We start from the raw sequence: 40,786 nt of genomic DNA, 5'->3' as shown, positions 1-40,786 counted from the left end.
CGGCGATCCAACGCCACCAGGGGATGACGGGTGACTCCTTTGGGGATGCCCATGCCCCGAATGACTCCGGCATGGGGGAGGGTGAACTCCTGGGCGAGGGTTTCGGGGGTTGAAAAGGGGGTAGCTCCTTGGAGCATGGGGCGGTCGTCGATACCGCTGGATCGGGGCAGGAGAGAGTCGTCAGCGATGAAGGCGATGAGATTTTTTTCCTCCAGAAGAGTTCGGAGGTGGTCTTGGTCTTCGATGGTGTGGATATGTTGGGTTAAGGCATCTGCCGGTGTGCGGTCGAAATAGAGGCTTTCCCGGGCCACTTTGGGCAGTTCCTCAAAGAGCATCGCTTCGGCCTGGCGGGCCAGCACTCTTCTACCCGCTGCGGGGAGTCCCACCCGGATGCGGGCTTCCACGCTGCCATCGGGGTGAACCCGAATGGCATTACGTACCAGCACCTGCTGCCCGTTTACCGAAATGGAGACCTGGCCGCTTTTCCCGCTTCCCCGCCGTCCTTTGACGTGGGTGGCAATGGCGGTGGCGACCCTCCGAGCCAAATAATCTTCCAGGGCGATGCGGCGGATGGCCGGGGAGCGCATGTTTTCAGGGAAACAGGCCTGATCTCCAGAGACCAGAAGACGCATTCGAGAGGGGTCGGCAAAGGGGTCGCCTTGGACATGATCGACGACGAGAAGGTGATCCGAAAAAGTGAAGCGTCCTTCCAGCCCTTTGTACGCTTTGTAGCCACGGCCTTCCATCTCGGAGAGTAACCTGCTTAGTCTGTCCATATTCATCCCATTTTTTGTGTTGTCAGGAAAAATTTCCTTGCATTTTTTCAGTTTTTCGGTTTAATGTGCGGCTCTTTAGGGATGGAGAAGAGGCTTTTGCCAGAATCGGGGGGGGCCTCACCTACTATCCAACTACGGAAGCGAAGTCTTCAGGTTTCAAATTAGGAGTAAGATGATGTCTCAGCCAGTGCAAGGTACAGTGAAGTGGTTCAACAACTCCAAGGGATTCGGGTTCATCGCGCCCGATGATGGCAGCGAAGATGTGTTCGTGCACTTCTCCGCCATCCAGGCTACCGGCTTTAAATCCCTTGATGAGGGACAAAAGGTCACCTTCGAGGTTGTCCGCGGCCAAAAAGGCTTGCAAGCAGCCAACGTACAGGTTGCCTGAAGATTTCGAATTCCATTCGAAAAATCTTCTGTAAATAACGCTCGGGACTCCGGTCCCGGGCGTTTTTTTTTATTCAATTGAGGGCGACTGTCGCCAATTAGGATTATGGATCCCGGCCTTTTGGAAAAAAACTTTTTTTTGAAGGCGTTTCAGGGAACCACCCTGACTTTCATCTTGCCTGCCTCCGACCATCTTGAAAACCGCTCCTTGCAAAAATTTACCCTTGGACTTCAAGAGCTTGCATCTGCGGGGGTGCATGGGCTGATTCTTTTTCAGGATGTGGGGCAAGCGGCTCAACGCCTGAAATCAGGGCTCTCCGGTTTGATGGCTTCCGACAGCTGGTTGCACCAGGAGTGCGAGGGGCCTGCTCTGTTTGGGGCGTTGTGGGAAAGCCGCCGTCCTTTTTTGGGAATGGGGCTTCGGGAGGCTGATTACAGTGAATTTTTGTCAGCTGTTTCTCGTCGTATTGCCCCCTTGCGTCTCTCCCGTCTGTTGGTCATGGATCCCGAAGGGGGGCTCAAAGAGGCGCCGGGGCGGCAGGTGATCAGTTATGTGAATGCCCGCCAACTCTCCCCCCTGGTCGAGGAGGCCCCCCAAAACCGTCGGGGGCTGCTTCTGGCTTTTATTCAAAATTTACTGACCCACGGGGCGGGGGGGATCAGTCTCTGTCGGTTGGAGGATGTTTCCCGGGAGCTTTTTACATTTGAAGGGTGTGGAACGTTTTTTTCAAAACACCATTATTGCCGGGTGCGGCGGTTGGGGTTTGACGATTTCAGCGAGATGGCGGCGATTATGCAACGGGGTGAGGTGGCGGGATATTTGCTTCCCCGTAACCAGAGTGAAATGCTGGACGTGCTGACTGGGGGGTATGGCGCTTTTTTTGGTGACGACCATTTGGCGGGTGTGTGTGGTCTGTTGACCGCGCCTTATGCAGACGTCAACGTAGGTGAATTGGTTTCGTTGATCACCCTGGGGCGTTTTCAGGGGGAGGGGGTGGGTCGGCAGTTGGTTTTTCGGATCAAACGGGATGGTCGGCGCAGGGGATTGAAGACTCTTTTTGCCTGCACCCGATCCCCTCAGGTGGTCGATTTTTTTCAGAGCTGTGGCTTTCGTGTCCTGGATCCAGGCTCAGTTCCGGAACAAAAATGGCAGGGTTATGATCAGGAGCGCAAGTTGGGATTGACCTGTCTTGGGGTTGACCTGTCTTGGGATTGATTTAAAGGGATCGCTTTTTCGCATTTGAGGAGATGGACTGTTGGAACACATTGTGATTATTGGTGCCGGGGTGATGGGGTGTGCCTGCGGCCTTCGCTTGCTGGAGGCGGGATTTCAGGTGACTCTATTGGAGCGGGCTTTGCCTGGGGCGGAGTCTTCAGCAGCAGCTGCGGGCATTTTGGGGGCGCAATCGGAGGTTTCCGGGGGAGGGGCCTTTCAGGAACTTTGTTTGGCCAGCAGAGGGCTTTTTCGGGAGTATGCCCGGGAGCTTGAAGAGTTGACCGGTATCTCTGTGGGGTATGAGGATTCCGGGGTGTTGGAGGTGGCTCTGGATCCGGCTGAGGGGCGCATGACGGCGGGGCGTGCGGAATGGATGACCGAGCGGGGGCTGGAAGTGGAGGTGCTTGATCGAGAATCTGCCCGCAAACTGGAGCCCGCCTTGAGTCCGGACATTCTCGGAGCCAACTTTTATCCGGACGATCATCAGGTGGATCCGGTGGCCCTTTCCCGAGCCTTGGCAGCAGGCGTGGCGAAACTGGGTGGTATTTTTAAAACCGGTGTGCGGGTGCGGGGTATTCTGTCCCAGGGGGATCGGGTGGTGGGGGTGGAGACCGACGAGGGCCCCATGGCTGCGGAACGGGTGGTGGTGGCTGGTGGCGCCTGGTCTTCAGGATTGACCGGGCTTCCCCCCTTGCGGACTGTGGTCAAGCCCATGTCCGGGCAGATTATCCAGGTGGAAACCCGCCCCCCGCTTTTTCGTCATGTGGTGTATGGCTTTAACGGCTATATCGTACCCCGGGCGGATGGTCGGGTGTTGATGGGCTCCACCCTGGAGGATCGGGGATATGACAAGGCGGTCACCACCGAAGGGCTTGCCCGGGTGAGTCAGATGGCGCTGGATCTGGTGCCAGGCCTTAAAAATGCGCGGCTTGTGGATACCTGGGCCGGGCTGCGGCCTGCTACGGGAGATGGGGAGCCGATTTTGGGTGAGGGGCCTTATCAGGGACTCTATTTTGCCACCGGTCATTTCCGCAATGGGATTTTGCTGACGCCGATCACGGCCCAGGTCATATGCAATTTGGCTTTGGGGAAAGCGGCTGGCCCGAATATTTCAAACTTTTCCCCCGTTACAGTGTCCAACAGCGGAAGAAGCCGACCTGCTTCCCGGAAATGGAATCAACGCAAAAGGAAAGGATAACCGAACATGACCAGCCGTACTGGGGGTTCCCCCGATGATACCTGCTTGCTGAAGGATGTGGGTGTCGCCGAATTCAACAAACAACATCTGCGCTTGGCGAGCTATGTGGTGGAGTATGCCCAGGTGGTGGAAAAGCTGGATGGGGGGGCGCCAGAGGTGGCTGACTGGCGGCATTTGCAAGCGCTGGTGGGACGTATGAAGCGGTTTGTGGTAGAACATTTCGACCATGAGGAAAAGATGTTGACCGAGCATGGTTATCCCGGTCTGGAAGGGCAAAAAAAGGAGCATGGAAAGTTTAAAAAGCAGCTGGCTTCTTTTGCTGCAGACATCGATGATCGCAACCATAAATCCCTGGTCAAATACAGCAAAGTGATGTGGACGTGGCTTTTCGATCACATCAACCGCCATGACTTTCAATACCGCGATTTTTTCATTGAGAAGGGGGTTCGTTGATGGGTTGGTGGCGCATGTTCACTACCTGAGCACTCTTTTGTTGATCAATCAAAAGCCTCCGATCCAATCAAGGGTCGGAGGCTTTTGTGTTTGATCTGCAATGGTTTTCGCGGTCTCTTTGTTTTCTCCATTTCCTGAGCAATCCATCCGCTTGCCTGGGGGGTGGTCATCTGAAGTCTTGGATCAAGGGGGAGGTTTTTTCTGCCTGCCACCGTTTCTTCTGAAGGGGTGAGTCGTCACGGCCTTTTGCTCATTGTTTGTCCTGGCTGGTGCCAAATTTTGATCAAGCCTCCAAACCGGGTCATCTTAATCCTTAAAATTCGGAGATGGTTGTTCATATCGGTGGATTTTGGGGTGTTTCGAAATAATTTTCCTGGAGGATGATGTTTTAAAAGTTCAACAAAAACAGCGATAAACGTCGATATTGTGTCTTTGATTGTGTTTGTGGTGCATTTTTTTTCAAAAAAGGTGATTTTTTTCTAAAGGTCTTGGTGGGGCTGGACGATAAGGAGAGAGAGGGAAATATTTTTGTAGACTTCCCCAGTGGCCTTTGGTAGTGTGTTATGCTAAAGGGGCAATGCGTGTTCTGCTCTATGTGGCATTCACTCAAATAACCAAAAACCCAACAGAGGTTAGGTCATGGCCATTACCATTCAAAATTCTGCAAGCCAGGGGCTCATTCATTCCACCAGCCAGGTGCAAAAATCCCTGAATGAGACCTTCCAAAAGCTCTCCACCGGTCTCAAGGTAGATCAAGCCCAGGACAATGCGGCTCTGCTCGCCATCGCCGACCGTTTTTCCACCCAGGTGCGGGGCTACAATCAAGCCATCCAAAATGCCAACGACGGCGTCTCCATGGTCCAGGTGGCCGATGCCGGGCTTGCCCAAATCCAGGATGGTCAGGTACGCCTTCAGGAGTTGGCCATTCAGTCGGCCAACGCCACCCTGAATGACAGCGACCGCCAAGCGCTCCAGACCGAAGCCAATCAGATCCAGGAACAGATCGATTCCATCATCGCCGATACCAACTTTAATGGCATCGACGTACTGGCTTCCAATACCCCTGTCAATCTCCAGACAGGCACCGGGGAAGGGGATGTGACCTCCATCAACTTCCAGGATTTCAGCAATGCCTTCACTTCGGTAGATATTTCCACCCAGGCTGGGGCACAAAATGCCATCTCCTCTCTGGAAACCGACATGGAGACCGTCTCCCAGGCGCGATCCGAATTGGGCGCGGTGCAGTCGGGATTGGAATCAACCCTGAATAACCTGGGCAGCACCGTTGAAGCCCTGACCGCCGCCAAATCCCGGGTGGAAGATGCCGATATGGCCCAGGCGATGTTGGATAAAACCAGCCAGGATATTCGCTCCCAAGCCAATATTGCCCTGCTGGTCCAGGCCAACCAAGCTTCCGAACGGGTGATGGATCTGCTCTAAGTCTTCCCAGATCGTTTCATCTTTTTTTCAGAACGGCCATGGGGTTGGCTCACTCCATGGCCGTTTTGCGTGACAGGGTCATCCTGTATGGTTTGCTCCACCACCGTCTCATACCAATTCCGGTTCAACAGGTGAGTCGAACAAAAAAACGTTTAGCCACAGAGGACACGGAGAACACAGAGAAAACCAAAATCGAGCCAAAACGCGTGCCCGGTAGTGGTCGGAATGTTCAGCTGTTTTTCATGCTTTTCCTCTGTGGCCTCAGTGTTCTCTGTGGCAGATTTTTCGGTTTTGAATGAAGATCAAACAATGGCCTTAAGCTCGTCGTTTGAACAAGAATTCGTATCATTCGCTTTTCGATCATCCTTCGGCCATCTCCTCATTGAATGGTGACATCGGCAAAAAGCGTTCCCCTTCAGGCAGAAGTTGCCAGGCATTGGTTAATGGGGGTTCTCTTACACCTGGTTACAATTCAGTCTAAATCAGTAAAAACATATAAATATCAACAATGTATATCAGTCCAATAACGGTTGGCTCAGGAGGGATGGCCTTTCGGGTTGGCACGAAAATGGCATCCTCTCTTGGCAATGGGTTTCCAGAGAACCAAAAGGTCTGTTTATAAAAGGCAGGCTGGAAATCCGTATAAAAGTAAACACGTAGCCATGGTAAAGAGCGCGCATTTGAAACCAGGCGCGTCAGAGGAACCCTTTTAATAAAGGGGAATCGTTATGGGGATTATCGTCAATCTGGAAAGCCGTTCAACCATTGATCGCACGCCGATCCTGATTTCCAGCACGCCGTCGAATCTGGTGTTGGAACTGGACCATTATCGGCGAAAAAATGAAGAGCTGGCCAGGATTTATGAACTGCACCGCAAGCTTGGGGAGCAGCTCGATTTGGCCAGTATGATCGATACTTTTTCATCCTGGTTGGTGGCATTTTTCGAGCACGATCTTCTGGCATACCGTCATCAACCCCGCAATCGGATGCATATGACCTGTTCCGATCACGGCCCCCATCGTCAAAGGTTGGTGGATTGCGCCCAGAAGCTTTTGGAAGCAAGCCCAGCCCCACCGGCGGAGGGGTTTATGGAGGAAGTAGGGCTTTTTTACCATTTCCCCCTGCTCGCCTCGGATGTTGACCGGATTTTGCTTCTTCACCAAAAGCCTTTCCTCTCCTCCGATCCTTTCTACAAGTGGGAAGAGGATGTCTTCATGGAATTGCGGGGCCCCTTGGAGCGGGCGCTGGCTTATGAAGATCTCTATGATCTGGCTCGCCGGGACGCTTTGACGGGTTTGGTCAACCGCCGGGTGTTCGAAGAGCGGTTGGGGCAGGAGATGACCAACGCCGAGCGCTATGGGCATCCCTTGGTGTTGGCTGGTCTGGATCTCGACCATTTTAAATCGGTCAATGACCTGATGGGGCATGCCGAAGGGGATCAAGCCCTGGTGCTGGTCTCCAAAACCCTCTCCAGCATGATTCGGGATTCCGACCTGTTGGCGCGCATCGGCGGAGATGAGTTTGCCCTTATTTTGCCCAATACCGATATCAAGAGCGCTGAAATGTTGATGAATCGCCTCTGTGATGGCGTGGCCAGCCTGAAAATTCAGGCCCCTGGCGCCAAGCCCTTGGGGGTTTCCATTGGCGTTTCCGCCTGGCAGGCCGGTTTTACCAAATGTTCCTGGGTAGAACAGGTGGATCAAGCGCTTTACCGGGCCAAGGCTTCGGGCCGCTCCCGGGTTTCGTTCTGATCTGATTCAATACGCCCCCAGCCTTCATTTACCCCCTGGTATCCCTCCCTCTCCCCATATTTTTAATTCCTTGATCACATTGATCAGGAGAGAGGAGGGGGGGGCTGCCAACATCCCTGTTTGAGGACACCATGTGTGGCATTTTGGCGGTCGCAGGGGAGGGGGCAGGGCCAGGGGAGGATGGTCCCATCAGTAAATCCCAGGCCCTTGACCGCCTCAGCCATCGGGGGCCGGATAGTCGGGGGATCTGGTCCGACCCGTCTGAACGCATCTGGCTGGGCCACCGCCGTCTGGCCATCGTCGATCTGACACCAGCTGGCAACCAACCCATGGCCGATGAGTCTGATCGGCTCCGCCTGACCTGTAACGGCGAGATCTACAACGCCCCCACTCTGCGCAAAAAGCTCATTTCCCTCGGTCACACCTTCCGTTCCCGCAGCGACAACGAAGTGATTCTCCATGGCTATCAGGCCTGGGGAGAGGGGGTGGTGGATTATCTGGAGGGGATGTTTGCCTTTGTCCTGTGGGATCGTGATCAAAAAAAGCTCATTGCAGCCCGGGATCGGGTGGGAATCAAGCCCCTTTACGTTGCAGAAACATCCAGAGGGGTCATCCTCGCCTCGGAACTCTCTGCCCTGCTCCCTTTGCTGAAATCCCCTCCCAGCCCGGATCCCCTGGCCATCGCTCATCTTTTGACCTTGAGTTATGTACCCGCGCCTTCTTCGATCTGGCAAGGGGTGCGCAAGCTCTCTCCAGGATCGATCTATACATGGCAGATCGGGCAGGGGGGGCGGGAACGGACCTATTGGCAACCGCCCAGGGATCTGGATGGGGGGTCAAGCCGGGGAGAGGAGTGGGCTGAACGGTTTCATGGGGTGTTGGGGGAGCATCTGCTTTCGGATGTGCCGGTGGCGCTCTTTTTGTCCGGTGGTTTGGACTCTTCATCGGTGGCGGTGGGGTTACGGGAACAGAATCATCCCATGGAGGCCTTCACCATCGGTTTTCCGGAGTCCCGGCGCAACGAAGCGGGGGTGGCGGCAGCGACAGCTCACTATCTGGATTTTCCTCACCATGTTGTAGATCTCACCAGCCGCCATGTGACGGGCCTGCTCCATCAGGTGGCCCAGGGGGTGGATGAACCCGATGGCCACAGCTCCCAGATCGCCATGTTTCGGATCAGTGAGGCCGCAGCCGGACGTTTCAAGGTGGTGCTGGCCGGGGATGGGGGGGATGAGCTGTTTGGTGGCTATAACTGGTATCAAAATCTGGACGGGGGAGTGCGTCAAGCCTCCCAATACCTGCGTCGGGGGTTGCGGCCTCTGGTGGGGTGGCAGGGGGCTCCAGCTCTGACACGCCAAGCGGCTCGTCATTTTAGTCAATCTTCTCCCCTCCATCGTCATGCCTGGCGGTTATTCCCCCGATTTTTACCTGAAGAGGTGCAATCTCTCCTGGCTCCCATGGGGTTGGTTTTTGATGATGAACGGATGCTGGCCCCCTTGAAGCGACACTTCGAACCCCGATTGCCCTTGAAGCGGGCTTTGCAGCGGATGGATCTCATGACTTTTTGTGCCGATCATGTGCTCACCAAGGTGGATCGGGCGTCCATGGCCCACTCCCTGGAGGTGCGGGTGCCGTTATTGGATCATCGTCTGATCGAATGGGCCTATGCATTGCCTGAGGAAAAAAATGGCCATGGTCCCAGCAAGCCGCTGTTGCGCCGCTATCTGCGGGATCGCACGCCGCCCCGGTTGCAAAACCATCCCAAACAGGGGTTCAGCGCCCGGGCTCTCGACCGGTTCGATTGGGAAGAGGCGTTGGCGGTGGTGCGCCGTGGGGTGTGGGTGCGGGAGGGGTATTGGCAGAAGGGGTGGGAAAGGTTGCTTGCTCCGGGTGTGCCGGAACGCCATAGCCGCATCTGGACCCTCTTGATGCTGACTCTCTGGGGGGATAAATGGCTGGGGGAGGGCTATCGTGGTTGGTAAAGAGTTGTTGGGGGTGGTCAAGCGTACCGGGAGGAATTGAAGTTGGTACCTGACAATTCCGGCCTCTCCCGGGATCGGGGAGGCCGGATATCAGAATGGAAAAGTTGGCGTCTTATGAAGGCGCTCCGGGGAGATGGGGAGCGGTCTATCAGAGAAGATCGCTCAATATTTTTTCGGCTGGATAAAGGAGTCCCCGCTGTAAAAATGATAGGCGTTGCGGCCTGCCTTTTTGGAGCGGTACATCGCTTCGTCAGCAAATTTCAACAACTCCTCTACCGTCTTGGCATCCCATGGAAAGAGGGCCATGCCCAGGGAGCCGGAAATGTAGGTTTCTTTCCCTTCCAACTCAAAGCTGTCGTTGAGTTTATTCAGTATTTCCCGGGCGATATCCGCCACCTCTGCCTCATCCACTCCTTCCAGAATGGCGGTAAACTCGTCTCCTCCCAGGCGCGCTACCAGATCCCCCTCGTTGACACAGGATTTTAAACGTTCAGCAGAGACTTGCAGCAGATGATCGCCTGCGGCATGGCCCAGGTTGTCGTTGATCCATTTGAAGCGGTCCAGATCGATAAAAATGAGCCCCAGGGATTTTTTATCCTGTTTGGCTTTTACCAGGGATTCCCCAAGAGAGCGCATGAACATGGCCCGATTGGGCAGGTTGGTGAGGGCGTCATAATTGGCCTGGAAGAAAATTTTCTCCTCGGCCAGTTTGCGTTCGGTGATGTCACGAACAATGCCGGTAAAAATCACCCGATCCTTCAGGCGCACCCGGCTGATGGAGAGTTCAATGGGAAAGGTTTCGCCGCTCTTTCTTTGGGCAACCGCCTCCCGTTTATGGCCGATCACCTTTTCCACACCCGTTTCAAAATATTGGGCCAGATAGCTGTCGTGTTTTTCTCGGTAGGGGGAGGGCATGAGCAAGGAGACATTTTGGCCGATGGCTTCCTGGGTAGAGTAGCCAAAGGTTTTTTCTGCAGCCCGGTTGAAGGATTCGATGATGCCTTTGTCGTTGATGACGATAATGGAATCCACAGCGGTATTGACGATGGCATCCAGACGAATTTTGCCCTCCCGGATCTCTTCCTGGGCCGCTTGATTTTCCAGGGCCAGATGCATTCTTTTTTTCAGCACCCCCCAGTTGATGGGTTTGGTAATAAACTCTTCCGCTCCAGAGGAAAAGGCCTTGTTTACCGTGGCGTCATCGTCCTGGCTGGTGATCATGATCACCCGGGTGTAGACCCCTTTGGGGAGGCGTTTGATCTCAGAGCAGGATTTGAAACCATCCACCACCGGCATGTTGGCATCCATCAACACCATGTCCGGATTTTCATTTTTAAAAACTTTCACGGCTTCCTTGCCGTCGTCCGCCTCCAGGACGGTATACCCTTCGGCCAGGAGGACGGATTTGATGAGGTTTCTGGCGGAGCGGGAGTCGTCGACCACCAGGATTCGGGCGCTGGATTTGATTTCAGAAGGGGTCGTCATGGTCGTTACCTGATCCTTGGAAGCGTGTTTATTCTCAACTGCTAGCTTGGATGATGATTGATTTTCTCATCGCTTGTCTGATGACAGCAAGCGTGACTATACAAGAGTGTTCATGAGGGCTCTGCCGAAGGCCGTCCGAGGGGGATTAATGGATCCGGATTGGGCGGGTTGCATAAAATACATGGGTACCATGTGTTTTTGAGTGGCGGCAGTTGAGGCGATATGCAGCGTTGTCTTGGAGGCCACCCTCTACCATTTATCATCACATCCCTACAGGCTGGATATCCCTTCGATAATGTATAACATATTGTTATGTGGGGGTCATCCCGCCTTGAAGCAAAAACACGCCAGTGGGAAGCTTTTCCGGGATGATCGGGTGTGAAGGCTGTCTCACCCTTTGGCTGGAGGGGGAGGGAGGCCAAGTGGGTCAGGTTTGGAACCATCTTTTGGGATTGCTTGTCGAAGCCAGTGGGTAAAGTGTAAAAAGCAAGCTGTTAAAGTGAGAAAAAAACAACAAAATGACGTAACAAAATCCCTCTCTACTCGACTTTGAGAGGGGTGTCGGGGAGGCTCAAACATCATGAAAGGCAAGTTTACGGGGGTTCACCACGTCGCCTTTGCTACCAACGATTTGGAAAAAACAGTTCGTTTTTGGCGCGATCTTTTAGGGATGCGCTTGGTCTATACCATGGGAGATGCGGGTAATCGGCAATATTTTTTTGAAGTATCGGAGACCACGCTTATCTCTTTTTTTGAGTGGTTTGATGCGGAAGGGGTGCCCTATCGTCGCCATGGCGAGCCGGTAAAGGGCCCCCACGTGTTCGATCACATCTCCATCGGCATGGAGGATGTGGAGGCGATCATGGCGCTGGGCAACCGCTTGGCTGCGGCGGATTTTCCGGTTTCCAATGTGGTCAATCACGGCTGTTTTCTTTCCATCTATTCCTACGATCCCAACCACATTCCCATCGAATTTTCCTGTAATTCACCTGGAAACAAGGTGCGCAGCAAGCCCATCGTTGGGGATAACCCGCCTCTGCCTGTGGCTTTGGAGGGGCCGGAGCCTCAGTGGGACAAGTGGCCTGAGCCGGAGCCAATGGAAGAGGAGGATAAAATCATCGTCGATGGAGATGGCATGGAGTTTTGCCAGGATCTGTCGAATGGGGGGAACTCCTGACACGATCAGGCCTTTGGATGGTGTCACACTTGCCATCAAAGGAAAGCAAGGAGTACTGAGGGATGAAACAAAATGTGGGCGCGATTGATCGTTCCATGCGCATTGTGGTGGGGGTGGTTTTGATATCCGGTGTCTTGATGGGGCCCCAGACCCCTTGGGGGTGGTTGGGGGTGATCCCCCTGGTGACCGGTTTTGTGCGGTTTTGTCCCCTCTACCTGCCCTTTGGCGTTGGTACCTGCTTCCTGTTCGGGGTGAATACCTGCTCTACGGGTGAGGTGAAGGGGGGGTGAGTTTTTTTCTGTCCGTTTTTTTTGGAAAAAAATGGCAGGAGCATCGGGGCTGACCCCACATCCGGGGGGAGAGGAAAAACAGGGTTATAGCAATTCTATCTCAAAATTAGGCACTCTTCCCTGACTCGTCATCCCCGCGAAGGCGGGGATCCAGGGAGCTGATGATTGCCCTCAAGGAAAAACCAAATCTTCAAGAAAGGCCGGAGTTTTGCTGAAAGTGATACAAGATTTGGAAAGGTTCGTACCAGGCACCCTGGATTCCCGCATTCGCGGGAATGACGGCAAAAGAGCAACGGCATATGTCCAATTCTTGATTGGAATTGCTATAAAATCAGAGGAAGGGGCTTGGGGTAGGAATGGATGCGCGCGCGCTTTTTTTTGAGCGTTTACTTTGATTGAAAATGGGGGTTTCTGGTTAAATCCCAAACCCTTTCCATTTTTTCGGTTCGGTATCCCGATACTGATTGGCCAGCTGGATATAATTGTCAGTCGTCGCCCGCATCCCGACCAGCTCTTTTTCTTCCAGGTGGCGACGCATCTTGGCGGGAGAGCCCAGCCATAGCTCTTGGGTGCCCACCTTGGTTCTCGGTGTCACCAAGCTTCCAGCACCAATCATCGCCTCTTCCCCCAACACCGCCCCATCCAAAACGGTCGCGCTGGCACCAATCAGACAACCATCTCCCACCTGACAGCCATGGAGCACCACCCGATGACCAATGGTGATCCCCTCACCAATGATGAGCGGGTAGCCCTTGGGTTGGTCCCCGGTGGGGCGGCACACATGGAGCACCACGCCATCTTGAATGTTGGTTCGGGCACCGATCCGGATGTGATTGACATCGCCACGAATAATCACTCCCGGCCAGATGGAGACATAGGCGCCAATGGTGACGTGGCCGATGATGACCGCGCTGGGATGGATGTAGGCGGTGGGATCGATCTGAGGCTCACTCCCTTGGAAAGGGGAGATGGTTGGAACGTTTTTTTTCTTGTTTTTTTTCATTGCCGCTAGCCATCCAACCTTCAGAGTTGAACTATCGAGCCTGCCGTTTGGCCTTCAGAGCAGCCTTGAGTTTATCCCGGGCCGGTTGAAAGGCGGCGTCGGCTTTGAGGACTTTTTTGAAGGCGCTGATGGCTTTGTTATACTCTTTGGCTTTAAGGGCATCCACACCATTGCGGTAGCTTTCACCCAACTGGGCCATTTTCATCTGCCGCTGGGCCGGTTGGAAGGTGGGGTGCTTGGCCAGAAGCTTTTTGAATAGCGCTTCGGCCTGCTTGTACTTGCGGTCGTCGATCAGGCGGATGCCCTCTTCGTGGCGCTTCCAGACACTCATATCTTCCTTCCAGCCAAAGCGGGTGGCGGAAGGGGTGTGGGCAAAGCTACGGGCGACCTTGTCCGACAGGCCGTTGATCAGGCCGCCGATGCCATCCATCGTACCGTTGACGCTATCGACGAAGGTGATGAGAGAGGTCTCCACCTCCACCACCCGCACACTCACCTGAATGGTGGGGCCGATGGCCATAAAGTCACCGAAAATCATGAATCGCGCTCCGGAGAGGCGACCCAGTTGCAGTCGGGATTTTTGGCTGGCAAGCTCGCTCGATCCCAACTTTAATTCCTCCAAAGCCTCCCGTAGGTGGACACGTTCCACCAGTTTGAGATCTTTGATGCTGACAAGTTTGGCGACGATCATTTCCGGCATCGCCCGCACCAGATAGTCCAGGGCGGTGATGTCTGCAAGACCCGCTACCGTGGCATTTTCAAAGTCCCACACCGCCACAGTGCGTATACGGGGATCCAGTGGTGGGGGCTCTCCTTCCTCCGCCAATCCCGGCTTGGCTGAAAGAAGAAAGAGCAGTGCTGCCAGGAGAAAAAAACCGCGTTTGAATAAGGACATGACCGGGATTTCCTGGTTGGATGTGAATTATTGTGCAGAGGCGATGATGATTTTTTGCTGCTTGGCCCATTCGCCGGATTTGGTCACGACCTGGGCATAGGCGATCTTGTCACGCACCTTGGTGACTTCGATCTGGCCCAGTTGATCATAGTCGTAGACCACTTCGCCATCTCCCAGATCAATCGCTTCACCCTCACTCAACACATTGAAAACCAAGCCCTTGGTAACAGCATGGCGTTTGCCCAGGTTGATGATGATCTGCTTGGGCTTGATGGAGACGATGCGACCCTGGAGGGGATGCTGTTCCCGCACCTTGGCAGCGATCTTTTCGGCCCATTCAGCAGCCAGTTGGCTGGGATCGAGGCTTTTTTCGAAGTTTTTGCTCAGAGCCAGAAAGATATCCGTCGTTTCCGTCTCCACCAAGCGCATGGTGGCGGTGGAACCTTTGGCTTGATTATAAAAGCTGCCGGTGGCCATCACATGGGCTGCGGTAATCTTGCCGAGCTTGGTGCGGGTTTTGGGGTTGGCCAGATCAGAGGAGCCCAGTTTCAGCTCAGCCAGCACCTTGTCGAGAATTTCACGATCCACCACGCTGACGTTGAGATCCCCCAGCTCCCGGGTGAGTTCATCCTTGAGGATGCCTTCCATGCCGATGCGGCCACTGAGATTGCCCTGGGCATTGTTTTGAAAACCGAGGATCGAGAGGGCTCCCGCAGGGGAGGTCCAGGTATCTTTCGGTGGCGGGAGTTTTTTGATCTCCTTAAAGCGGGCCACCAGGTCGGTTACCATGCCGTCGATATATTTTTGCCGCTCCAGATCCTGCTTTTGAGCGATGGCAGACTGGGCCTGACGCATGAGGGCGTGGACCAGCACGTCGGAAGTGTGGACCTTTTTCAGTTTTTTGAAGACCTTCAAGGCCTCTTCCGGGTTACCCATATTTTTCAGGGCGACACCCTGGTTGGAGAGGGCATCCGCTGAAAAGGGGTTTTCCGCAGCGGCCTGTTTAAAGGATTTCAAGGCAATCTGGGATTTGGCATTTTTCATCTCCAGGTTGCCCAAAGCCAGATGGGCGTCCGATTTTTGCCAGGAAAACTCTGCTTGAGCCCCTCCGGAGACCGCCTTGGTCAGGGCCTTTTTGGCATCAGCGGATTTACCCTGGGAGTGGAGGGATTTACCCTTTACCAAGTTGGCCATGGAGCGGTTAGGGTCCTCAGCCAGCACCGATTCGGCGGTGGAGAGGGCCGCTTTGGTCTCTCCTTTTTGAAACAGCACCTCTGCCAATCCTTCTTTGGCCTGCATGGCCACCTGGGTATCAGGGGAAGCGGAGAGCTTTTTGAAAGTGGCTTGGGCGCGCTCCAGGTTGCCTGACTTCAGATCACTGTAGGCGAGCCCTATCTCCACCGCCGGGTTGGCCTCCAGTTTGGCTGCTTTGGCAAACAGGGCCTGGGCACCAGCGGGATCCTGGCGGTCCAACTGGGTGGAGGCCAGTTCAGTCATCAGCTTGGCGGCGTGCTTACCCCCACCGTGGATCACCTTGAGCACCTGGCCATCCGGCCCCACCAGCAGTGTGGTGGGAAGAAGGGAGGCGGAGAAGGATTTGAAGACCTGCTTTTCCGCTGAGCCCACCTGGAAGGTGAGTCCCAGGCCCTGGGCAAATTTATTCAGGGAAGCGTCATCTTCCTTACCTACGGCGACGATCTGAATGCCTTTGTCTGCGGCATCACCGATCCCTTTGAGGCTTTCCAGGCCGGTCAAGCAGCTTTTGCATTTGTTCATCTTGAAAAAATAGATCACTCCCAGATTGGACTGCTGGAAGTTTTTTTCGCTGACCACATCCCCTTGGGTGGTCCGGATGACGAATTGGGGAAGGGGATCCCCCTTTTTCAGTCGTGCTTCGGCGCCATGAGCCCCGGAAAAGAGCAGCCCCAGGCTAACGAGAGCGGTCAAGAGATGTTTTGTGCGATTCATGGTTCAGGGTCCTCCCCCATGGCCGTGAAAAAAAAGTTTTGGGTATTGTTTACAGTGAGTCAGGATATCATCTTTTTTTGGTGTTTGTCTGAATAATCTGAATATCCGGGGGATGAATCGAGGCCGGTGCCCGTGGGAGTGTTATGGGCTTGAAAGGGGCTGGCGGGCTTTTTGGAAGCCCGCCAGCTTATTGGCGGCAGCTGTGTTGACAAGCCTTTTACCATCCCCCCTTCATGAGCCTGATCAACCTGAATTCAACGCCTGATAGCTGTGTCAGCCACCCGGCTCCACAGGATCCAGAGCGACTTCAAACTCCAGCACTTCATCGGCAACCACCTCAATGCTCGCTTCCATGTCGTGGAAGCCGTTTTTTTTGAGAATCAGCTGATATTCCCCCGGAGGCATTTCAAAGGTGTTGGGTGTAAAGCCCATAAACTCCCCATCCATCAATATCATCGCCTCGGTCGGTTCGCTGGCGGCGCTGATGGTTCCTTTGGCCACCACAGCGACTGGTGGCTCAGGGGCCGTCGGTGTGGTAGCGGTGGCTGGTGGAGCGGTTTGGGGTTGGATCGCTGCTGGTGGGGTCGCTGTGGGTTGGGCTTTTGTCGGAGCAGGAGCTGGTCTGGTAAACCACCAGGCCCCACCCCCTCCTGCCACCACCAGCAGGCCGATGATGCCGATCACCAAACCCATGGAAGATTTTTTCGGCTCTCCCCCGGAGATAGTGCCAGGAGGGGGCGTGGCAACGGTGGCATCTCCCCCGGGAGCAGCGGTGATGATGGTTTCCGCTTCCATGGCATTGGGTGCCATGGCCACGGTTTGGGCAGAAGCTGGATTGGTGGCAGCGACGGTGGCATCCGTGCTGCTCAATCCTCCACCCGCCGCCATGACGGTGGCTTCGTCATCCTCATCCACCCCACCCGCCAGGATCGTTGCGTCATCATCGCCATCGTCAAGGTCTGATTTGTATTGATTTTTTGCCGCGAGCTTGATCGCCTCCCGAAAGGATCCGGCATCCTGGAAACGATCACCGGGGCGCTTGGCCAGGGCTTTTCGGATCAGATCGTTAAAGCAGGTGGGAATGTTGAAATTAAAGTTGCTGGGATCCTCAGCCTCGGTATTCAACACCTTCTGCATGATGGTGGCCACCGCCTTGCCCGGGAAGGGCTTCTCGCCGGTGAGCAGTTCGTAGAGAATCACCCCCATGGAGAATAGATCCGCCCGGGCATCCACCCGCTGTCCCATGAACTGTTCCGGGGACATGTAGCTGGGGGTGCCCATCACCGCGCCCATCTGGGTCATGGTGGAGCTTTCCACCCGAGCGATACCAAAGTCGGCGACCTTAACCTGACCATCATCCAGAATAATGATATTGGCCGGCTTCATATCCCGATGAACCACGCCACCCCGATGGACATATTCCATGGCGTCCAGGGTTTGGTCCATGATTTCAACGATCTTATCCATCTCGAAGCGGGCCTGGTCCCGGATATAATCCTTGAGTTCCTTGCCCTTGATGAACTCCATGGCGATGAAGGGAATGCCCTGATCTTCGCCATATTCGTAGATGGCCACCACATTTTGGTGCATCAGGCGTCCAGCCGCCTGGGCTTCCCGTTTGAAACGGGCCAAAAGTTCCTGGCCTCCGTCCCCTTCCAGAAGCGCTTTGTGAATGGTTTTAATGGCGACCGTCCGCTCGATGAAGGGGTCGTACCCCTCATAGACGATCCCCATGGCCCCTTTTCCAAGGGTCCGTTTGATTTCGTATTTGCCTAGCTTGGTCAAAGGTTCCATGAGCGGTGTCAAATCACATGTGTGGGGTTTTGACGACGGCAGTCAATCCAGCCTTGGAGGTCGTGTTGACGCTCTCTAGGGCAGATTATCGAGCCACTTTTTAACTTTCCGGGTCTCTTCCTTCCCGGGAGCAAATTTGAGATAGGTCATGAAAGCTTGACGTGCGGAGTGGGGATTGTCCAGCCCCTCCGCATAGACCACACCCAGATTGCGGAAGGCTACCGCGAATTGTGGGTCAATGGAAATGGCTTTGATGAGGAGATCTTTGCCTTTTTGGGAATTTCCCAGCTGATGAAAGGCCAGACCGGCTTCAGCGAGAAGCTTGGGGGAGTCGGAATGACGGTCGATGAGCTGATCCAGCATTTGGCTGCGGATGTTGGGGTCTTCCTGGGATTGGGCGGTTTGGAACTGCTCCATGGCGTGTTTGGTGGCCATGGTTTCCGAAACCGCTTCAAGCCCTGCCCGAATATAGCCGGATGGGACGGCAAAGTTGAGGCTGCCTATATTTTTCCACGAGCCCATGATGATACCCACCACCTGGCCTGCATTGTTGATCAGGGGGCCGCCGCTGTTGCCGTTGTTGACGGCCAGATCGGTCTGAATCAGCGGATGTCCATCGATTGTGCGTCGGGGATTGCTCACCACACCCCGGGTCAGAGTATGTTCCAGCCCCATGGGACAACCGATGGTAAAAACCTCCTCCCCCAGGGAGGGGCCGGAGTGGGGAGGAGCCAGGGAGATCCCTTCCAGGGTGGTGATGGGAACCCGGAGAATGGCCACATCCCAGTTTTCCTTGGCCATGACGGTTTGGGCGGGGCTTGAGAGGCCATCGGCCAGAAAAATCTCCACCCGTTCAGCGGTTACCACCTGGTGGGCTACGGTGGCGATCAGGTCGGGAGAGACAAAAAAGCCGGAGCCAAGCAGTATCGATTGGTCCGGCATGACGCTTTTGATGCAGACGATGTTGGGATCGATTTTTTGGTAGATATTTTCGCTGCTTTGGGCTGAATCGCCCCAAAGCAAAATCGAAAAAGTGATCAAAAAGGCAGAAATAAAACCCATGGCTACCCCTGGGGATTTCCTCGTGGCGGTTTGTTTTTTCGGGTGGCCAGAGAAAAATTCCGGCCCACCGCAATCCATTGTCCCATCACCCAGCCTTTTGGAGTCTGGGCCATCTGGCACCTGGGGACCAGGAATTTTTTTGGCTTCATCCCAAATTATGCAGATTATTCCGGAAAAGCTCTCTTTATAAAGTAACGGTGAGGCTTTCTTGGTTCGAACAAAAAGTAAAATGGGAGCTGTTTTGAGTGAACCACACGACCCATTTCCGGCCATTCAAAGGGGCTTGGCCGCTGGGATCAAAGGGGCCATTCCCTCTGGGGCTCGGAATATGGTTTCGTTTTGTTTCGACCTTCCCATATCCGCAACTGGTGTTATCCCTCCGATAAAGATGACTCTTGAGAGGGAGTTGTGGATGGCTGCTGCCATCTATAAAAAAAATCGCCGCTAAGTTAATTACCGGCGGCCGCCTCCATAAAATGGATTTGGCCGCGGCGAGGGTTTCTCTGGTTACGACAGGTAAAGCTGCGGGCTCGCTGTCGTCGCGTCAATTCAGCCCGTGAGTTGAACTCTGTTGCTCTTTTTTGTGAAAAATCCATCTGCCATCCTGATTTTCAATGGATCAGCGTTTTTCCACCTCTGTGCCGACCCCACCAAATCGGCTGCCGCCAAAGCTGCCAGCAGCGGCATAATCCCCTTCCTCCAGGGCAAATACTCCTCCGACAGCGGCAGCATTGAGCCCAAAAGTGCGGCCCGCCAGAGCGCCATTGGTGGCTGTTGCCAGGCTGCCGGATGCACCGATCTGGAAGCTTGCGTCACTCCCCGGGGTGATGCTGAAGGTGCCGTCGCTCATGAGGCTGGCAGAGGCGGCCTGGATGTTGAGCGCCGCTGGGTTGGCATATTCCCCGACACTGGCCAGATCGATGGCCACTTCCAGGTCGCTCACTTTACTTTGGGCAAAGTTGAGGGTGGCTTCAAAGGTGCCGCAGGAGGTGCAATACTGAAGATCGCTGGGGGTGTGAAAATCAGCCCCGGCACGACCTGCATAGTGGTAGTCGGTGCTGTTTTGGGCCAGGGTGGCGATGTTTTCGCTGCTGGTGGGTTCCCCTTCGGCAAAAAAGAGCCAGTCGTAAAAAAACGAGAAACCCTGATCATCGGTGACCATGGTGTTGGTTTGGCTGTCGCTGAAGGCGCCACTGTAATAACCCAGCTGTAGGGCCACTTTACCCGTTTCGTCTTCATATTCCCCGGTATTTATGCGGGAGAGGGGGAGGGTATCGGTGTCATCACGGCTGCTCCAGCTGTTATCCGAGCTGCCTTCCACCAAGCCGGTGATGCGGGTCACAACGCCGTCGCTCCCCTCTGCCACCAACTGACCGATCCCCCCATCCTGGGCGATGGTCAACTGTTGGGTGCCATCGGGATTGATGCCGTCAGTGGTGATATAGGGGGTGCTCACCAGGCTCCAGAGGGCGGTGGTGAGTTCGGAAAAATCCACCACCTCGTCTTCATCCAGATCGATGAACGCTGGAAGTGCCGTTTGGATTTCCGATAGATCGACCAAGCCGTCGCTGTCGGTGTCTACAAAGCTCGCTGGGAGGTTATCGCCCATCTCACTCACATCCACCATCCCATCCCCATCGCTATCGCTGATCAGGGGATATTGCGCCAGAAAGGTGGTGTAAAAACCACAGACCGCCCCCTCGGTGCAGGCCGGGGCCGAGTCATAGGTGCCTGTCCCGGAGGCATGAAGAATCTCTTCGCTGACGATATCCTGGGTGATCTCCGCCATCTCTTCGCCGGTAGCGTTGCTTGAAGCTTCTTCGGTGACCGTTTGGACGGTATTGAGGAGCCACTCCAGGCCGTTTTTAACGGTCAAAATGTCGAATGGATCGCTCTCGGTCTCTTCCTGGGTGGCGCTGCCCAAATGTTGTGCCAACGCCATTCCCGGCTCCTGCTCGGGCGTGGTTTCGGCTTTCGTAGCGGTATCAGAATCCCCCTCATCAACCCGGGTGCTCTTGTCGGCTTCCCCGTCTGTGGTGGATTCTTTTTGAGCCTTGGCAGCGCTCCCCTGATTGATCGCCTTGACCCGGCTTAAAATCTTCTTGGCATGGGCCTGCCCTTTGCTGCCAGCGGCTTGGTGGATTTCGTGCACTTCCATCGCTTGCTCGGGCATGGAGGCGTGAAAGGTGGTGGCCAGTTGGAATTCGGGATCGTGTCTGGTGGCGGTGATAAAGGCGCTCTTGGCTTCGCTGTATCGATTGTTGTCCAGATGATCCAAGCCTTGGGAAAAAGCGATCAGGGCATGGATGCTGGTGGTGTGGTGCTGGTTGACGGCATCCCGGATTTCCGGGGGGAGGGATTCGGAAGGGATGCCGATCTGGTTCAGAATGTGGTGGACCAGCTCTTTTTGGGCCTGAAAAAAGGTGCTTGTGTCAGCAGTGGTACTGGCGCTTCCCAGGTGTTGTCGGGTTTGCTCATCCAGGGTGACGGCATTGACCTGAAAAATGTCTTCAGCCTGGGCCAGGGTAGCGCTAAACAGCACCACCCAGACCAGTATCCGTTTGAGGCTTCCCATGACAAAAAAACGGGCTGAACGATAAGGGGGAGGGTAGAGGCTCATTGGACCAAATAATCCCCCATGACGATTTTTTCTGCCCGCAGCAGGCGACCGACCCTGGCGGAGCTGGCGTGATCCACCAAGCCGCTCTGGGAGAGTTTGATTTCATCCCTCAGCTTTTGCAGCTTGGCCCGTTCCAGCACCTTCACTCCGGGCACCTTGGCCAGATCGGCAATGATCATGGCGGTGATGCCTTTGGCGAGGATGTTGAATTTTTCATCTCCCTTGTGAATGAAAAGGGGGACGGCGACCGTGTTGGGATCGGCTGGCGCCTGGGAGAGGTGTTCCTCGTTGGCCAGGGCTTCCTGGATCTCCTTTTTTATCTGTTGGCTGATCAGGAGGGTGAGATGCTTGTCGATCTCTTTCTTTTTGGCGCCGACCGGGTCGATCTCCTGATAGATGCGCCACTGGGTGATGGCACTGGCGATCTCCCGGTGTTCCAGGTGGATCAGTCCCAGATAATAGGCGGCCAGAGCGTTATAGGGAAACGCCCTCTGAACCACGGTAAAAAGCGTTTTGGCCTGGTCGATGTGTCCCCCATCATAGGCCGTCAGAGCGGCGGTCATGCCAGCTGTTTCGGGGCTGGTTTTGAGGGAAAGGCGGTGCTCCTGTTTGGCAGAAAAGGTGGCTTTGTGAATGCTGTCGGGGGTGACGATCAGGGCGCTTTTGGGATAGAGCCGTTTTTCCCGATCATCGTGGGTCCACCAGGTGGCTTGCCCGTCGAACAGATGGACTTCGGTGGTGCGTTTGGGGGCATCCACCATCACAGCCAGCTTGCCGGAAGTGAAAAGCGCCCGGCCCTGGGGAGTGCGGATGGGGCCGGGGTTGCGGCGACCCTCAAGGGCAGGAAAACGATAGGCCACCATCACCCCTTGTTGCAGATTGACGGTCAACCCTTCAGCAGAGGATTCCACCGCGACAAGACTGCTGCCCCCTACATGAAAGAGATCCTCTCCGGGAAGCTCCAGACGAAAGCGACCATCGGCTCCGGTTGCGAGGAGATCACCGGGGTGGAGGTCGGCCTGTAGGGTTACCTTTCCAGAAGATTTTCCCGAAGCCGAAAGCAGGCGCACATCCCCCACTGCCAGCACCACCCGGGCCAGGGGTTTGGCGGTGGTCACCGTTGCGGTGGCGACACTCCCAGTGGCAGTCACCTCTCCAGGATCTCCAGCCAATCCCGATGGTGCGTGTTGACCAGCCAGGGAGGGGGTGGAGAGAGTCAGGCCAACCAGCAAAGCCATCCCCAAAACAGCACCCATCAAGCCATGGGCCAGCCTCTTGGCCTGGGCCTTCAATCGGGAGCGGTATGAAAAAGAGAAGATCATCATCGATTTCGCTCTTAATTGTGCAGATTGACGCCAAAATTGAGGCCAAATACGCTCTTGTCATAATCGTAGATGGTGGTGTTGGAATCGTTGCTGACAAACGAATAGCTGGCCGAAACCATATAGGTTTCATCAAAGGTTTTGTTGACCATCGCCGTTACCCCCATGCGCCGATCTTCCCGCTCATCGGGAAAGTCGGTTCCCGTGACGTTCACCGCATTGCCCTCATATGCCCGGTAGGAGAGCTTAGCCTGGAGGTAAGTATCGACCCCCAGCTCTTCGAAGTGGGCAAACCAGGTGGGGGCAATCCCCCAGGCGTCATAGGTAAACTGACTGGTTTGGGCATCCTTGCGGGTGTGGTTGCCCAGGAGGGAGATCACCTGGGGCTGGGGGGTGTCGAGTTGCCAGATGGGGGTGAGTGAAAAAGTGTGGCTGTGGTTATCCTGATCCTGGTTGGCGGTGTCATCAAAAGATTCCTCTTCAAACCGATAGCCGACCTTCAGGTTCAGGCGGTCATTCAAGGCCCAGTTGACCTCTGGGGCCAGATACCAGGCGTCGGAAAGATCGTCGTGGCCATAGTGACGGGTGATGAGGCCGGCCGGGAGCTTGAGATGATGGTTGGTGGCGAAATATTCCAGGCCGGTGGCCAAGTCAAATTGGGAATAATCAAAAGCCGCCAGACCATCATAATCGATGCGGTAGATGTTCAACCGATTGCGCCAGGCCCACTTTTCCTTTTCACCCACATCCAAGAGTAGATCCACCGTGGCGGTGACGGGAAATCCCAGACCCTTTTCCTGGGGGGTGTCGAGCACCGTAGGCAGATCATCGGATCTGACGTTGATGTTGCTGTCGTATTGGACCCCCATCGCCAAACGCAGGTTGGCGTAAAAGCGTTTATCCACCCCGGCCATTTGGCTGAGCGTTTTTTCCGCCTGCATCCGGACGCCGTCAGAAGGGTTGGCAGCCAAAATCATTTCCAACTCTCCCCGGGCGCGCTCCAGCTCGCCCAGCTGCATGAGGGCAGAGGCCTTTTCCAGGCGCACCTGGTGGAGGTCCGGGTTACGATCCAGCATCGCTTGAAATTTGGTGACGGCCAGGTCGGGCTGTTGGCTGCGCAGAGCGGTTAAGCCATACCAGTAGAGAATGTCCAGGGTGGGCACCTGGGCCGCCAGCTCCCGAAAGAGGGGCAGGGCCAGGGGATAGGCGTTGTCGTAATAGAGCGCCATGGCCTGGCGGAGCTTGCGATTGAACTGGCCGAGCTGTGCTGAACTCAGGTGATTGATCGCTTCCAGATCCTGGTCATCCATAGCCATGGCAGGGCCTGGTCCATCGGCTTTTACTGGAAAGACAGGCGCTGTAATGGCCAGGCTCACCAGAAGACCCATTCCAAGACATAATGGATGTTTTTTCATGAAGCGGGCCCTTTGGAAAACCGGTCATTGCTGTGCCGGATGGATAAATCGTTTCAATGTGTCTTGATATCTTCGGCAGGTGAGGGGCAGGGCTTGAGTTCTTAGTGGTTTTTCAGTAGGGCAGGAGCGATTCGGTTGGGTCAAAAAAGATTGCGGATCCGGGGGGTGGGAGATGTTTCGTTGGGTTAAAAAAAGAGGATTCAGACGATCAGAGGAGGCCCTTCAGGCGGTAGAGGGCGTCCAGGGCTTGGCGGGGGGTGAGGTCGTCGGGGTCGATGGCTTTGAGCTCCAGCAGGGCGGGTTCCGGGGGGGGCTCCATGAAGAGAGAGAGCTGGGTGTAGGGTTGGGCCGGGGAGGGGGGCTGTTTTTTCATCTCCGTGGCTTCAAGCTCGGTGAGTACCTCTTGGGCCCGGTTGATGACGGCGGGGGGCAGGCCAGCCAGTTGGGCGACGTGGATGCCGTAGGAGCGATCAGCGGCACCCCGGGCGATGGTGTGGAGAAAGAGAATTTTTTCCTGCCACTCCTTCACCTCCACCGTAAAATTGACGATACCCGGCTTTAAACGCTCAAGTTCGGTGAGTTCATGAAAGTGGGTCGCGAAGAGGGTTCGGGAGCGACACTTGGAGTGGATATATTCGGTCACCGCCCAAGCGATGGCCAAGCCATCCAGAGTGGAGGTGCCCCGGCCTATTTCATCGAGGATCACCAGAGAACGGGGACCGGCATGGTGGAGAATGTGGGCGGCTTCGGTCATCTCCACCATGAAGGTGGAGCGCCCCCCCGCCAGATCGTCAGCAGCACCCACTCGGGTGAAAATGCGATCGGTGAGACCGATGCGGGCCTCCCGGGCTGGGACAAAGGAGCCGGTGTGGGCCATCAACACGATCAGAGCCACCTGGCGCATGAGGGTGGATTTACCCGCCATGTTGGGGCCGGTGATGAGCGCCAAGCGGTTTTCCTCGGTATCCAAGGTGGTGTCGTTGGGTACAAAGTCGTCGTCGGCAAAGGCCTCCACCACCGGATGACGCCCCTGGCGAATGTGAATGGTGTCCTCTTCATCGACGATGGGCCGGGTATAATCCCGCTGGTCGGCGATCTGGGCAAATGCGGTCAGAAGATCCAGGGTGGCCAGTGACTGGGCCGTGCTTTGCAAAGCCTGGGCATGCCCTGCCACCTCTTGGGCCAGGGTGCTGAAGAGCTGGGCTTCAAGGGCTACCAGTCGCTCCTCGGCATGGAGAATTTTTTCCTCCTCCTCTTTCAGCTCCTCGGTGATATAACGCACGGCGTTGGCCATGGTCTGTTTGTGGATATAGTTATAGGGAACCTTATCCCGATGGGTGTTGGTCACCTGAATCGTATAGCCGAAGGTGCGGTGGAAGAGGATCCTCAAGCTGGGGATGCCGGTCTTCTCTCTTTCCTGCTTTTCCAGCTCCCCGAGATATTCTTTTCCGGCCTTGGATATTTTACGAAAATCGTCAAGGTCGGGATGAAAACCGCTCCGGATGACGTCGCCATCCTTCAGGGCTACGGGGAGGGTGTCGGCCAGGGTGGTCTGCAGCTGCTGGGAGAGCTGGTCGTGGCCGGATAGATTTTGGCCGATCTTCTGGAGCAGCGGGGGGGGATCATCTTCCCGGAAGGTGGCTTCGAGGGCTGGCAGGGCGGCCAGGGTCTGGCGGAGGGAACCCAAATCTCTCGGTGAGGCGCGGCCCAGAGCGATGCGCCCCAGGAGCCGTTCCATATCATGCACCCCCCGCAGCCCTTCCCGCACCTCTTCCCGCTGTCTTGGATGATCCAGGAGCCAGGCAACGGCGTCCTGACGTTTTCGGATGAGGGCCACATCCTGCAAAGGGCGGTTGAGCCATTGGGTCATGCGTCGCGCACCCATGGCGGTGATGGTGACATCCAACACCCCCAGGAGGCTGCCCTCCCGCCGACCATCCCGCAGGGCGCGGTTGAGTTCCAGGTTGCGGCGGCAGTTGTCGTCCAGAATCAGCGTGTCGTCCGAATAGATCCGTGAGAGTCCGGTGACGTGGGCAAAGTTGCCTTTTTGGGTCTCCCGGCAGTAGGCGATCAGCGCCCCAGCGGCTCCTTGGCAGGGGGGGGCGTCGTGAATGCCGAACCCCTCCAGAGTGGCCACCTGAAAGTGGTCAAAGAGGGTTTGTTTGGCCGTGGGTGGATCAAATTCCCAAGCCCCCAGCCCCGTGGTCCGCTCTTGCCACTCGCTTAAGGCATCAGGCAGGGTCCACTCATCGGGGATGATCACCTCGGCAGGATCAAAGCCGGAAAGCTCGGCTGCGGCTCGGTCCCAGGAGTTGACCAGACTGACCTGAAACTGCCCGGTGGAAAGATCGAGGGCGGCAATGCCGATCTCCTCTTTTTTGCCTTGGGGGGGGGCGAGAGCCGCTAGAAAGTTGTTGGAGCGGGCGGTGAGAAGGTCGTCTTCGGTGAGGGTGCCCGGAGTGACTACCCGCACCACCTCCCGGCGAACCGGACCTTTGGATTTGCCCGGGGGCTCCATCTGTTCACAGATGGCCACCTTGAATCCCGCCTGAACCAGCTTGCGTAGATAGGTCTGCACCGCATGAACCGGTACCCCGGCCATGGGAATGGGCTTGCCCCCGGATTTGCCCCGATGGGTGAGGGCAATCTCCAATACTGGTGCGGCAATTTTGGCGTCTTCCAAAAACAGTTCGTAAAAATCCCCCATCCGGTAGAAGAGCAGCAGATCCGGATAGTCCGCCTTGATGGCCAAAAACTGGGCCATCATGGGGGTTTGGCGGGGTGGCTTCATGAGCGGATGGCGTAGATGAGCCCCGGTGGAATGATCAGCTCGCCCCGGCTGGGAATTTCCAGGCAGGCGCAGTTGTCCGGCAGAGTATCCGGAGCGATCCCCGCATAAACCGCCTTCCGGTTGTCAGAAGTACGAATCCAGGAGGGGATGGGGTTATCCCGAAAGTTGCCCAGAATTTTGCCCTTCTCCACAATGGTCCAGGGGGGGATGTGAAGGATGGTCTGCTCCTCGGCATCGCTCTCGGAATTTTGAGGCTGGAAGGGGGGGGTGGCGGTTTTTTCTGCCACTTTTTCCTCTGCTTCTTCGGGAGTTGCCTGCTCTTCCTTTTTTTCAGGGGAGGAGGAGGCAGGGGGGCGTTCATCCTGGGAACCAGCCGTACGGCGAATGGTTTGCCAGATATAGAACAGCAGTGCCCCCGTGAGAATGGTATCCGGCAGCGAAATGTTTTCGCTGTTCCAGTTCTCAAGGGCGGCGCTGATGAAGAAGGCAGCCAGAGCGGCCATGATTAGGATCTTGGTGCGATTCAAGGTATTTTGGTCATTTTAGGGTTCAAGTCACATTCAGATGAGGGGTAGTCCTGTTATTTAAACCACCACCCACCTGATTCGTTTTTTTTCATACCCGGGTTAGGTCCATTTTCCCGTCTGCCGGGTTTTGACGGGCTATCTTGTCCACCCTCGTGCCGGTCCACGTACCCAGCCAAGTCTGATCAGGGTTGGTCATCCAGTCGGACCAGGCGAAAGCCGTTGCCGTAGTTTCTATTATCGGCGCGCCCCCGATAGCGGTAGCTGCAACGCAGGTTGCCGGGATTGCTGTACCACGCTCCCCCGCGCAAGATGCGAAAGTCATCGAGGCTGTTGCCTCCTTGGGGATTATCTCTGGGGGAGTTTCCATAGTAATCTTTTTCGTATTGGTCCGCCACCCATTCATAGACATTGCCGTGAAGATCGAACAGGCCGAAGCCGTTGGGGGGGAATTGTCCCACCGGGGTGGTGGCTCGGCGGTATTCCCCGGGGCTTTCATTTTTATAGGTGTAGGTGCCGTTATAGTTGGCCTGGCTTGCGGTGATTGTGCCACCAAAATGAAAGGGGGCCGCCTTGCCCACCCGGCAGGCAAACTCCCACTCCGCTTCAGTCGGCAGGCGGAATTGGTCCGGCCCCATGGTGTTGAGTCTTTGAATGAAACCCTGCACATCCTTCCAGGAGACCGTCTCCACCGGGTAGTTGTCCCCCTGACGAAATTTGGAGGGGTTGTTGCCAGCCCCCATCACCGCATTCCACTGTCCCTGGGTGACCTCATGACGACCCATCCAGTAGCTGTCCAGACAGATATCATGTACGGGGGCTTCGTCGAAATCGCCGTGGTTGCTGCCCATTTTATCACAGCCTCCGGGGATTTGGACAAAAGCCATGCCGGTGGTGGCATCACGCCAGAGCTGGTTTGATGGCGGGTTGTAGAGGGGGGGGGAGGCGCTCTCCCGATCCACTTCTTCGGGGGATTGTTCTACCGGCAGGTTTTCAGTCGCCAGATCCGCTTCGTCCGAGGTTGTCTCTTCAGGAAAGAAGCTCTCCTCATCCGCTCTTAAGGGGGGGCTGTCGGCCATCACCTCTTCCGGGGTCGATTCCCGGGAGGACCAGTTATCACGCACCTCAAGCCCCCACTTTTCCCGGGCTTGGCGAATCCGTGGATCCTGGGGGGAGATCGCTTCAGCGCGATCCAGATATTGGCTGGCACTCTGTGGGTTGGTGCTTCCGGCCCGGTCGGCCCGTGCCAGATAGTTTTCCACAATGGCGTTGATGCCCTGTTTGGCCTGCTCGTTATCCGGGTCGATCTCCAGGGCTTTGGTGTAGCGGGCCAGGGCGTTTCTTCCGGGGGGACGGGTGAGCCTGCTCGCGGCCAGATCCTTGTCGCCAAAAGCTACCAGACGTTTGGCGATGATGGTGAGCCCCGCCTTGCCCCGGCTGTTGTCGGGGTCGAGATAGAGCGCCTTCTGATAGCTGTCGAGGGCGTTTTCGCCTTCCGGTCGGGTCAGGCGGTTGGCATACAGATATTTGCGGCCTTGGTCCAGGAGCCTTTGCACCGTCTTCGGATCAGCTGGTGGGGCTGTTTTTATCCCGGATGTTGCGGTAGAGGTTTTGGTCTGGCTCTTGTTCCGGGAAGTTTGACCCGTTGTTGTCTCCGTGTCAGTTTCAGCGGAGGCTTCGATTCTGGAAGAGCTGCTGGAGCGACTTCCATAGGTTTGGGTGGCTCGTGTTCGTTGAGAGCGGGAGGTGGATTTGGCAGCAGCCACCGGGGTGACTTCCGAAGAGGAGGTGGCATCGGACTGTTTGGCCAAAACCGCCTTGGCAAGTCCCCGGAACCACTTACGGCTTTTGGAGCCCGGCTCTTCTTTTTGGGCCATTTCATGGTAGCGGTTGGCGATACGCTGCAACCCTTCATTGGCCTTTTGGTTGCCGGGATCCAGCTCCAGGACCGTGCGATATTTGAAAAAGGCGTTGTTGCCTTCCGGCTGGGAGAGGCGTTTTTGAGTGATGTCCACCTCGGCCAGGGTCAGGAGCTGTTCGACGATCACCGCAACACCTGCCCGACCATCGGGATTGTCGGGGTCAAGCCGCAAAATCTGGCGATATTTGTGTAGAGCGTTTCGACCCTTGGGCCGGGTGAGGCGCTGGGAGTTCAGGTCAGCCCGGGCCAGGGGAACCAGCTTGGCGACGATATGGTCGATGCCTGCTTGGGCTTCGCTGTTGCCTGGATCCAGCTTGAGTACGGCCTCATATTTTTCCAGGGCATTTTCCCCCTCTGGACGGGTCAGGCGCAACGAGCGCATATCCTGTCGGGCTTCGGCCAAAAGTTCCTGAACTTCCTCATGCCCGGCAGTGGGGTCTTGCTCGTCGGCGGTGGGGCCTTCAATCAACTCTTCCCGGAAGAGGGCAATGCCGGGATCATCGGGAATAATGGCGCTGGCCAGCTCCAGATGGCGTTCCACCCGGGCCATATCCTCTCCGGCGTTGCGGGCCAGATCGAGATAGCGGTTGACGATGCGTTTGAGGCCGTCGTTGGCCAGGGTGTTGTTGGGATCAAGATCCAGAACCTGACGAAATTTTTCCAGGGCGTTGTTTCCCGGTGGATGGGAGAGACGCCAGGCATCCAGATCGGCTTCAGCCCGGGCTACCAGATCGTCAATACGATCTTCCCTTTGAGCCGCTTGCTCAGCTTCTTGGGCGGCCTTTTGAGTGGCCTCTTTTTTCTGGGCAGCCTGTTGCGCTTTTTGAGTTTGGTTTGAGGCGTGTTGCGCCGATTGGGTGACTTTTTCCTGGCTTTGGTCGCTTTTCGTGGTTCCAGTGGTTTTCGACGCGGTTTTCCGGCTGTCTCTGCTTGGAGCTGCCGAAGCCGTCGATTGTTGCCCACCGCTCTTTGTCTTCGATCTCGTCAGCCCTGCCTTTTGAGAGGATTTGGCCGAAGCCGATGATCCCGCCATCGCCATCTGGGTGGGGCTCTCTCGTTCAACGGGGGAGGTGTCGGGTGGCAGAGGATCGAGGCTCAAGTCAACGATGGTGTCCGCTGACAGATTGACATCCATTTCAAAGGGTTGATAATTCTGTTTTTCCAGACGCAGCAGATGATTGCCCACCGGCACCCGTCCGGTCACAAAGGGGGTGTTGCCCAGGGGTTTGCCATCCAGCAAAACTTTGGCGCCACCGGGACGGCTGCGAATTCTCAGCACCAGGGTGTTATCCCGGGTAGCGGTCTTATTGACCTCATTGACCTTGGCGGGAGCGGGGGGCTCCACCACGGGAGGTGGGGGCTGAAACCGCTCCAGAATGGTGGCGACCGGGGTGGATGGATTTTCGGTGGTTGGCGGGCGGGTATGCCATAGATATCCCCCGGCCAGGAGCAGCCCCACCAATATGGCCGATTTCCAGGGGAGTCCTGAAGAGGCGAAGAGGGGGGGATTGACCGCACTGGCAAACTCCCCAGCCGTCGCAGGACGATTGCCCGGATCCTTGGCCAGGGACTGCATGAGCAGACTGTTTTGCCGACGACTCAGCTCTTTGAGGGGGGTGGGGTCGGCTTTGCAGACGGCGTTGCGCAGCTCCTGAAAATCTTCCGATTGAAAGGGGGGACGTCCGGAGACCAATTCGTGAAAGATCGCCGCCAGGGCATAGCGGTCTGCGGCGGGGCCGGGGGGGGGGAAACCATAATAGTATTCCGGCGCCATATAGTGCTGGGTGCGCCGCCGACCTTTGGCGCCGGTGGTGGCGCAAGCAGCGAGAATTTTGTCGGAGACCAGCTGAAAATCGAGAAGTTTGATATCCCCCTTGGGGCCCAGAATGATGTTTTCGGGCTTGAGATTGCGATGCAGGGTGGTGCGGTGGGTAAAATCCAGGGCATCCGCCAGCTGCCGAACGATGCCCGAAGCCACCGAAACCGGAACCTTGCCTTCCGGTTGGGAGCTGAGAAAATCCTGGAGGTTCAACCCTTCGACATGTTCCAACACCAAAAAATGGAAGCTTTTGGCGGCATCATATTCCAGGGTGTGGGCCGAGGCGATATGGGGGTGTTCCAGAGAGTGGACCAGCTGAAAATGGCGAATCAACTCCCCCAGCTCCCGCTCTTCACGGGTCACTTCCTGGGGCATGGGTTTGATCACCACGGGGATGCCCGAGCGGGCTTCCCGAGCCAGATAGCTAGGCCCCAGGGTGCCCTGGCCCAGTTGTTCCAGAATGGTATAGCGGCCATCCGCCAGGGTGCTGCCGTTTTCCATAAATGATTCCGAAGAATGGCGTTGCCGGGAAACAGCTTTCCCCGGAGTTTAAAAAAAGGGCATCACCGAACAGGATGAACGTGACCGGTAATCAATACCCACGGGGAGGGCAAGTATACACCACTGACTGGGAGCGGCAAAGCATTCGGTTAATCAATATCGGTCACTTGTTGGGTCATGGCTAGGGCGTGTCCCAAAAGGCTTGGGGGCCATGTTCCCGGATGGCTTGGTTCCGGGTGAAGTGCTTGGTTTCAGCGGTATGGGTTTCCACATTTAAAAATTCAAGACATGCCTCAAAAGGTTCCCCATCCCCCGGCAACCAATGAATGACAATCCCCCGCTTTTCCATCCTGCGAAACCAGGTCTCCTGGCGTTTGGCAAATTGGTGGATGGCGGAGTTTAACTTTTGGAACATGTCGTTGCGGTTGAGCTGGCCCTGGAGGTGGAGAGCTGCGAAGCGATATTCCAGGCCGAAGGCTTCCAGGGTTTTGAAGGAGACCCCTTCCTGATGGAGCCTGGCCACCTCTTCGATAAATCCTTCCTGCATGCGCGCTTTCAGGCGTTGGGTGATGCGCTTGCGCAGCTGCGTGCGTTCGAAGCGGATTCCCAGTACCAGGGGTTTGAGGGGGGGAGTTGGATGGGTTTGGGGGGGAGGGGGGGCATTGGCTTCAGCTATTTCGATGGCGCGGATGAGTCGCTCCCGGTCGATGAGGTCGGTGGTGTTGTGCTGGGTGGGGCGGGCGCGTTTCAGTCGGTTTTGAAGGATCGTTAAATCCAGGGGGGCCAGCTCTTCCCGCAGGGCTTGATTTTTTGGGGCTCTGGGGAGGTGATAATCCAGCAGGACCGCTTCCAGGTAGAGCCCGGTCCCGCCTACCAGAATCGGTAATTTTTGGCGGCTTTGGATCTCCTGAAAAGCCTGGCCGAAGAGAGTCTGAAAATCAAACAGGCTGAATTCATCCCCCGGCTCCACCACATCAATGCCGTGGTAGGGGATCTCCCCATACTCCTTGAGATCCTTGCCCGTGCCGATATCCATCCCCCGATAGACCTGCCTGGAATCAGCGGAGATGATCTCCCCGTTGAAGTGGCGGGCGAGCTGAACCCCCAAGGCGGTCTTTCCCGTCGCCGTAGCCCCCAGCACCACGATCAGATTGGTCTGAGGGGGCAGGAAAAGGTTTGGTGATGGGGCTGAGCCTGGCGTCGGGGATGTGTCCGGGTTCGGGGATGGGAGTGGGGCAGTGGTTGTCATGGCGCACCCACTCTGCCTTTAACGCCCGTGGTGGGGGTTGGCCAGGTGGTTCAATAGAAAACCACCGATACCCAGGAAAAAGGCCACCGGCGCCCAGGCTGCCAAAGCTGGAGGCAGGCGGCCTCCCAAGCCCAGAGCACTGGAAAGATCCACCAGCACAAACATGCCAAACCCCGCCAATATACCCGCCAACAAGGATTTGGTCCCCCCGCCCATACGATGCATCCGCAGGGAAAAGGGAAAGGCCAAAAGCACCGCAGAGAGGGTCGCCGCCGGATCGGCCAGCTTACGGTGGAGCATCACCCAGTAGGGGGTGGCGTCATACCCCTCGCTTTGCAAGCGGTCGGCATAGGCCCACAGCTGGTTGAAGGAGAGATATTTGGGTTGTGGTGTGGTGCGGTCAAACTGACCGGTCTTGAGGTTGACCTCCCAGAATCGATGCTGAAAGGGGTGGGGGGGCGTTTGGCCATCCATGGTATATTCGACCCCATCCACCAGATACCATTTATCCTCCCGAACTTCCCCCTTTCGGGCTTCCACCCGATTCAAAAGACGATGATCGGTATCAAAATTAAAAACCGTCACCTTGAGCAGTGCGCCATTTTCCACCGAGGTCTGCTCAGCATGAATGATTTGTTGGCCATCCCGAAGCCACAATTCACCGGTTTCCACGTTGCTGGCAGCCGGGGTGTTTTTGATGTGGTTGACCACCTGGTTGGCTGCGGAATTGGTGCGGGGGACGATCTGATCCTGCACCACCACATGCAGGCTGGCCATGATCACCCCCCCCATCAAAAAGGGGATCAATATCCGATAGATGGGCACACCACTGGCCCGCATTACGGTGATTTCATTTTGACGGGCCAGTTTGGTCAGCACGGTCAGGGTGGCCAGGAGGGCGATGGAGGGCATGAACTGGATCAAAAAAGTGGGGATCCGAAAGGCCATCAACAACATCCAGTCCGGCCAGCTGAAGTTGACCTTCTGACTATAGCGGCGGATCGACTCCATGCCGTCGAGGAGAAAAAAAAGACCGACAAAAATCCCCATGACCTTGAGGATTCCCATCAAAAAAAGATGCAAGAGATAGTGAAAGATAACTGGCATCTGGGATCAGTTTTTTCCGAAGGAGGAGTCCGGGCGCAGTAGCCGCCTGGGGAGAGTCGGCAGAACCTGTGCCAGCCATTGGGCAGCCTTGAAGGAGCGTCCCTGGGCCGTGGTCTGCATGACGTAGGCTGTGAGAAGGGCCATGAGAAGATTGGGGGTCCAAAAACCGATCAGAGGATCGGCAAGCTGTTTTTTGGCAGTCGCTTCGCCCAGAGCCAATAGCAATGAGTGGAGGATTAAAATCAACACCCCCACCACAAAACCATAGCCCCGTCCCGAGCGGTGGGATTGTTGTAAACCCAGGGGAACAGCCAGAAGTCCCAATATGAAGGTTGCCGTAGGCAGAGCCAGGCGGCGGTGCCAGAGCAGTCGGGCCTTGTGGGTCTGTTCCGGATCTCCCTCCCGGATCATGGCGGCAAGCCCCATCACCCCCAGCTGGTCGAGCTTTTCTTCATTTTTTTGGAATTTCAGCCCCAAGGAGACCCCCAGTTCCAAATCATAGGTGGCAAAGTTCATCTGCCTGAAGCCCCCATCCGCCAGCTTTTGATGGCGGCCCCCCTGCTCCAGAAAAAGGGCACTCTCCCCATCGGCCGTGAGATGAAGCTGGCCGCTCTGGGCGGTGAGGGTGACGGGTCTGTCGGGATTGCGGTTGTCGTGGATCAACAACCCCTGCAATCGCTTGCCCCCTTGATCCTGTTCGTGGACATAAATGGTCAACCCCGGTATCGCCTGGTTGAAGGTGCGGGGTTTGATGGCCAGCGTCGTGGTGGAGACCACAGCGGCCTTCAGACTGGAAAAGAGTCGGGAGGATTGGGGAATACCGATCCAGTTGAGCCACAATGAGAGCGCGGTAACCAGTAACACTAAAATTGAAATGGGCCGGGCAATCTGATAGAGACTGGTCCCGCAAGCCTTCATGACCACGATCTCGCTATCCTGGGAGAGTCTTCCCAGGGCCAGGAGAATACCGATCAGGAGGGCCATGGGCAGGCTGGCCATTAAAAACTTGGGCACCACCAGCAAGGTCATCTGACCCAGGATCGAAACCGACACGCCTTTGTTGACCCACAGGTCCACCAGGCGCAACACCTGGGGGAGCAGGATTACAAAGGTGAGCACCATCACGGCAATCAGCGTGGAGAGGGTGCACTCGATAAATAGATATCTGGAAAGACGCTTCATGGATCCTGTCGATTTCGGTGAAACAGCTTTTCAGGCCATATTAACATCATTGTGGCAGCTTTGCCGATAGGGAACCTGCCCCTGAATGCAACGAAGAGTGCCCCCGATGCGGATCAGGAGGGCCTCTGATTGATCGTGAAGAGAGGAATGCAAGATGCAAAAGCAATCGTTCAACGTGAATCTTTATGCCGGAGAAATCGTTGCCTGGAAAGGGGATACCATCGTTGCCGGGGTCTTTGAAGGGGGGGAGCCCCAGGAGGCTTTGCAACAACTCGGCGAGGGGGTGAGCGCTGAAGTGGAGCGTCAGCTCAAAGCCCAATGGATGCTGGGGAAGAGCGGTGAAAGCCTGATGATTCCCCTGGATTCCGACAGCGGTTTGAAGGCAAACAGGCTTTTGCTCGTTGGTTTGGGCAAACCAAATCGGATCACCCTGGAAACATGGCGGGCTGTGGGGGGACGGCTGATGGGGCTTGCGCGCAAATCCGCCATCAAGAGCTACTGTCTGCTTTTGGCTCTCGATAAATGCAATGGCATCAAACGATCCCAGGCTGCGGCGGCTCTTACCGAAGGGGCATTTCTGGGAAATTATCGCTTTGACCACTATCGGGACACCCAGGAAGAGCCCGCTGGTTCCTTGAAAAAGCTCTCCCTGGCGGTAGATGGAAAAAATGAAAACAAATGGGCCAAGCGCCTCTCCCGGGTGGAGCAAATCGCCCAAGGGGTCGCCCTGGCCCGGGATCTGGGTAACCAACCGGGCAATATGCTCAACCCGGAAGTGTTGGCGAACGAAGCCAAAAAGCTGGGGGAGGCCTATGGCATCAAGACCACCATCCTGGCAGAAAAAAGCCTCAAGCGTCGGGGGATGAATGCCATTCTGGCCGTGGGGCAGGGGAGCGCCAATCCTCCCCGGCTCATCACCATGGAATACCGCAAGGGGGGGGATGCCCCGTTGCTGGCGGTGGTGGGTAAGGCGGTCACCTTCGACTCCGGGGGGATCTCCCTCAAGCCTGGTGGCAAGATGGAGGAGATGAAGTTTGACATGAGCGGTGGTGGAACGGTGATGGGCTTTATGCGGGCCATCGCCGGGATGGAACTCCCCATCAATGTCGTGGGGATTATCCCAGCGGCGGAAAACATGCCTTCAGGTACGGCCCAGCGCCCGGGAGACATCATCAAAACCGCCAAGGGGGTGTTTGTCGAGGTGATCAACACCGATGCAGAGGGTCGCTTGGTATTGGCGGACGCTCTGCACCACGCCGAAAGCTTCAAGCCCCACACCATCATCGATCTGGCGACTCTGACGGGCGCGTGTGTGGTGGCGTTGGGTCAGCACGCCTGTGGTTTGATGGGCAATAACCAGGATCTTTTGGCGCGCCTGCAACAGGCTGGTGAAAAGAGCGGTGAGCGGGCTTGGCCACTGCCTCTTTTTGATAGCTACCAGGAGCAGATCAAATCGCTGGTGGCGGATGTTCGCAACGTAGGAGATCGGGCAGCGGGCACCATCACGGCGGCTTGTTTCCTCTCCCGTTTTGTCGAAAAAGGACGTCCCTGGGCCCACCTGGATATCGCTGGCACCGCTTGGGATACCAGCGGCAAACGCCCTCATGTTCCCAAGGGTTCGGTGGGGTTTGGGGTGCGGCTGTTGTGTGAATTTGTCAAAAAACCTCTGGAGTGATCCATCATGGCCCGCAGCCGGGAAGGCCAACCGACCGCCCGTTTTTATCAGCTGGGAGCCACTCCCCTGGAGCGCGCTTTGGCCCGAATTGCCACCAAGGCTTTCGAAAAGGGACTTAAATCCTGTGTGGTCGCGGGAGATGGCCATCGCGCCATGCACCTGGATGATCTGTTGTGGCGGGAACCGGTGGACGGTTTTTTGCCCCACGGCATTCATGGTCGGGATGAAGCCGAGCGGCAACCGGTGCTGCTCTCATCCACCCCCCAGGATATGAACGGGGCCACGGTGGCCATCCTGGCTGCCCCTATTCCTTTGCCGGATCCCCAACGATTCGACTTGATCATCGATTTTGTCGATGGCGACAATCCCAACGCCCTGGCCATGAGTCGGGAGCGTTATCGCCACTATCGGGATCGAGGCTGCGACATGGAATATTGGATCCAGACCCCGGATGGCGCCTGGAAGAAAAAATGAACCCAATGAAGCGACTCTCGGGAGGCTGGTTGGTTTTTCAGGAGGCTGGCCGGAAAGGGTCAATCCTGGGTTCAGTGGGACTGGGGAAGGGCGTTGTGTTGGGATCAGAGGGGTCAGATCGGTATGGGGGAGTAGACTGAAAGACCAATCAGGAAGCCATCCATCTGTTCTTTGCAATAGACCACAAAGCAGGAAAAGGCGTTGGCGCCATACTCTCCCGAAAGCTCCAGGGTAACCATCTCACCAGGCATGATCGGCTGGGTTTTGGAGAGAATGCCAAATCCCTTCAAGCTGATATCCACCAGAGAGACCGGATAGCCCAAACCTTCGTGGATCAGCATGCCCCGGGAGCGGGAGGAGCGACGTTGATGTCCTCGCCGATTGTCGAGGTTGTCCGCTGGTGTCAGTGGCTTCCGGGGTGTTTGGGAGCCGGTGGTGGTCATGATGGGGTTCTCCAGAAAATTTTTGACTGAATGCGTATTATTTATAGTTTTTGAGGATACGGTAAAAATGGATATTTAGCAGCATAATAAATTCCCTTCCTGATCCTGGCTCGGATCTTCGGTCAAAAAAAACATTCGATCAAAGAGTTGCGTCGCTATCTGCCACACGTTGGATCAACACCGTGGCCATGGCGGCGACCCCTTCGTTGCGACCGGTAAAGCCCAACTTTTCGGTGGTGGTCGCTTTGATGTTGATCTCATCCGGAGTGATTTCCAGAATATCCGCCAGGATGCGGCGCATCTGGGGCATAAAGGGGGCCAGCTTCGGTTTTTGGCAGATGATGGTGCTATCCAGATTGACCGGTCGATAGCCCCTTTCTTTAAGGAGAGCGTGGACGTGGGCCATGAGCTTGCAGCTGTCGATCCCTTTATAGCGGCTGTCGCTGTCAGGAAAATGTTGTCCGATATCTCCCAAGCCTGCAGCTCCCAGGAGGGCGTCCATCAGGGCATGGATCAGCACGTCGGCATCGGAATGACCTAACAGCCCCTGATGGTGGGGAATGTGTACCCCTCCCAACATCAAGGGTCTGCCATCGATCCAGCGGTGTACGTCGAACCCCTGTCCCACGCGTATATTCATGATATCTCCTGCTGCAAGAGAAATTCCGCCAGATGGCGCTCCTCGGGTCGGGTAATCTTGAGGTTGCGGGCATCCCCCGTCACCACTTTGGGTTGAATACCCAGCCGTTCCAACAGAGAGGCATCGTCGGTACCTGTATAATGATCGCGCCTGGCTTGCTCGTGGGCATCCATAATCAACCGGTAACGGAAAATTTGAGGGGTTTGAGCCAGCCACAGGGTAGAGCGGTCGAGGGTTTTTTCGATAGCGCCTTCGGCGTTTACCTGTTTCACGGTATCCTGGGCGGGAATGGCGGCGATGAGGGCGTCACTCTCCTTTCGGGCATCCAGTAGCCTGGCCAGGAGAGACGGGTAAACCAGGGGGCGGACTCCGTCATGGATCCCGATCCACTCCGGTGGGGTGTTCATCCCCTCTTCCGGTGAATCGGACTGTAGGCGCTTCAGGGCCAGATAGACCGAATCCTGACGCTCCACACCACCCAATACCGGCGGCAGCACCTTGGGCAGTGTCGACAGATGGGGGCCGATCCACTCTTCCCAGAGTTCTTTTCCATCCGGGGCGATCACCGGCAGGATATAGGGAATGAGAGGCGTGCCGTGGAGATGGGCCAGGGTATGGTAAAGAATAGGCTTGCCCCCAAGCTCAATATACTGCTTGGGGCGTTCGCCACCAAAGCGGTGTCCCTGGCCTGCCGCCACCACGATCATGGGGCAGAGAGATCTTTCATCAATAGGCTCTATGATTTTCATGATGAATGGAGTAGAAAAAACGGATACCCTTTTGTCAACCGGGGATTCCATTTTCGGGAGCGGGGCATGACCGAGTATTTGTTCTGGGCGGCGGTGGGCGGCTATGGCATTGGGGCTGCTCTGGTCATTTTGAATCACCTGAGGGGCAGCTATCACCCCGCTGTCATTCCGTGGTGGCTGGTGGCTGGTGGCTGGTTGGCCCAGGTGGGGATCATTGTCCCCCAGGTGGCTGAAAGCCAGGGCCAGATGCCGTTTAATCTTTCCATCTCTCTGGAATGGTTGGCACTGGTATTGGGTTTTCTCTATTTGGCCGGATGGCGCTTGCGTCGCCAGGAAGCCCGCTCGGTCGGGGTGTTGCTGCTACCGCTGATGTTGATCCTGCTTCTGGTTTCCCAGCTGTTGCCAAGCCAGGAGGTGCCGTTGAGGGAGATGGTCGATCCCTGGCTGGTATCCCACATGGTTCTTTCCATGGTGGCCTATGGCATTTTGAGCGTGGCCGCGATTCTGGCTCTGCTCTCTGCCTTTCAGGAGCACGCTCTGCGTACCAAACACCTGGGGCGGATGTTTACCATGCTGCCGCCATTGGATGCCGTGGAGGAGGTTCTCTTCTTTAGTGTGCGTCTGGGGTTCTTCCTTCTCACCTTGAGCATTCTCACGGGTGCGGTCTTTTCCAAGCAGTTCCTGGGGGTCTATTTTGCATTCAGCCACAAGGTGATCTTTTCCTGGGCCACCTGGCTGGTTTTCGGCAGTTTGCTTCTGGGGCGCCATTATCAGGGGTGGCGTGGGGGGCGGGCGGTGCGGTTTACCCTCTCTGGCTATGGCTTCCTGGCCTTGGCCTGGCTGGGGGTGAAGTTCGTGACGGAGTTTGTGTTGGGAGGGTCGGGTTTGAATTAATCTGAAATTAAATTGGGTCAAAAAGGGGTGTGTTTTGTTAAGTGATTGAAATTCAATCGAAATATCATTTAATTTTGTATGTTGACCACCCCCCCCTGTTGGGTTAGTATCTGCGGGCTCTTGAGGAACGGCACACAGCAACTCCTCAAAAGGCTCTCCGGGAAAAGGCAACAGCACTCCCCGAGAGACTCTAGCGAAAAAGGCAACAGCACTTCGCAAGAGATTGCTCTTTGACAGGACGAGGTAATCATCGGTGTGGGCGCTTGATTTGGCGTTTGGTCTTCAGCTTTAAACTAAGACCTGACTTTCGAATTAAGAGTTCATACTCTAGTGTTTGTAAGTTAGGTGCGTAAACTCTGAATATATTCGGAGAGTTTGATCCTGGCTCAGAACGAACGCTGGCGGTACGCTTAACACATGCAAGTCGAACGGTAACAGGCTCTTCGGAGTGCTGACGAGTGGCGAACGGGTGAGTAACACGTGGATACCTACCCTGGGGTCTGGGACAACACCTTAATTTCACAAAAGCGCATTTTTATTCAGCCAAACTCCGCAAGGCTCGGAAACAGCTCCAAAAGCCAGA

At 56.0% G+C, this 40,786-nt stretch carries 31 protein-coding genes and 1 rRNA gene; 13 read left to right on the top strand and 19 right to left on the bottom strand.

What is annotated here, in order from left to right; genetic code table 11:
- Positions 1 to 776: ATPase (locus tag HQL52_12250; GenBank protein MBF0370218.1), on the bottom strand; the 776-nt coding region annotated here is incomplete at its 3' end.
- Between the two features lie 175 nt (positions 777 to 951).
- Here HQL52_12250 and HQL52_12245 point away from each other — a divergent pair.
- The 7 genes from HQL52_12245 (at position 952) to asnB (ending at position 9,203) form a co-directional block, all read left to right on the top strand.
- Positions 952 to 1,164, top strand: coding sequence for a cold-shock protein (locus HQL52_12245; GenBank protein ID MBF0370217.1), 213 nt, complete (start codon positions 952 to 954; stop codon positions 1,162 to 1,164).
- Positions 1,165 to 1,284: 120 nt separating this feature from the next.
- The gene (locus tag HQL52_12240) at positions 1,285 to 2,379 is read left to right on the top strand and encodes a GNAT family N-acetyltransferase (protein ID MBF0370216.1); all 1,095 of its coding nucleotides are present in this window, start codon (positions 1,285 to 1,287) and stop codon (positions 2,377 to 2,379) included.
- A 40-nt stretch (positions 2,380 to 2,419) separates the two neighbouring features.
- Entirely contained in the window at positions 2,420 to 3,577 is a 1,158-nt protein-coding gene (gene thiO, locus HQL52_12235) for a glycine oxidase ThiO (GenBank protein ID MBF0370215.1), read from the top strand.
- A gap of 6 nt (positions 3,578 to 3,583) precedes the next feature.
- Positions 3,584 to 4,030 (top strand): hemerythrin family protein, encoded by a 447-nt coding sequence (locus tag HQL52_12230; GenBank protein MBF0370214.1) that lies wholly within the window; start codon positions 3,584 to 3,586, stop codon positions 4,028 to 4,030.
- A 639-nt stretch (positions 4,031 to 4,669) separates the two neighbouring features.
- Positions 4,670 to 5,470 (top strand): flagellin, encoded by an 801-nt coding sequence (locus tag HQL52_12225; protein MBF0370213.1) that lies wholly within the window; start codon positions 4,670 to 4,672, stop codon positions 5,468 to 5,470.
- Positions 5,471 to 6,198: 728 nt separating this feature from the next.
- Positions 6,199 to 7,221 (top strand): GGDEF domain-containing protein, encoded by a 1,023-nt coding sequence (locus HQL52_12220; protein ID MBF0370212.1) that lies wholly within the window; start codon positions 6,199 to 6,201, stop codon positions 7,219 to 7,221.
- A gap of 131 nt (positions 7,222 to 7,352) precedes the next feature.
- Entirely contained in the window at positions 7,353 to 9,203 is a 1,851-nt protein-coding gene (gene asnB / locus HQL52_12215) for an asparagine synthase (glutamine-hydrolyzing) (GenBank protein ID MBF0370211.1), read from the top strand.
- Positions 9,204 to 9,365: 162 nt separating this feature from the next.
- Here asnB and HQL52_12210 read toward each other — a convergent pair whose 3' ends face one another.
- Positions 9,366 to 10,688 carry a diguanylate cyclase gene (locus HQL52_12210; GenBank protein MBF0370210.1) on the bottom strand — a complete coding sequence of 441 codons (1,323 nt, stop codon included), beginning with the start codon at positions 10,686 to 10,688 and terminating at the stop codon, positions 9,366 to 9,368.
- 580 nt (positions 10,689 to 11,268) lie between these two features.
- Between HQL52_12210 and HQL52_12205 the strand changes: the two genes are divergently transcribed.
- On the top strand, positions 11,269 to 11,865 hold the full coding sequence (locus HQL52_12205; GenBank protein MBF0370209.1) for a VOC family protein: 597 nt from the start codon (positions 11,269 to 11,271) through the stop codon (positions 11,863 to 11,865).
- Between the two features lie 62 nt (positions 11,866 to 11,927).
- Positions 11,928 to 12,155: a DUF2892 domain-containing protein gene (locus HQL52_12200; GenBank protein MBF0370208.1), complete on the top strand. Its 228-nt coding sequence runs from the start codon at positions 11,928 to 11,930 to the stop codon at positions 12,153 to 12,155.
- A 415-nt stretch (positions 12,156 to 12,570) separates the two neighbouring features.
- Here the strand turns inward: HQL52_12200 and HQL52_12195 are convergent, their stop codons facing one another.
- From HQL52_12195 to lptF, 14 genes are all read right to left on the bottom strand, one after another.
- The gene (locus HQL52_12195) at positions 12,571 to 13,158 is read right to left on the bottom strand and encodes a gamma carbonic anhydrase family protein (protein ID MBF0370207.1); all 588 of its coding nucleotides are present in this window, start codon (positions 13,156 to 13,158) and stop codon (positions 12,571 to 12,573) included.
- 31 nt (positions 13,159 to 13,189) lie between these two features.
- Entirely contained in the window at positions 13,190 to 14,053 is an 864-nt protein-coding gene (locus HQL52_12190; protein MBF0370206.1) for a hypothetical protein, read from the bottom strand.
- Positions 14,054 to 14,080: 27 nt separating this feature from the next.
- Positions 14,081 to 16,021 (bottom strand): tetratricopeptide repeat protein, encoded by a 1,941-nt coding sequence (locus tag HQL52_12185; GenBank protein ID MBF0370205.1) that lies wholly within the window; start codon positions 16,019 to 16,021, stop codon positions 14,081 to 14,083.
- A 273-nt stretch (positions 16,022 to 16,294) separates the two neighbouring features.
- Positions 16,295 to 17,755, bottom strand: coding sequence for a protein kinase (locus HQL52_12180; protein ID MBF0370204.1), 1,461 nt, complete (start codon positions 17,753 to 17,755; stop codon positions 16,295 to 16,297).
- Positions 17,756 to 17,890: 135 nt separating this feature from the next.
- A complete protein-coding gene (locus HQL52_12175) occupies positions 17,891 to 18,877 on the bottom strand; it encodes a trypsin-like peptidase domain-containing protein (GenBank protein ID MBF0370203.1) in 987 nt (328 codons plus the stop codon).
- A 619-nt stretch (positions 18,878 to 19,496) separates the two neighbouring features.
- On the bottom strand, positions 19,497 to 21,497 hold the full coding sequence (locus HQL52_12170; protein MBF0370202.1) for a hypothetical protein: 2,001 nt from the start codon (positions 21,495 to 21,497) through the stop codon (positions 19,497 to 19,499).
- Positions 21,494 to 22,822 (bottom strand): hypothetical protein, encoded by a 1,329-nt coding sequence (locus HQL52_12165; GenBank protein ID MBF0370201.1) that lies wholly within the window; start codon positions 22,820 to 22,822, stop codon positions 21,494 to 21,496. Before HQL52_12165 ends, HQL52_12170 begins: the two co-directional genes overlap by 4 nt.
- An 11-nt stretch (positions 22,823 to 22,833) precedes the next feature.
- Positions 22,834 to 24,135, bottom strand: coding sequence for a DUF560 domain-containing protein (locus tag HQL52_12160; GenBank protein ID MBF0370200.1), 1,302 nt, complete (start codon positions 24,133 to 24,135; stop codon positions 22,834 to 22,836).
- Positions 24,136 to 24,442: 307 nt separating this feature from the next.
- The gene (mutS, locus tag HQL52_12155; GenBank protein MBF0370199.1) at positions 24,443 to 27,025 is read right to left on the bottom strand and encodes a DNA mismatch repair protein MutS; all 2,583 of its coding nucleotides are present in this window, start codon (positions 27,023 to 27,025) and stop codon (positions 24,443 to 24,445) included.
- Entirely contained in the window at positions 27,022 to 27,528 is a 507-nt protein-coding gene (locus HQL52_12150; protein ID MBF0370198.1) for a hypothetical protein, read from the bottom strand. Before HQL52_12150 ends, mutS begins: the two co-directional genes overlap by 4 nt.
- A gap of 206 nt (positions 27,529 to 27,734) precedes the next feature.
- Positions 27,735 to 31,790, bottom strand: a complete 4,056-nt coding sequence (locus HQL52_12145; protein ID MBF0370197.1) for an SUMF1/EgtB/PvdO family nonheme iron enzyme — start codon at positions 31,788 to 31,790, stop codon at positions 27,735 to 27,737.
- Between the two features lie 181 nt (positions 31,791 to 31,971).
- Positions 31,972 to 33,039, bottom strand: a complete 1,068-nt coding sequence (gene miaA, locus HQL52_12140) for a tRNA (adenosine(37)-N6)-dimethylallyltransferase MiaA (protein ID MBF0370196.1) — start codon at positions 33,037 to 33,039, stop codon at positions 31,972 to 31,974.
- Between the two features lie 18 nt (positions 33,040 to 33,057).
- On the bottom strand, positions 33,058 to 34,146 hold the full coding sequence (lptG, locus tag HQL52_12135) for an LPS export ABC transporter permease LptG (protein ID MBF0370195.1): 1,089 nt from the start codon (positions 34,144 to 34,146) through the stop codon (positions 33,058 to 33,060).
- 6 nt (positions 34,147 to 34,152) lie between these two features.
- The gene (gene lptF / locus HQL52_12130; GenBank protein MBF0370194.1) at positions 34,153 to 35,328 is read right to left on the bottom strand and encodes an LPS export ABC transporter permease LptF; all 1,176 of its coding nucleotides are present in this window, start codon (positions 35,326 to 35,328) and stop codon (positions 34,153 to 34,155) included.
- A 154-nt stretch (positions 35,329 to 35,482) separates the two neighbouring features.
- Between lptF and HQL52_12125 the strand changes: the two genes are divergently transcribed.
- Together HQL52_12125 and HQL52_12120 are read left to right on the top strand one after the other, a co-directional pair.
- On the top strand, positions 35,483 to 37,003 hold the full coding sequence (locus HQL52_12125) for a leucyl aminopeptidase (GenBank protein ID MBF0370193.1): 1,521 nt from the start codon (positions 35,483 to 35,485) through the stop codon (positions 37,001 to 37,003).
- A 6-nt stretch (positions 37,004 to 37,009) separates the two neighbouring features.
- Positions 37,010 to 37,477 carry a DNA polymerase III subunit chi gene (locus tag HQL52_12120; protein ID MBF0370192.1) on the top strand — a complete coding sequence of 156 codons (468 nt, stop codon included), beginning with the start codon at positions 37,010 to 37,012 and terminating at the stop codon, positions 37,475 to 37,477.
- A 113-nt stretch (positions 37,478 to 37,590) separates the two neighbouring features.
- Here HQL52_12120 and HQL52_12115 read toward each other — a convergent pair whose 3' ends face one another.
- The 3 genes from HQL52_12115 to ispD all read right to left on the bottom strand — a co-directional run bounded on the left by HQL52_12115 (position 37,591) and on the right by ispD (position 39,309).
- Entirely contained in the window at positions 37,591 to 37,920 is a 330-nt protein-coding gene (locus HQL52_12115; GenBank protein MBF0370191.1) for a PilZ domain-containing protein, read from the bottom strand.
- A gap of 139 nt (positions 37,921 to 38,059) precedes the next feature.
- Positions 38,060 to 38,560 carry a 2-C-methyl-D-erythritol 2,4-cyclodiphosphate synthase gene (locus tag HQL52_12110; GenBank protein MBF0370190.1) on the bottom strand — a complete coding sequence of 167 codons (501 nt, stop codon included), beginning with the start codon at positions 38,558 to 38,560 and terminating at the stop codon, positions 38,060 to 38,062.
- Positions 38,557 to 39,309: a 2-C-methyl-D-erythritol 4-phosphate cytidylyltransferase gene (gene ispD, locus HQL52_12105; GenBank protein ID MBF0370189.1), complete on the bottom strand. Its 753-nt coding sequence runs from the start codon at positions 39,307 to 39,309 to the stop codon at positions 38,557 to 38,559. The genes HQL52_12110 and ispD overlap by 4 nt, the downstream gene beginning before the upstream one ends.
- Positions 39,310 to 39,375: 66 nt before the next feature.
- Between ispD and ccsA the strand changes: the two genes are divergently transcribed.
- Complete coding sequence (gene ccsA / locus HQL52_12100; protein ID MBF0370188.1) at positions 39,376 to 40,203, top strand: cytochrome c biogenesis protein CcsA; 828 nt, start codon at positions 39,376 to 39,378, stop codon at positions 40,201 to 40,203.
- Positions 40,204 to 40,566: 363 nt separating this feature from the next.
- A 16S ribosomal RNA gene (locus tag HQL52_12095) occupies positions 40,567 to 40,786 on the top strand; the annotation flags it as partial.

It is taken from the genome of Magnetococcales bacterium, assembly GCA_015232395.1.
Taxonomy (GTDB): Bacteria; Pseudomonadota; Magnetococcia; order Magnetococcales; family JADFZT01; genus JADFZT01.
Note: the sequence above shows the minus strand (reverse complement) of the source record. Positions and strands in the feature narration are given on the sequence as shown.

Excerpts from the sequence above, each read along its gene's own strand:
- HQL52_12245 (MBF0370217.1), top strand. The coding sequence starts at position 952 with ATGTCTCAGCCAGTGCAAGGTACAGTGAAGTGGTTCAACAACTCCAAG.
- HQL52_12230 (MBF0370214.1), top strand. The coding sequence starts at position 3,584 with ATGACCAGCCGTACTGGGGGTTCCCCCGATGATACCTGCTTGCTGAAG.
- HQL52_12225 (MBF0370213.1), top strand. The coding sequence starts at position 4,670 with ATGGCCATTACCATTCAAAATTCTGCAAGCCAGGGGCTCATTCATTCC.
- HQL52_12220 (MBF0370212.1), top strand. The coding sequence starts at position 6,199 with ATGGGGATTATCGTCAATCTGGAAAGCCGTTCAACCATTGATCGCACG.
- asnB (MBF0370211.1), top strand. The coding sequence starts at position 7,353 with ATGTGTGGCATTTTGGCGGTCGCAGGGGAGGGGGCAGGGCCAGGGGAG.
- HQL52_12210 (MBF0370210.1), bottom strand. The coding sequence starts at position 10,688 with ATGACGACCCCTTCTGAAATCAAATCCAGCGCCCGAATCCTGGTGGTC.
- HQL52_12205 (MBF0370209.1), top strand. The coding sequence starts at position 11,269 with ATGAAAGGCAAGTTTACGGGGGTTCACCACGTCGCCTTTGCTACCAAC.
- HQL52_12200 (MBF0370208.1), top strand. The coding sequence starts at position 11,928 with ATGAAACAAAATGTGGGCGCGATTGATCGTTCCATGCGCATTGTGGTG.
- HQL52_12195 (MBF0370207.1), bottom strand. The coding sequence starts at position 13,158 with ATGAAAAAAAACAAGAAAAAAAACGTTCCAACCATCTCCCCTTTCCAA.
- HQL52_12190 (MBF0370206.1), bottom strand. The coding sequence starts at position 14,053 with ATGTCCTTATTCAAACGCGGTTTTTTTCTCCTGGCAGCACTGCTCTTT.
- HQL52_12185 (MBF0370205.1), bottom strand. The coding sequence starts at position 16,021 with ATGAATCGCACAAAACATCTCTTGACCGCTCTCGTTAGCCTGGGGCTG.
- HQL52_12180 (MBF0370204.1), bottom strand. The coding sequence starts at position 17,755 with ATGGGGATCGTCTATGAGGGGTACGACCCCTTCATCGAGCGGACGGTC.
- HQL52_12175 (MBF0370203.1), bottom strand. The coding sequence starts at position 18,877 with ATGGGTTTTATTTCTGCCTTTTTGATCACTTTTTCGATTTTGCTTTGG.
- HQL52_12170 (MBF0370202.1), bottom strand. The coding sequence starts at position 21,497 with ATGAGCCTCTACCCTCCCCCTTATCGTTCAGCCCGTTTTTTTGTCATG.
- HQL52_12165 (MBF0370201.1), bottom strand. The coding sequence starts at position 22,822 with ATGATGATCTTCTCTTTTTCATACCGCTCCCGATTGAAGGCCCAGGCC.
- HQL52_12160 (MBF0370200.1), bottom strand. The coding sequence starts at position 24,135 with ATGGCTATGGATGACCAGGATCTGGAAGCGATCAATCACCTGAGTTCA.
- mutS (MBF0370199.1), bottom strand. The coding sequence starts at position 27,025 with ATGAAGCCACCCCGCCAAACCCCCATGATGGCCCAGTTTTTGGCCATC.
- HQL52_12150 (MBF0370198.1), bottom strand. The coding sequence starts at position 27,528 with ATGGCCGCTCTGGCTGCCTTCTTCATCAGCGCCGCCCTTGAGAACTGG.
- HQL52_12145 (MBF0370197.1), bottom strand. The coding sequence starts at position 31,790 with ATGGAAAACGGCAGCACCCTGGCGGATGGCCGCTATACCATTCTGGAA.
- miaA (MBF0370196.1), bottom strand. The coding sequence starts at position 33,039 with ATGACAACCACTGCCCCACTCCCATCCCCGAACCCGGACACATCCCCG.
- lptG (MBF0370195.1), bottom strand. The coding sequence starts at position 34,146 with ATGCCAGTTATCTTTCACTATCTCTTGCATCTTTTTTTGATGGGAATC.
- lptF (MBF0370194.1), bottom strand. The coding sequence starts at position 35,328 with ATGAAGCGTCTTTCCAGATATCTATTTATCGAGTGCACCCTCTCCACG.
- HQL52_12125 (MBF0370193.1), top strand. The coding sequence starts at position 35,483 with ATGCAAAAGCAATCGTTCAACGTGAATCTTTATGCCGGAGAAATCGTT.
- HQL52_12120 (MBF0370192.1), top strand. The coding sequence starts at position 37,010 with ATGGCCCGCAGCCGGGAAGGCCAACCGACCGCCCGTTTTTATCAGCTG.
- HQL52_12115 (MBF0370191.1), bottom strand. The coding sequence starts at position 37,920 with ATGACCACCACCGGCTCCCAAACACCCCGGAAGCCACTGACACCAGCG.
- HQL52_12110 (MBF0370190.1), bottom strand. The coding sequence starts at position 38,560 with ATGAATATACGCGTGGGACAGGGGTTCGACGTACACCGCTGGATCGAT.
- ispD (MBF0370189.1), bottom strand. The coding sequence starts at position 39,309 with ATGAAAATCATAGAGCCTATTGATGAAAGATCTCTCTGCCCCATGATC.
- ccsA (MBF0370188.1), top strand. The coding sequence starts at position 39,376 with ATGACCGAGTATTTGTTCTGGGCGGCGGTGGGCGGCTATGGCATTGGG.